General features: G+C 50.9%; 45 protein-coding genes (1 of these 45 cut by a window edge). 20 read left to right on the plus strand and 25 right to left on the minus strand.

Annotated elements, in window-relative coordinates; all coding sequences use genetic code 11:
• The 7 genes from AADEFJLK_RS07085 to AADEFJLK_RS07115 form a co-directional block, all read left to right on the plus strand.
• Nucleotides 1-1,063, plus strand: a 1,063-nt coding sequence (locus tag AADEFJLK_RS07085; RefSeq protein ID WP_211299168.1) for a hypothetical protein, incomplete at its 5' end; no start/stop codon positions are given.
• Nucleotides 1,060-2,016, plus strand: a complete 957-nt coding sequence (locus AADEFJLK_RS07090) for an AAA family ATPase (RefSeq protein ID WP_103973784.1) — start codon at nucleotides 1,060-1,062, stop codon at nucleotides 2,014-2,016. The genes AADEFJLK_RS07085 and AADEFJLK_RS07090, both read left to right, overlap by 4 nt.
• Before the next feature lie 7 nt (nucleotides 2,017-2,023).
• Nucleotides 2,024-4,768: a formylglycine-generating enzyme family protein gene (locus tag AADEFJLK_RS25040; protein WP_211299169.1), complete on the plus strand. Its 2,745-nt coding sequence runs from the start codon at nucleotides 2,024-2,026 to the stop codon at nucleotides 4,766-4,768.
• Complete coding sequence (locus AADEFJLK_RS07100) at nucleotides 4,768-5,619, plus strand: formylglycine-generating enzyme family protein (RefSeq protein ID WP_103973785.1); 852 nt, start codon at nucleotides 4,768-4,770, stop codon at nucleotides 5,617-5,619. Before AADEFJLK_RS25040 ends, AADEFJLK_RS07100 begins: the two co-directional genes overlap by 1 nt.
• Nucleotides 5,620-5,844: 225 nt before the next feature.
• Nucleotides 5,845-5,970 carry an LPS translocon maturation chaperone LptM gene (gene lptM, locus AADEFJLK_RS25500; protein ID WP_103973786.1) on the plus strand — a complete coding sequence of 42 codons (126 nt, stop codon included), beginning with the start codon at nucleotides 5,845-5,847 and terminating at the stop codon, nucleotides 5,968-5,970.
• A 6-nt stretch (nucleotides 5,971-5,976) separates the two neighbouring features.
• Nucleotides 5,977-7,224: a diaminopimelate decarboxylase gene (gene lysA, locus AADEFJLK_RS07110; protein ID WP_103973787.1), complete on the plus strand. Its 1,248-nt coding sequence runs from the start codon at nucleotides 5,977-5,979 to the stop codon at nucleotides 7,222-7,224.
• A gap of 253 nt (nucleotides 7,225-7,477) precedes the next feature.
• The gene (locus AADEFJLK_RS07115) at nucleotides 7,478-8,440 is read left to right on the plus strand and encodes an Rpn family recombination-promoting nuclease/putative transposase (protein ID WP_103973788.1); all 963 of its coding nucleotides are present in this window, start codon (nucleotides 7,478-7,480) and stop codon (nucleotides 8,438-8,440) included.
• Between the two features lie 140 nt (nucleotides 8,441-8,580).
• On the opposite strand, the gene AADEFJLK_RS07120 is transcribed toward AADEFJLK_RS07115, so the two are convergent.
• The 5 genes from AADEFJLK_RS07120 to AADEFJLK_RS07140 all read right to left on the minus strand — a co-directional run bounded on the left by AADEFJLK_RS07120 (nucleotide 8,581) and on the right by AADEFJLK_RS07140 (nucleotide 16,075).
• Complete coding sequence (locus AADEFJLK_RS07120; protein ID WP_103973789.1) at nucleotides 8,581-9,906, minus strand: alginate export family protein; 1,326 nt, start codon at nucleotides 9,904-9,906, stop codon at nucleotides 8,581-8,583.
• 293 nt (nucleotides 9,907-10,199) lie between these two features.
• Nucleotides 10,200-11,915, minus strand: a complete 1,716-nt coding sequence (locus tag AADEFJLK_RS07125; RefSeq protein ID WP_249027995.1) for an ABC transporter ATP-binding protein — start codon at nucleotides 11,913-11,915, stop codon at nucleotides 10,200-10,202.
• Nucleotides 11,916-11,969: 54 nt separating this feature from the next.
• The gene (locus AADEFJLK_RS07130) at nucleotides 11,970-12,986 is read right to left on the minus strand and encodes an ABC transporter permease (RefSeq protein ID WP_088619828.1); all 1,017 of its coding nucleotides are present in this window, start codon (nucleotides 12,984-12,986) and stop codon (nucleotides 11,970-11,972) included.
• A 378-nt stretch (nucleotides 12,987-13,364) separates the two neighbouring features.
• Nucleotides 13,365-14,756, minus strand: coding sequence for a CmpA/NrtA family ABC transporter substrate-binding protein (locus tag AADEFJLK_RS07135; RefSeq protein ID WP_103973790.1), 1,392 nt, complete (start codon nucleotides 14,754-14,756; stop codon nucleotides 13,365-13,367).
• A gap of 425 nt (nucleotides 14,757-15,181) precedes the next feature.
• Nucleotides 15,182-16,075 (minus strand): LysR substrate-binding domain-containing protein, encoded by an 894-nt coding sequence (locus AADEFJLK_RS07140; RefSeq protein ID WP_088619830.1) that lies wholly within the window; start codon nucleotides 16,073-16,075, stop codon nucleotides 15,182-15,184.
• 207 nt (nucleotides 16,076-16,282) lie between these two features.
• Here AADEFJLK_RS07140 and AADEFJLK_RS07145 point away from each other — a divergent pair, with 207 nt between their 5' ends.
• Nucleotides 16,283-17,119: an EAL domain-containing protein gene (locus tag AADEFJLK_RS07145; protein WP_088619831.1), complete on the plus strand. Its 837-nt coding sequence runs from the start codon at nucleotides 16,283-16,285 to the stop codon at nucleotides 17,117-17,119.
• A gap of 212 nt (nucleotides 17,120-17,331) precedes the next feature.
• Here AADEFJLK_RS07145 and AADEFJLK_RS07150 read toward each other — a convergent pair whose 3' ends face one another.
• The 8 genes from AADEFJLK_RS07150 to AADEFJLK_RS07185 all read right to left on the minus strand — a co-directional run bounded on the left by AADEFJLK_RS07150 (nucleotide 17,332) and on the right by AADEFJLK_RS07185 (nucleotide 25,711).
• Nucleotides 17,332-18,375, minus strand: coding sequence for a sulfate/molybdate ABC transporter ATP-binding protein (locus AADEFJLK_RS07150; RefSeq protein ID WP_103973791.1), 1,044 nt, complete (start codon nucleotides 18,373-18,375; stop codon nucleotides 17,332-17,334).
• A gap of 38 nt (nucleotides 18,376-18,413) precedes the next feature.
• Complete coding sequence (gene cysW / locus AADEFJLK_RS07155; RefSeq protein WP_088619832.1) at nucleotides 18,414-19,259, minus strand: sulfate ABC transporter permease subunit CysW; 846 nt, start codon at nucleotides 19,257-19,259, stop codon at nucleotides 18,414-18,416.
• A gap of 12 nt (nucleotides 19,260-19,271) precedes the next feature.
• Nucleotides 19,272-20,099, minus strand: coding sequence for a sulfate ABC transporter permease subunit CysT (gene cysT, locus AADEFJLK_RS07160; RefSeq protein WP_088619833.1), 828 nt, complete (start codon nucleotides 20,097-20,099; stop codon nucleotides 19,272-19,274).
• Nucleotides 20,100-20,259: 160 nt separating this feature from the next.
• Nucleotides 20,260-21,264 (minus strand): sulfate ABC transporter substrate-binding protein, encoded by a 1,005-nt coding sequence (locus AADEFJLK_RS07165; RefSeq protein WP_088619834.1) that lies wholly within the window; start codon nucleotides 21,262-21,264, stop codon nucleotides 20,260-20,262.
• A 29-nt stretch (nucleotides 21,265-21,293) separates the two neighbouring features.
• Nucleotides 21,294-22,868 (minus strand): OprO/OprP family phosphate-selective porin, encoded by a 1,575-nt coding sequence (locus AADEFJLK_RS07170; RefSeq protein ID WP_088619835.1) that lies wholly within the window; start codon nucleotides 22,866-22,868, stop codon nucleotides 21,294-21,296.
• A gap of 60 nt (nucleotides 22,869-22,928) precedes the next feature.
• A complete protein-coding gene (locus AADEFJLK_RS07175) occupies nucleotides 22,929-23,099 on the minus strand; it encodes a YezD family protein (RefSeq protein ID WP_088619836.1) in 171 nt (56 codons plus the stop codon).
• A gap of 397 nt (nucleotides 23,100-23,496) precedes the next feature.
• A complete protein-coding gene (locus AADEFJLK_RS07180) occupies nucleotides 23,497-25,206 on the minus strand; it encodes an LruC domain-containing protein (RefSeq protein WP_170065053.1) in 1,710 nt (569 codons plus the stop codon).
• 127 nt (nucleotides 25,207-25,333) lie between these two features.
• Complete coding sequence (locus tag AADEFJLK_RS07185) at nucleotides 25,334-25,711, minus strand: hypothetical protein (RefSeq protein ID WP_088619838.1); 378 nt, start codon at nucleotides 25,709-25,711, stop codon at nucleotides 25,334-25,336.
• Between the two features lie 327 nt (nucleotides 25,712-26,038).
• Between AADEFJLK_RS07185 and AADEFJLK_RS07190 the strand changes: the two genes are divergently transcribed.
• From AADEFJLK_RS07190 to AADEFJLK_RS07200, 3 genes are all read left to right on the plus strand, one after another.
• Nucleotides 26,039-26,404 (plus strand): Hpt domain-containing protein, encoded by a 366-nt coding sequence (locus AADEFJLK_RS07190; RefSeq protein WP_103973793.1) that lies wholly within the window; start codon nucleotides 26,039-26,041, stop codon nucleotides 26,402-26,404.
• Between the two features lie 34 nt (nucleotides 26,405-26,438).
• Nucleotides 26,439-27,857 carry a sigma-54-dependent transcriptional regulator gene (locus tag AADEFJLK_RS07195; protein ID WP_088619840.1) on the plus strand — a complete coding sequence of 473 codons (1,419 nt, stop codon included), beginning with the start codon at nucleotides 26,439-26,441 and terminating at the stop codon, nucleotides 27,855-27,857.
• An 84-nt stretch (nucleotides 27,858-27,941) separates the two neighbouring features.
• Entirely contained in the window at nucleotides 27,942-28,715 is a 774-nt protein-coding gene (locus tag AADEFJLK_RS07200) for a TatD family hydrolase (RefSeq protein WP_103973794.1), read from the plus strand.
• A gap of 16 nt (nucleotides 28,716-28,731) precedes the next feature.
• Here AADEFJLK_RS07200 and AADEFJLK_RS07205 read toward each other — a convergent pair whose 3' ends face one another.
• From AADEFJLK_RS07205 to AADEFJLK_RS07230, 6 genes are read right to left on the minus strand one after another with little or no spacing between them, the layout of a single operon-like run.
• A complete protein-coding gene (locus AADEFJLK_RS07205) occupies nucleotides 28,732-29,787 on the minus strand; it encodes an NAD(P)/FAD-dependent oxidoreductase (RefSeq protein WP_103973795.1) in 1,056 nt (351 codons plus the stop codon).
• Nucleotides 29,788-29,791: 4 nt separating this feature from the next.
• Nucleotides 29,792-30,355, minus strand: a complete 564-nt coding sequence (locus tag AADEFJLK_RS07210) for a hypothetical protein (RefSeq protein ID WP_103973796.1) — start codon at nucleotides 30,353-30,355, stop codon at nucleotides 29,792-29,794.
• On the minus strand, nucleotides 30,356-31,315 hold the full coding sequence (locus tag AADEFJLK_RS07215) for an AAA family ATPase (protein ID WP_103973797.1): 960 nt from the start codon (nucleotides 31,313-31,315) through the stop codon (nucleotides 30,356-30,358).
• A gap of 35 nt (nucleotides 31,316-31,350) precedes the next feature.
• Nucleotides 31,351-32,496, minus strand: coding sequence for a lipopolysaccharide heptosyltransferase I (waaC, locus tag AADEFJLK_RS07220; RefSeq protein WP_088619845.1), 1,146 nt, complete (start codon nucleotides 32,494-32,496; stop codon nucleotides 31,351-31,353).
• The gene (waaF, locus tag AADEFJLK_RS07225) at nucleotides 32,493-33,509 is read right to left on the minus strand and encodes a lipopolysaccharide heptosyltransferase II (protein WP_282957356.1); all 1,017 of its coding nucleotides are present in this window, start codon (nucleotides 33,507-33,509) and stop codon (nucleotides 32,493-32,495) included. Before waaF ends, waaC begins: the two co-directional genes overlap by 4 nt.
• A complete protein-coding gene (locus AADEFJLK_RS07230; RefSeq protein WP_103973798.1) occupies nucleotides 33,502-34,425 on the minus strand; it encodes a branched-chain amino acid transaminase in 924 nt (307 codons plus the stop codon). The genes waaF and AADEFJLK_RS07230 overlap by 8 nt, the downstream gene beginning before the upstream one ends.
• A 640-nt stretch (nucleotides 34,426-35,065) precedes the next feature.
• On the opposite strand from AADEFJLK_RS07230, the gene AADEFJLK_RS07235 reads away from it, so the two are divergent.
• The 3 genes from AADEFJLK_RS07235 (at nucleotide 35,066) to AADEFJLK_RS07245 (ending at nucleotide 39,161) form a co-directional block, all read left to right on the plus strand.
• Complete coding sequence (locus AADEFJLK_RS07235) at nucleotides 35,066-36,061, plus strand: sterol desaturase family protein (RefSeq protein ID WP_103973799.1); 996 nt, start codon at nucleotides 35,066-35,068, stop codon at nucleotides 36,059-36,061.
• A 208-nt stretch (nucleotides 36,062-36,269) separates the two neighbouring features.
• Nucleotides 36,270-38,720, plus strand: coding sequence for a sensor histidine kinase (locus AADEFJLK_RS07240; RefSeq protein ID WP_103973800.1), 2,451 nt, complete (start codon nucleotides 36,270-36,272; stop codon nucleotides 38,718-38,720).
• A 9-nt stretch (nucleotides 38,721-38,729) separates the two neighbouring features.
• On the plus strand, nucleotides 38,730-39,161 hold the full coding sequence (locus AADEFJLK_RS07245; RefSeq protein ID WP_103973801.1) for a response regulator: 432 nt from the start codon (nucleotides 38,730-38,732) through the stop codon (nucleotides 39,159-39,161).
• Between the two features lie 104 nt (nucleotides 39,162-39,265).
• Here the strand turns inward: AADEFJLK_RS07245 and AADEFJLK_RS07250 are convergent, their stop codons facing one another.
• The 6 genes from AADEFJLK_RS07250 to grxC form a co-directional block, all read right to left on the minus strand.
• Nucleotides 39,266-40,543 carry a hypothetical protein gene (locus AADEFJLK_RS07250; protein WP_103973802.1) on the minus strand — a complete coding sequence of 426 codons (1,278 nt, stop codon included), beginning with the start codon at nucleotides 40,541-40,543 and terminating at the stop codon, nucleotides 39,266-39,268.
• Nucleotides 40,540-41,403: a hypothetical protein gene (locus tag AADEFJLK_RS07255; protein ID WP_146054528.1), complete on the minus strand. Its 864-nt coding sequence runs from the start codon at nucleotides 41,401-41,403 to the stop codon at nucleotides 40,540-40,542. Before AADEFJLK_RS07255 ends, AADEFJLK_RS07250 begins: the two co-directional genes overlap by 4 nt.
• Nucleotides 41,404-41,673: 270 nt before the next feature.
• The gene (locus tag AADEFJLK_RS07260; protein WP_103973804.1) at nucleotides 41,674-44,100 is read right to left on the minus strand and encodes a fatty acid cis/trans isomerase; all 2,427 of its coding nucleotides are present in this window, start codon (nucleotides 44,098-44,100) and stop codon (nucleotides 41,674-41,676) included.
• 62 nt (nucleotides 44,101-44,162) lie between these two features.
• Nucleotides 44,163-44,762, minus strand: coding sequence for an MBL fold metallo-hydrolase (locus tag AADEFJLK_RS07265; RefSeq protein ID WP_088619850.1), 600 nt, complete (start codon nucleotides 44,760-44,762; stop codon nucleotides 44,163-44,165).
• Between the two features lie 45 nt (nucleotides 44,763-44,807).
• A complete protein-coding gene (locus AADEFJLK_RS07270) occupies nucleotides 44,808-45,041 on the minus strand; it encodes a DUF1289 domain-containing protein (RefSeq protein ID WP_088619851.1) in 234 nt (77 codons plus the stop codon).
• Nucleotides 45,042-45,045: 4 nt separating this feature from the next.
• Nucleotides 45,046-45,306, minus strand: a complete 261-nt coding sequence (gene grxC, locus AADEFJLK_RS07275; RefSeq protein WP_088619852.1) for a glutaredoxin 3 — start codon at nucleotides 45,304-45,306, stop codon at nucleotides 45,046-45,048.
• A gap of 166 nt (nucleotides 45,307-45,472) precedes the next feature.
• Here grxC and gcvH point away from each other — a divergent pair, with 166 nt between their 5' ends.
• The 6 genes from gcvH to AADEFJLK_RS07305 all read left to right on the plus strand — a co-directional run.
• Nucleotides 45,473-45,853: a glycine cleavage system protein GcvH gene (gcvH, locus tag AADEFJLK_RS07280; RefSeq protein ID WP_103973805.1), complete on the plus strand. Its 381-nt coding sequence runs from the start codon at nucleotides 45,473-45,475 to the stop codon at nucleotides 45,851-45,853.
• 75 nt (nucleotides 45,854-45,928) lie between these two features.
• Nucleotides 45,929-46,288: a diacylglycerol kinase gene (locus tag AADEFJLK_RS07285; RefSeq protein WP_088619854.1), complete on the plus strand. Its 360-nt coding sequence runs from the start codon at nucleotides 45,929-45,931 to the stop codon at nucleotides 46,286-46,288.
• A gap of 11 nt (nucleotides 46,289-46,299) precedes the next feature.
• Nucleotides 46,300-47,235 (plus strand): carbohydrate kinase family protein, encoded by a 936-nt coding sequence (locus AADEFJLK_RS07290; protein ID WP_088619855.1) that lies wholly within the window; start codon nucleotides 46,300-46,302, stop codon nucleotides 47,233-47,235.
• Between the two features lie 13 nt (nucleotides 47,236-47,248).
• Complete coding sequence (gene mazG, locus AADEFJLK_RS07295; protein ID WP_103973806.1) at nucleotides 47,249-48,040, plus strand: nucleoside triphosphate pyrophosphohydrolase; 792 nt, start codon at nucleotides 47,249-47,251, stop codon at nucleotides 48,038-48,040.
• Between the two features lie 654 nt (nucleotides 48,041-48,694).
• Complete coding sequence (locus tag AADEFJLK_RS07300) at nucleotides 48,695-56,896, plus strand: PKD domain-containing protein (protein ID WP_103973807.1); 8,202 nt, start codon at nucleotides 48,695-48,697, stop codon at nucleotides 56,894-56,896.
• A protein-coding gene (locus tag AADEFJLK_RS07305; protein ID WP_103973808.1) for a hypothetical protein crosses the window boundary here: on the plus strand, nucleotides 56,896-57,671 show its 5' portion. The gene runs 103 nt beyond the window's last position; only the first 776 of its 879 coding nucleotides appear in the window; the start codon lies at nucleotides 56,896-56,898; its stop codon lies beyond the right edge, outside the window. The genes AADEFJLK_RS07300 and AADEFJLK_RS07305 overlap by 1 nt, the downstream gene beginning before the upstream one ends.

Raw genomic sequence — 57,671 nt, forward strand, 5'->3', positions numbered from 1 at the left:
TGAGGTTGAAATGAAACGTGCTTTGGCAAAACATGATCAAGGGTTAGCGATTGTTGTTCCTATTTTGCTGAGAGCTACTGATTTAAAGGGGTCTGCTTTTGCAAAATTACAAGGTTTACCCAAAAATCTTAAGCCCATAAAGCAATGGTCGGATTTAGATGAAGCCTATCTTGATGTGGTAAATGGCTTGCGTAAATTGATTGAAGAAATAAAGTCTATTGAGCCGCCTGTCGTTGAACCTGTATTTTCTGATAAGGATTTTATTGACAAAATTCGCGCAGAATTAAAAAAAATTTTCTCGGTAAAACAACATGCTGTTATTGCGTTGACCGAGATGTTACAAAGCCAATCATCCAAGATTGCACCAGAAGAGATATTGATTCCCGCCGATAATTTCGATCCTGAAAAAGCCATTAGATTTTGGCGTACAGTGGTTAGAAGCTGTTTAGAACAAAATTCAGGATTTACTCAGCAGATAAAAAAAGTTGCACACGATGTTTTAGGTTGGTTGGCATTGTTTGTTGTCAAAGCCGGTGAAGCAGCCAAGCATGTAGGAACATCAATTAATTTTTTCAACGTGGCAGAAATCGTTGTGCCTTTAGACACGCTAGCCGGTACGGGTATATTTGTTGCCCGATTGTTTGAAAAGCAAGTGCGCTTACAATTAAAGGATAATAACGTATATTGTACTGGCTGGATTAATCCTGGAAAATTAGAAAGAGGGTTTTTTCTTGATGATCGTGTAAGGGATATTGAAAGAGAAATTTACCGCCAAGTGATGTTTGAGTTGCCACCTACAACAGGGGATTGGTTAGAAGAACTCAGGTATACGCTTGAACTCCGCTATATAGATGACCAAGATGTTTATTATTTTACAATTCCTCGTATAGATTATTCTGATGATTATGGGATTGTTGAGCAATTGAGAAAAGATTTGCCGCATCTTAAAGCTATTCTTACTGGTAAAGATAAAATAATAGGTGATTCGGTATTGGTAATGGATGAACCCCGTTTAGTCTCAATACTCCGTGAGTTTTTATTAATGTTGGATAAATTTTCATGAATAACCCATATTCTACCAAAGAGTTGTTGCCTCTTCTTAAACAAGGCTCTTGGCCGGACAGCGTCCATCTTTTCGAGCAGCAGCACGGTTATGCCCTGATGGCGGCGGAAGCGGCGGGGCGGCCTTTGTTGTTGCGCGGCGAACCCGGCACGGGTAAAAGCCAATTGGCTCGTGCGGCGGCGGTGGCGCGGCGGCGGCTGTTTTTATCCGTTGTAGTTAACGCCCATACCGAATGCGAAGATTTACAATGGCAATTTGATGCCGTGGCGCGGCTGGGCGAAGCGCAAATTATGGCTTCTGTTCCCGCTGGCGACCGTCTTAACCATTTGCACCACAGCCGTTTTCTCAGTCCTGGGCCGTTGTGGTGGGCGTTAAACTGGGAATCTGCCGAGCGGCAATTTCAGTGCTGTCACCATTCTTGCGACGCTATGCCGGAGCGTCCGGCGGGTTGGCAACCTAGCCACGGCAGTGTGTTGCTGATTGACGAGATAGACAAAGCCGACACCGATTTGCCTAATGGTTTGCTAGAAACTCTAGGCAATGGCGATTTTAAAGTGCCATATCTGGGCGAGTCGGTGCGGCGCGGCGCCTGCGTACCTGCACCGCTGGTGATTATCACCACCAATGAAGAACGCGAATTACCCGCCGCGTTTGTGCGCCGTTGCTTGGTGCTGCCTTTGGGATTACCAGAAAACCCTGATGAATTGCTGGCTTTTTTGGTCAAACGGGGCGAGGCGCATTTTGGCGACAAATGCAGCAGCGAAGTGCGCCACCGCGCCGCCGAATTATTGCTGGCTGACCGCGCGGTAGTGGAACCGGGGCAACCTAAACCTGGGCAAGCCGAATATCTGGATTTGCTCAGGGCGATTACGAACATGGCACAAGTGGAAACAAAACAGCTAGAATTACTGGATACCTTGCGGCAGTTTGTGTACCGTAAAGCGGCGACGTAAACGGCTTATGATCGCCTTAGTTAGCCGTGCCGATTTAGTGGCGTGTCTTAAAGATGCTGATCGCCCGCAGTTAGTGGGGTTGGCGGCGGCTTTAGGCTATGGTTTGTTTGAGCAAGCGCCCGAACCCGTAACCCCACCAACCCTACCCGATGTGTTAGACATAGATGAGGCGGTGACGGTTGAAGAAGCCGTACCAGCCCCCGTCCCGCCACAAAACCCAAAGGACACGGCTAAAACCCAAGGCCAGTTTCTGCGCGTGGTTGCCCAGCAAAGTTTTGCTGATGACGACGAAGCCGAGGCTGACAAAGCCGCCGTACAATACCTTGACCGGCCAGCCCCGCCAGCCCTGCAAGCCCCCGAAGGCTATAAGCCGCCCGAACAGCCGCCGCTGATGGCGTGGAACAGGCTATGGCCGTTTTTAAAAATGGCCTTAGGGGCGGATATTGCCCACCATAAGCCGGATATGCCGCGCGTCATCAACACCTTAGCCAAAGGCAAGCCATTGCGGCGTTTGCCTAAAGTCAAACGCAAAGGCTGGGCTAGCCAAGTGCAGTTAATTATGGATTATGACCCGGCCTTAGTGCCGTTCAGCCAAGATTTTAACGCCTTAAAAGCCCAGCTTAGCCAAGTGCGCGGTGTGGCGGGGTTGCAGGTGTTGGCGTTGCCCACGGGAGACCCTAGCGGGCCTTATTGGCAAGCCACGCCCACAGGCTGGCGGCCTCTCGACTATTACCCATGGCCTGCGCCCGGTACACAAGTGCTGGTGTTAAGCGATTTAGGCTGTAACGGCATGGGCGAACAGCGGCGTGTGCGCTGGCGGCGGTTTGGTGCGCAACTGGCGCGGACGGCTGGCAGGGTCTGGGCGTTAATGCCGTGTCCGCCCCGTTATTGGGATGCGCAATTGTGCGGGCTGTTTTGTTGCGTGTATTGGGATAGGGGCGTACGGCCACCGCAAGGTGTGGCGCGTTATCGGGTTTATCCGGCGGCGGATACGGCAGGCGGGCGTGATGAGGGCGCTGCCGAGTGCTTACTGAGCTTACTGGCTATCGCCGTGCGGGTAGAACCTGCCTTATTGCGGGCGGCGCGGTTGTTGTTTCCTGCCGCCGCGATGGATGTCGGCACTGAATTTGCGGTTTGGAACCATCCGGCAGTACAGGCGGGGCCTTTGGCGTTTTATCTCCAAGCCGGGCAAGTGCGCCGTTACCGTGAGCAGTTCCGTACCGATGCGCGGGTAACGCCAGCCTTGCAACAGCAAATTAGCGGCTTATTAGCCCAACACCATGCGGCGTTGTCGCCTGTCATTACTTATGAAGAGCAATGTATTTATGCCGAGTTAACGGGTGACGCGCTGCCGGAGACTGCCCGGCAATTTGCCCAGTGGTTAGTGGAAACCGTGCAAAAACCCCACGAGGGTGTATTTTTAGCGGCGAAGCAATGGTCGCAACGTATGGGGGGTAGGCAACATCCGTCTTTATGGCAAAACAAGTTATTAGCCGGGGCGTGGGTTGTCGCTAACCCTGATGTGCCGTTGCCGGAGGGTTTGTCCTTAGAAAACCTCGCCGGGGTGATTAAGGGACCCGTGCTGAAAAGCTACATTTATCAGCGTGGGCAGGGGGTGGTATTTGCCGCTTCGGCCAGTGAGGCCTCGGGCAGTTTGGTGGGGGAAATTAGTCATCAGTTGGCGCAGATACAAGTCGAGGGGGTTGCCGAGGCAGGGGCGGCGGTATCGCGCTTGTATGGTATCGGTCAAACGGTGCCATTGCAATACGGTCAAGCGTTGTTAATCCGTAGCGACAGGGAAGAATTACGGTTGGATTGGTGTGCTAAGCCAAGCTGGGCGGAGGCTATGGGGCGTGACGGTTTTGGTTTGTATGCGGATTGGCAGTATAAAGACGTGGTACAGCGGTTCCGTTGGCTGAATCCGGGGCGGTTTTTGATGGGATCGCCGCCGGATGAGGTAGATCGGAGAAATAGCGAAGTGCAGCATCTAGTGACGTTGACTGACGGTTTTTGGTTGGCTGACACAACGGTGACGCAAGCGTTATGGCTGGCGGTGATGGGCAATAATCCCAGCAAATTTAAAGATAATCCCGCTAATCCGGTTGAGACCGTCAGTTGGCAAGATGCTCAAGTTTTTATAGATAAGCTAAAGGGGCTTGAATCCGATTTAGCTGGGCAATTGCCCAGTGAGGCGCAATGGGAGTATGCTTGTCGCGCGGGTACTGCAACTCCGTTTTCGTTTGGGGCTAACATCACGCCGGAGCAGGTCAATTATGACGGTAATTTTCCTTATGCTGGCGGCGAAAAAGGCTTATACAGAGGGCAGACAGTTCAGGTAAAAACACTACCGCCTAATCCGTGGGGCTTGTATGAAATGCACGGCAATGTCTGGGAATGGTGCGCTGATGTTTGGCAGGAGCAATTGCCTGCGGGGGGGGCGGTCAATCCGTTTGGTGCCGAAGGTGAGACGGATGCCTTGCGTGTTGTGCGTGGTGGCTCTTGGGACTACGTCGGCGGGGATGTCCGTTCTGCTATCCGTTCCAGGGACGGGCCAGATAACCGCGACTACAGCATTGGCTTGCGCCTTGCCCTAGGTCATCCTGAGCTCAGGTCAAGTCAGGTAGCGGCTGGCGGGGTATCGGGCAGACGCGTCGCGGAGCAGCGGCAGACCGAGGCCATACCGGACACGGACAATAAGACACCCGATCAAATACAACGTTTGGCCTCTTGGTTTAGGAGGAATGAGAAATAATGAACCTTCATAGCCAACCTTCCCACCCCGTTTTTCCTTACTCTTGGGCTTCCGATTGGGGCGAAGACCGTTATGGTTTATGGCAAGCTTTTATTTATCAGGCTGTCCGCCATATTTTCCGCTGGATAGAGCCGGGTAGCTTTATGATGGGGTCGCCTGAAACTGAGCAAGGCCGCTATAGTGATGAAGATTTGCATCAGGTGACAATTAGCCAAGGCTTTTGGTTGGCGGAAACTACCGTGACCCAAGCCTTGTGGCAAGCGGTGATGGGCGATAATCCTAGCCATTTTAAAGGTGCTGAGTGCCCTGTGGAACAGGTAAGTTGGGCTGATGCCCAGGCTTTTATTGCTAAGCTGAGGCAGTTGTATCCTGATCTGAACGCCCGTTTGCCTTGGGAAGCGGAGTGGGAATATGCTTGCCGGGCAGGTACGCAAACGCCATTTAATTTTGCGGGTGAGTTGACGCTGGCTAAGGTGAATTACCGTGGCACTTGGGAATACAAATCTGATGAATGGGGTAAAGGAGCGAAACAAGCGACGGCGGAGGTAAAAGCTTATCCCTGCAATGCTTGGGGCTTATTTGCAATGCACGGCAATGTTTGGGAGTGGTGTGAGGATGTTTGGCGGGATTCTTTGGGTACTGCCGCTGTGTGCGACCCTTGGCAAGTGCCGACAGGTCTGGAGCCGGATGCCTTGCGTGTTGTGCGTGGTGGCTCTTGGGACTACGACGGCGGGAATGTCCGTTGTGCTATCCGTGAAAGGATCTGGCCAGATGGCCGTTACGACCGCTTGGGCTTGCGCCTTGCCCTAGGTCATGCTGAGCTACAGCAGGGCGGTGGAACCGCAGGCTAGTCGGTCATCGGGTGCGGGCAGGTGCGTCGCGGAGCAGCGACAGACCGTGCCGGATGAGCGACGGGGGGATTTATGGTCGCTATGATTATTAACAGATAAAAGACACTGAAATCCATATAAAGACAAAAACCGTTTCACATCGACTTATCCCCCATAATTTCCCCCCAATAGCCTACAAATTTACGCTACTATAAGCCATTACCCACACTTGCGAACGCCAAGAAAATGTCTAGCCCTAAAATAATCTTATTTTTACTGTTAAACTTATTGCTTACCGCTTGCGGTCAACCTGGGCCGCTTTATCTGCCGGATAAAGCCCCACCTACCCCTACACAACCGGACAAAAAATAACGAACTATGGACTATTTTAATTATCAAAACAATGAGCTGTTTGCCGAAGCGGTGGCAGTGCAGGATATTGTTTATCAATTTGGCAGCCCTTGCTATATCTACTCGCGTGCGACGCTGGAGCGGCATTGGCGGGCATTTGATGGCGCGTTTGGCGCTATACCGCATTTGGTCTGTTATGCGGTTAAGGCTAACTCTAATTTAGGCGTGTTGAATGTGCTGGCGCGGTTGGGGTCGGGGTTTGATATTGTCTCGTTGGGGGAAATGGAACGGGTCTTGGCGGCGGGTGGTGATGCTAAAAAGATTGTTTTTTCGGGGGTCGGTAAGCGTGAGGATGAAATTCTGGCGGCGTTAAAAGCGGGTATCCGTTGCTTTAATATTGAGGTTAGCGGTGAGTTGGATCGGATCAATAATCTGGCCGGACAATTGGGTGTGGTCGCGCCCGTGTCGTTCCGGGTGAATCCCGATGTCGATGCCAAAACCCATCCGTATATCTCGACAGGCCTGAAAGAAAATAAATTCGGTATCGACATTGATACGGCCATCGCCGAGTACCGCCGCGCCGCCGCCCTGCCGTATATTAAGGTAGTGGGTATTGATTGCCATATCGGTTCGCAATTGACCGAAACCCGGCCATTTTTGGACGCGTTGGATAAGTTGCTGGAACTGGTGGCGACGTTGCGGGAAGAGGGTATCCATCTGCACCATTTGGATTTGGGCGGCGGTTTGGGCATTTGTTATAAGGATGAGCAGCCGCCCCAGCCTGCACAATATATCCAAGCGGTGTTGGAACGTTTGGGGCAGCACAGTTATGAGATTCTTTTGGAACCGGGGCGGGCGATTGTCGGTAATGCGGGGATTTTGGTCACGCAAGTGGAGTATCTGAAACCGACCGCTAATAAGAATTTTGCCATTGTCGATGCGGCGATGAATGATTTGTTGCGCCCGTCGCTGTACGGGGCGTGGCAGGAAATTATTCCGGTCAGTCCGCATGATGATGCGCCGTTAGTGCATTGGGATATTGTCGGCCCAGTGTGCGAAACCGGGGATTTTTTGGGTAAAGAGCGTTTGCTGAAACTGGCGGTCGGCGATTTGCTGGCGGTGCGCTCGGCGGGGGCTTATGGTTTTAGTATGAGTTCCAATTACAATTCTAGGCCACGGGTCGCTGAGGTGATGGTGGACGGGACACAATGCCATTTGGTGAGGGCTAGGGAAACCTTGGCGCAATTGTGGGCGGGGGAGAGCTTGTTGCCGTAGTAGGGTCTGGGGTAATCGATAATTTCTGTCTTAGGAACGTGCATAAATTAAGTAGGCGTTCTATATTGCACGGGATCCCAGCTCTAGGCCTTTGGGCGAAGCCGAAGAGCCGCTCCCTTCGGCTTCGCTCAGGGAACGGCTTTCGGCTTCGCTTAGGGAACGCCTCTTCGTCTCTGCAACGGATTTTTTCGTGAGCGTTCTTTAATGGCCGTTGTACGTTATTCACGGTTCGAAATTTTTAATAGGTCAGCGCATGAATTTTCTTGATATTAAAACCGATTTTGCGTTTAAAAAAGTCTTTGGCAGCGAAGGCTCTCAGGATATTTTGCTCAGTTTCCTCAATTCGGTGCTGGATTTTAACGGACGGTTGATTACGGACCTGATATTTGTTGACCCGTATAATATCCCGATGTTGAAGGGTATGAAGGATACCTATGTCGATGTCAAAGCGAAACTGGATGACGGCAGCCAAGTGATTGTCGAAATGCAGGTGCTGCACCATGAAGGTTTTGAAAAGCGTATCCTCTATAACGCCGCGAAAAATTATTCTGCCCAACTGAGTAAGGGTGAGGATTATGGTCTGCTCAATCCGGTCATCGGTTTGACGTTGACCGATTTTATCCTTTTCCCAGATCAGCCGTTGATTAACGGCTTTAAGTTGCTGGAGAAAGAGCGGTTTATCGAATATAACGACGATATTGAGCTGGTCTTTATCGAATTGCCGAAATTTACTAAAACCGAAGCTGAGTTACTTACTATTCAGGATAAGTGGCTGTATTTTATTAAAAATGCGGGCAAGTTAGATGCCGTGCCTAAAAATCTGGCGCGGGAGCAGGAAAAAGCCTTTGCGATTGCTAATGAGGCTAATTTAAGCGCGGAAGAGCTGGATTTACAGCATCGAAAGCGCGATTGGATTATGATTCAAAAAGGGGCATATTCGCTGGCGTTGAAGCAAGGGCTTGAACAAGGCATGGAACTGGGCATCGAAAAAGGCATGGAACTGGGCATTGAAAAAGGCATAGAGCAGGGCATCGAAAAAGGCATGGAACTGGGCATTGAAAAAGGGGTTGGGCAGGGCATAGAACAAAACCGCCGCCTGATTATTGCCAACGCCGATAAAGCGGGCATGGGTGTTGATGCCATTGCCGCCATTGTCCAGTTAGATGCTGCTGAGGTGGCGGTGATTTTGGCAAGCTGTGCCGATAAGGCGCAGTAGCGGGGGGAGCCGAAGGAGGAGGCAGGAAAAATGCGCGGTGCTTCGTTTGGCTGCTTTCCCATTCCCGCCCCTGAAGTTAGGGGTGGGAATGGGGGCAGAAAACGGATGCCTAGCTGTGTTGGCTTGTCGGCACAGGCGATTTAAAAGCTAATGTTGCCTTGCAGCCAGATTTTTTGGGTGTCGGTGCTTTTAAATGTCGGGTCGAGGTTGTCGCCGGCGTGGTAGTAAGCGTATTTTGCCAGCAAGCTATAATGCTTGCCGAACTTTTGCACGGCTTGGAAATTCCACTCGTCGCCGTAATTATAGCGGCCACCGTCATCGGTATAGGCATGGTAAATGCCGCTGAGCACTAAGTCGCCGCGTTGGAACGGCACCATTACCGTACCGAAGACATCGCGGATACCGTTGCTAGGCGTGGTCAGGAACAAATCCGCCCAGCCTTGGAAAGCGTGGTTAGTGCCTAAGGGGGTGTCAAAGGTTTTGTTCAGGCCAGAACCGCCCAGTTGCTCCATAGCCCCTTGGAACATAATGTTATAGGCGCTTAAGCCGCCCATGACGTTGTAACGGTCAGCTTCGTACCCGGTCGGACCATTGCCGTAGTTGCTTTGATGACTCCATTCCGCGGTGTAAGCCAAGCCAAAATGGTCGCTGATTTTGTACGAGTCCAGCGGTTTGACGCAGCAAGTGGCGCGTAAGCCGTAAGTTTGGCTGGATTTTTCGTAGTTAGCCTTTTCGGTGTAGTCTAACAAGTAGCCATAGCCAATCAGGTTGCCGTAATCGCCCATTTTGTAGTTCAGGTTTAGGATCGGGGCTTGGACGTTATCGGTGGTGCCGGTAAAGGTTTGTACGTTGGCGATATAGCCCGCGTTCACGACTAAACCGAATAGGGTTTGGTTGTTATGGGTCAGCAGTACCGAATCGTAAGTTTGTTCCATTTGCCGCCAGCCGACGTTACCGATAAAGCGGTCATCGTCCAATTTGATGCGCTGTCTGCCGAGTTTAATGAGGTTGTCGGGGATGCCGGAGTAGGCCAGCCAGAATTGGTTCAACTCGCTGCGGTCAGGGTCGGCGACTCTTGAATATAACGGGTTGCCGTTGGGCAAGGTGTTGTTATATTCGTCTTCCATCGCTAAATTGCCTTCATATTCGGCATAAGCTTGGAAGCCTACAAAGGTCGGGGTGAGGTAGCCTAGGCGCAGGCGGGCGGTATTGGCGTTGGCGGTTAACGGTTGCTTGGCGGCGGGCAGCACGGTGCCAGTCGGGGCAAAGCGGTTGTCTTCGTTAACGTTTTCATAACGGTAGTTCAAGTCGAACTTAATCGCGCCATTATGGCCGTAGTGGTAAAAGTTAAGCGCGTCCTCGATTTGTTGGGTCAATCCCGCCGAAGCAGGTAGGCTGACGACAGATAGTGACAAGAGTAGGGCCGAGATGGAACCCGACAGTTTCTTTTGTTGTTGCTTAGGCATAAAGCCTCCCTTTGTTGGCAATGAAAAAAGATGTTGGTGGGATAATGGGTAATTAAGTAACTGCTCATAAATCGTTTAGGAGCGTGCATAAAATTAAGTAGGCGTTCCATTGCACCTCTGCGTGTTAAACCCCACCCCAGCCCTCCCCTTGGCAGGGGAGGGAGCGAACGGCTTCCCTGTCGTACAGGCGAAAGTCAGGGGAAAAAGCCCCTTCCCCTGCCAAGGGGAAGCCCTTCGGCTTCGCTTAGGAGGGAGGGGGTGTCGTCCTTTCGATTTTATTTCGTGTACGTTCCTTAATGGGTGTGGTCGCACTCGGTTAAAAAGGTCAGAATGCTTTCGCGGTAGTGGTAATAGTCGTTATGGGTCAATAAGGCTTTACGGGTACGCGGGCGGGGCAAATCAATCTCTTGGATTTTGCCGATTTTGGCATGGGGGCCGTTGGTCATCATGACCACGCGGTCGGCCAGCAGAATCGCCTCGTCGACATCATGGGTCACGACAATGGCGGTCACATGGGTGCGCTCCCAAACTTCCATCAGCACTTCTTGCAATTCCCAGCGGGTTAAGGAGTCGAGCATCCCGAACGGCTCGTCTAAGAGTAAGAGCTTGGGTGACAGGGCGAAAGCGCGGGCAATGCCGACCCGTTGGCGCATACCGTTGGACATGTCGCCGGCTTTTTTGCGCAGGGCATCGCCTAGGCCGACGCGGGTCAGATAATACTCAACAATGTCTTCCCGTTCCGATTTGCTGGCATGGGGATAGACTTTATCGACCCCAAGCATGACGTTTTCAAACGCGGTCAACCACGGGAACAGGCTAGGGGCTTGGAAGACCACGCCTTTATCGGGGCCGGCACTGTCCACTTCGCGGTTGTCGAGGATAATGCCGCCCTCGGAAATTGAAGTCAAACCTGCCGCCATCGATAATACGGTGGATTTGCCGCAGCCGGAGTGGCCGATAATGGAGATGAACTCGCCTTTTTTCATTTTCAGGTCAAAACCATCAACCACTTTTACCGTACCGTTACCGTTGGCTTTAGGGTAGATTTTCGACAATTGCGAAAACTCCAAGTAGCGGGGCCTGCCCAGATTATCCTGTTCTGGCTTTAAGGTCGGTGCGCCAGATTTCCAATCGTTGCTGGTATTCGGGCGGACATTGGGCAGGACGATCTTGTCGCCTGGGGTGTCTTGGGTTTTTGCCATGCCGATAGCCATCAAGTATTGGGTGATTTCCGCCCGCAAACGTTTGAATTCTTCGTTATGGTTTAAGTCCGTGCGGTCACGCGGGCGCTCAATCGTCACCGGAAAATCGGGGCCGAAAGTGGCATCAGGGCCTGGATTGAGCGGAATGACGCGGTCTGCCATATAAATGGCCTCATCGACATCATTGGTGATGAGGATGACGGTTTTCTTTTCTTGCTCCCAGATGGACAGGATCTCATCTTGCAAGTTACCGCGTGTCAAAGCGTCTAAGGCGCTGAGCGGTTCGTCCAATAATAAAATGTCCGGGTTTGCCGCCAAAGCCCGCGCCACGTTGACACGTTGGCGCATCCCGCCGGACAGTTCGGCGGGTTTTTTATCCATCGCCGCGCCTAGATTCACCATGCGCACATATTTTTCGGTATGGGCTTTGCGTTGCTCAGCCGTCCAGTCCTTAAAAATTTCATCGACCGCTAAGGCGACGTTTTCAAACACAGTCAGCCACGGCATCAGTGAATAGTTTTGGAACACCACGCCGCGGTCAGGGCCTGGGCCAGTAATGGGTTTGCCTTGTTTTAACACCTGACCGCTATCGGCTTGAATTAAACCCGCCAAGGTAGAGATTAACGTAGTTTTTCCGCTACCCGAAAAGCCGACAATAGCAATAAACTCGCCGTCTTTAATTGACAGGTTGATATTCTTTAAGATCGAGTTTTTGTCTTTGCCGTCACCGTACGATTTACAGACATTAATCAATTCGACCAGCGGCAATTCCGGGTCATTGGAAGGCGTGTTAGGGATTGATGACATAGCAGTGTTAACAAGTTTAAGTTTTGCGGCTGCGCTCATGGCGGGCTCCGGGGGTTACAGTGATCGGCCAAAAGAGAAGACTTTTTGGAAAGACTGCATGATACGGTCGAGAATGAAGCCGATAATGCCAATGGTGAATACGGCGACCATAATGCGGCCTAGCGAGTTGGAGCTGCCGTTTTGGAATTCGTCCCAGACGAACTTGCCCAAACCGGGGTTTTGCGCCAACATTTCGGCGGCGATCAACACCATCCAGCCCACGCCCAGCGACAGTCTCATGCCGGTAAAAATATACGGCAATGCCGAAGGCAAGATGATTTTTTGGATTTGGGTCACATAGTTCAAGCGCAACACTTTGCCGACGTTGACTAAATCCTTGTCAATGGAGGATACGCCCACCGCCGTGTTAATCAGGGTCGGCCATAGCGAACACAGGGTGACAGTAATGGCGGAGGTCAGGAAGGATTTTTCAAACCACGAGTCATCGGTACTCACATACACAGAACTGACGATGAGCGTGACTATCGGTAGCCAGGCCAGCGGGGATACAGGCTTAAAAATTTGTATGATCGGGTTAAGGGCGGTATTGATGATGCTGCTCATACCGCAGAGGATGCCTAAGGGAATGGCGACCAGCGTCGCAATGATAAAGCCCGCAAATACAGTGCGCAGGCTAGTCAAAATTTGGTCAAGATAAGTCGGTTTGCCGGTATAAGGGCGTTTTTTCACTTCGGCGTTAGGGTTTTCCGCGAGCATTTTATCGTCACGCGCTTGTTGGCGTTGGTAAAATTCGACTTCTTTTTGGCGTTCGGCGTAATGCGCCTCCAGTAAGCCGCCCGCTTCCTCCCAAACGGCTGAAGGGCCTGGAATCGCGCCTAAGCTGGTGTGGACTTTAGAGGCGGAGAAGCTCCACATCCCTAAAAACAGCATGAAGGCAATAATGGGGATACCCATAATCAGCCATAATTCGCGCAGTTGTTGGCTGGGGTTTTCGCCCGTCGCCAGTTTTACCAGCGGGACAAACCATGTCAGCCCGGCGATATTGAGAAATTTGATTAATTGATGGCTCATAATGACCCCTAGCAGGCGTGCGCCGCTGATAAAAATAGAATGTGTCGTAAAAAAAGTGCATCCTTGCACTAAACCTAACCGCCTTGTCTAACCAGGAACACTCACTTACGAGTTGGATGATGCTGTAACATATACTTCAAACGGCCAGGTTTTCGGTTTTTTTGGTAGGGTACGCTGTACCTTCAGGGGCATAAATGCGTACCTTTAAAAAATCCTCATAAAAATCAGTGTAAAAAGTACGCATTTATGCCCCTGAGGGTACAGCGTACCCTACGGTGAATTGTAAAAGCCGAAAACTTGGCCGTTCACAGTATAGTTGCTTTTTAGGGGTGGGGATTCCTAACGTGCGGGCAAGATGCCCGCGCTCCCTGCTAGGGGTTAGTCAACCACTTTACCGCCGACCACTTTTTGTTTGCCTTTCAGGCCAATCGGGAATTGTTCCAAATAGGCGTTAGGCTTGTTGGCATCAAAGGCCATTTTGTCGATAAAGAAGTTTTGCGAAGGTTTGATGCTGGTGTCGGCAGGAAAATCGGCCGCCTGGGCTTTGCCTTCGGCAACCAGTTCTTTGGCGGCAGCTAAGTAAATGTCCGGGCGATAGACTTTTTTCGCGGTTTCCATGTACCAGTTATCAGGCTTAAATTCGCTGATCATGCCCCAACGGCGTAACTGGGTGAGGTACCATACCGCGCTGCTGTAAGACGGGTAGCTGGCACCGTTACGGAAGAAGGTGTTAAAGTCGGGTAAGGGGCGTTTGTCGCCTTTTTCATATTCAAAGGTGCCGGTCATACTGTTGGCTAAGACTTCGTAGTCCGCGCCCACATACTGTTTTTGCGCCAACATCTCAATGGCTTCTTTGCGGTTTTTGTTGTTGTCGGCATCCAACCAGATAGCGGCGCGGATTAAGGCTTTAACCACGGCCAAATGGGTGTTGGGGTTTTTGTCCGCCCACGCTTTGGTCACGCCAAAAACTTTTTCCGGGGTGTCTTTCCAGAGTTCGTCATCGGTGACGACGGGAACACCTATGCCTTTAAACACGGCTTGTTGGTTCCAGGGTTCGCCGACGCAATAGCCGTTAATAGTGCCGGATTCCAAGGTAGCAGGCATTTGTGGCGGTGGGGTGACGGAGAGCAGGGCATCGGCATCCAATTGCCCGGAGGTGTCTTGGGGTGGGGCATAAAAGCCCGGTTTAATGCCGCCTGCCGCCAACCAATAGCGTAGTTTTAGGTTATGGCTACCAATTGGGAAGGTCATCGCCATATTGAATGGCTTGCCCGCACTTTTGAATTTGTCGACTACAGGCTTTAGGGCATCGGCTTTAATGGGATGTACGGGTTTGCCGCCTTCCATCGGTACGTTCGGTTTCATTTGTTGCCAAACGTCATTGGATACGGTGATGGCGCTGCCGTTAAAACCCATGCTGAACGCGGTGACGATGTCGGCTTGCGCACCAAAGCCGACGCTCATGCCCAAGGGGGCGGGGGCTAGCATGTGCGAGCCGTCCAATTCGCCGCTGACCACGCGGTCCATGACCACTTTCCAGTTGGCTTGCGCTTCTAATTGGACAAACAGGCCTTCGTCTTCAAAGAAGCCTTTTTCAAAAGCGACCGCGAGCGGGGCCATGTCGGTCAGTTTAATGAAACCGAATTTAAGGTTTTCTTTTTCAATGTTGGCTACGGCAATGGCATCAGAAGCAAAAGCCAAAGTCGTCAAGGCGGTAACGGCAGAAAGTGCAGTTACCCATTTTTTGAGGGTCAGTCCGGTTTTTTTCATGGTGGCTTTTCCTGTATGGAATTTCGGGCAAAAAAAAAGGCGCCTCCAAATCGTAGGTCTAAATGAGACCATTCGATTTTTCGACGCCTTTGTCAAATACTCAACAGTGAGCTAAGGTTTTGGTTCCGTCTTTAGAACCATTGCAAATAATAAAGCAGGACTTGTGCCAAATTTTTTTATTTGGAAGGTGCGGTAAGTTTTTTAATATAAAACAATGCCTTGTTTTTCTATGTCAACAGCTTGGCAGGAGGGTAATGGACTAAAAAGCGACAATAAGTGCTGTTTTTGCTTCAATTTCGTGCGGTTATGTAGGGTTTCTGCACCAATCCCGAACGGTTGCGGGGCTGTTGGCTAAAGCTCGATGATGGAGTGAAAGGTCTGACCCGTGCAGATGGCCCAATTATTTTCTGCCTGTTCTATAAACGTTAATAGTCCTTACCCGCCAACAGCAGTTCTTCAATAAAATGCTGGCTGTAGAGCGGCAGATAATTTTGTTTTAAATAAGCGATTTTGGTGCTGGACAGGGGGATCAGGTGTGACAGGTCACGGGCGCACAGGTCTTGGTCGATGTCGGCATCGTAAGCCATGCCGGCGATAAGGCCTACGCCCATACCTAAGCGGACGTAGGTTTTTATCACATCGGTATCGGCTGCGGCTAAGATAATGTCCAGCTCATAACCCGATTGCTTAAAGGCGGACTCAATATTGGAACGCCCGGTAAAGCCGAAGCTGTAGGTGAGTATCGGTTGCGCCGCCAAGCGTGCGTAAGTCAGTTCGCCTTCGCAGAGCGGGTGGCCTTTGGGCATGACCACGCTATGGTGCCATTCGTAGCAAGGTAACGTGACTAAGGCAATATCAGTAGCGACCCTTTCGGTGCAGATGGCAATGTCAGCCTTATGCACATGCAGTTGGTGGATCAGTTGTTCGGGCGAGGCTTGCACCATGTAAATCCGTACGCCTGGATATTTTTTTCGGAACCGTTGGATGGGTTTGGGCAAAAAATATTTGGCTTGGGTGTGGGTGGTGGCGACATGGATAGTGCCTTGGTTGCTGTCGAGAAAATCGGCGGCAATCGTTTGGATGTTAAGCTTGGCCTGGCAGATGGTGGTGACTTCCGACATCACCCGTTTGCCTAAGGGGGTTAAGGCCATTAATTTTTTGCCGCTACGCTCAAATAGCGGCGAGCCTAATTCTTCCTCAAAGAGCTGTAATTGCCGGCTGACGGCCGATTGGACGACATGCATTTTGTCGGCGGCTTTAGACAAGTTCAGTTGGGTTTCCTGCAAAATGCGCAGCAGTTCGATTTGGCTTAAGTTCATGGTTTTTCAAAGGTCGTCTGAGTGTGGCGGTTAACGCAGGTTTATTATATCTGTTTATTCGATATAAAAATCTAAACATATCGTTTTGTTAAAAATAAAGATGACTTTATTATGTTGACCAACAGCAAAAAGACGGCACTATGGTACGCTTATAAACGTCTTGCCAGTCCGGCTTAGACAACACAACATTATAATTAGGAGAAAAAAATGCCTTTACAACAGCTTGTTAATCATTTCAATGAGCGTTTCGCTAACGAACACCATTCCGACCTGCACCCTTTTATTTTGGAAAACAACCGCGTTAGCGGTCTGTTTGGGCCTATCCGTATCAGCAGCACCTTTACGCCTGTCCGTTCCGGCGACAACCACGAAGTGCTGACCGGACATATCGCCCAATTATCGGTGGCACCTTATGATGGTTTCCAACATGCGTCGCACGACGGCAAAAAAAATGCGGCGGATTTTCAATCCATCATCAACCTTGACCGTTTGTCCAGAACTGTCCACATGCTGAATTATCTGCCGTTTTCCCATTTGGGTGGGGTTTTGTTCTTAGATGTGGATCCCCGCCACGTTTTGGGGGTCAGCAGTAACCATGGCGCGTATTTTGAAGAAGTGATCGCCAAATGCGGCTTGGCAACAAAAAATGTCGTGATTTCCATCGCGGTTAATAATTTTTATGCCTTGCACCATGATGAACTGTTGGAAGGCCTGCAAAATTATCGCCAGCGCGGTTATAAAATCGCTTTGAATATCGGCCATTTATATGCCGCTAATGGTTTGGTGGATCTGATTTCTAAGCTTTCTCCCGATTATCTGCGGGTCAACGCGCCAGGTTCAGGCCAGGGCGATTTGGATGTACAAATTACTTGGCCTTCGGCGTTAAGCTCGTTAAAAGAACTCATTGACTTGCTGGGAGGACAAACGGTTCTGCAACAAGTGGATGAAAAAGAGCAGGCGTTCATCGTATCCTCAGTTGGTTTTAATTTAGTGCAAGGCCGTTATTATGATCTGTTGGCGGTCGATCACTTAAGATGCTTGTAAAGTCTCCATGTGGGCAATATGATTGCCCCCGCCCTCTAAACCCTCTTCTTCGTGAAGGGGGTTCTTTTTTTCTCCGCTATTTTACTCACCGCCATGCTCTGTAAGGCGGTTCACCGTCTCTGATCACCGTCATATCCTAAAAGTAACACTCTCCCTAAGCTATCGGCAAAGACTGAAAGCCTTTGCCGATAGAAATCATCTTCTGTCGGCGTTTAATGGAACCAATGCGCATTACGGATGCGTAAATTAACTTTATCGCCGCGTTGCAAATCTAAGCGTCTGAACTGTTCGTTAGGCATTTCTGCATAGACGGTCGCTTGTTCGCCTTGGGCGGCATTCTTGACCAATTCAACACGGATCAGCGCCCCTAAATGTTGCCAGTCTTTTAAGACCGCATGGGCGGCTGCGCTATCGTCAGCTTTTTGCACTTCAATATCATGGGGGCGGACATGGGCGGTTTTGCCGGATTTATCGGCAATCGGCAAGCCTGAGCTGTGCAACCAGATGGCATCGTGGTCATCCGGCGCAAAGATGTTGGTCTGGCCGATAAAACGCGAGACAAAGGCATTGGCGGGATGGTCATAAATGTCGCTGGGCGCACCTTGCTGTTCAATCCGGCCTTGGTTAAGCACCACCACTTGGCTGGCGACTTCCATTGCCTCTTCTTGGTCATGGGTAACAAAAATACTGGTGACGTTTAGCTCATGGTGCAGGTTTCTTAGCCATTGCCGTAAGTCTTTACGGACACTGGCATCTAAAGCCCCAAACGGCTCATCCAACAACAACACTTCCGGCTCTACCGCTAAGGCTCGCGCTAAGGCGATACGTTGGCGTTGGCCACCGGACAATTGGTCGGGGAAGCGGTCATGCAGCCAGTCCAGTTGCACCAAATTCAATAAGGCATGGACTTTTTTGGCGATGTCGGCTTCACTGGGGCGGTGTTGTTTCGGTTTGACCCGCAAGCCAAAGGCGATATTGTCAAACACGGTCATGTGCCGGAACAGGGCGTAATGTTGGAACACAAAACCGATGCCGCGATGGCTGACGTGCTGCTCGGTCTTGTCTTCACCATTAAGTACCACCCGCCCGGAATCGGCTTGTTCCAAACCGGCGATGATGCGTAATAGGGTGGTTTTGCCGCAACCGGAAGGCCCGAGCAGGGCGACCAATTCGCCTTCGGGGATTTCAAGGTCAATATTGTTCAGGGCGGCGAATTGCCCGAAGTTTTTGGTGATATTAGACAGTATGATGCTCATAATAAGTTGCCCGCAAATAAGGTGTAAAAGACGGCGGCTTATTTGCCTTGCCGCCATTCCAAAATGGATTTCAGAACCAAGGTGACAATCGCCAACCCTGCCAGTATTGAAGCGCTGGCGAAAGCGCCGACAAAATCGTATTCGTTATAGCTGACTTCGACATGTAAGGGCAGGGTATTGGTCAGGCCACGGATATGGCCAGACACCACTGAAACCGCGCCAAACTCGCCCATTGCCCGCGCATTACATAGCAATACGCCGTACAGCAACGCCCATTTGATGTTCGGTAAGGTAATTTGGAAGAACATTTGCCAGCCGCTCGCGCCTAAAGACAGCGCGGCTTCCTCTTCTTCGCTGCCCATTTCCTGCATCAGCGGGATCAGTTCGCGGGCGACAAACGGGAAGGTGATGAACAAGGTCGCTAAAACAATCCCCGGCACGGCGAAAATAATCTTGATGTCATGATCGGAGAACCAATGGCCGAACCAGCCTTGGGCGCCGAACATCAACACGAAAATCAGGCCGGAAATGACTGGCGACACCGAAAACGGCAAGTCAATCAAGGTGGTCAACAGGCTTTTACCTTTAAATTCAAAGCGCGTGATCGCCCAAGCCGCACAAACCCCTAATACCGTATTTAGCGGCACGGTGATAAAAGCAGTCAGTAAGGTCAGGCGCAGTGCCGCCAACGCGTCGGGTTGTGCCAAAGCGCTGATGTAGGCTGTCCAGCCTTTGGCGAAAGCTTCACTGATGACTATCCAGAGCGGCAGGCATAAAAATAGCAGGATAAAGCCGAGGGCGGTGGCGATTAGCCCCCATTTGAGCCAAGCCGGATCATGTAAAGCCCGTTTGGTCATAGTTTGGGTGTGGGTAACGGCATTCATTAGCGCATCTCCTTATAATTGCCCGGAACGTTTGCGTACCCAGAGCTGCAATAAATTAATCACCAGTAACATGATGAAAGAAATCACCAGCATGGTGAGGGCAATCGCGGTCGCACCGGGAATATCGTATTGCTCCAGCTTAGTGACTATCATCAGCGGGACAATTTCGGAGACGTAAGGCAGGTTCCCGGCGATAAAAATGACCGAACCGTATTCGCCGATACCCCGTGCAAACGCCAGCGCGAAGCCGGTCAGCAGGGCGGGGAAAATGTTCGGGAAAATGATTTTTACAAACACTTGCAGGCGGGTTGCCCCCAAGCTGGCGGCGGCTTCTTCCATAGACGAATCAAATTCCTGCAAGACCGGCTCAACGGTACGCACGACAAACGGTAAGCTGATGAAGATTAATGCGACGACGATACCTAAGGGCTTGTAGGCGACTTGTATGCCGAAGCTGTGCATCAGCCATTGGCCGATCAGGCCGTTAGGTTGGTAAATGGTTGCCAAGACGATACCCGCCACGGCGGTGGGCAAGGCAAATGGCAAATCGATCAACGCGTCAAAAAAACGCTTGCCGGGAAAGGAGTAACGTACAAACGACCAAGCAATGATAAAGCCAAACAGGCTGGCAATGCTGGCGGCCGCAAAGGCGGTGCTGAAACTGACTCGGAAAGAGGCCAGCACACGGTCATGGGTAATGATTTTATAAAAATCCGCCGCACTGAGTTCAAAGCTTTTGAAAATCAGGGTACTGAGCGGAATCAGCACGATCAGGCATAAATACACTATCGTAAAACCCAGCGTTGGGCGAAAGCCCGGCATAATGTTACTTTGTCTCATGGTTAACCTTCGTTTTTGTGGTCAGGTTATGGGGTTCTGATGCCGGAAACGGCTGACCTGCAAACCGTTGTTCTGGTTTAAACGGTCTTAGCCACGCAGGGCTTGCGCCCTGCGCCGCTAAGATTTTAATGTTGCCGGATAGCAGACAAAATCGGCGGGTTTAAGGCGCGTAAATCTGGTCAAAAATGCCGTTATCGTCAAAATGCTCTTGTTGCACGGCTTCCCAGCTACCGAAACGGTCTTTGATGGTGAACAGCTCCAGTTTTGGGAATACGGCCAGATCGGCGGGGTCGGCGTATTTAGGCTCAATCGGACGATAATAATGTTTCGCCGCCAACTTTTGTCCGGCTGGCGTGTACAGGTAGTTTAAGTACGCTTCGGCCAAATCTTTCGTGCCGTGCTTGTTGACGACGGTATCGACGACCGCTACAGGCGTTTCGGCAAGGATACTGGCAGGCGGCGCGACGATTTCAACTTGGTCGCCGCCCATTTCTTTAATCGCTAACAGGGCTTCGTTTTCCCAGGCCAACAGCACGTCACCGATGCCGCGTTGCAAGAAGGTTGTGGTCGCACCGCGTGCGCCGGAATCCAGTACGGGGACGTTTTTATAGAGTTTTTTGATAAACTCTTTTGCCGCTTCTTTACCGCCATATTGCTTTTCCGCGAACGCCCAAGCCGCCAGATAGTTGTAACGGGCACCGCCTGAGGTTTTCGGGTTAGGTGTCACTACGGACACGCCTTCTTTAACCAGGTCATCCCAGTTTTTGATGCCTTTGGGGTTGCCTTTACGCACTAAGAAGACAATAGTCGAGGTATACGGGATGCTGTTGTTCGGCAGGCGGCTTTGCCAGTCTTTCGGCAATAGCTTGGCTTTGTCGGCAATTTTGTCGATGTCGTAAGTGATCGCCAGCGTCAAAACATCGGCATCCAAGCCGTCAATTACCGCGCGGGCCTGTTTGCCGGCACCGCCATGGGATTGTTGGATGGCGACGGTTTCGCCGGATTTTTCTTTCCAATATTTAATAAATTCTTTGTTAAAGTCTTGGTAGAGCTCACGGGTGGGGTCATAAGAGACGTTTAATAGGGTGCGGTCGGCAAATGCTACCGTGCCTAGGCTTAAGCTAACGGCAAGTACCGCCAGTTTTAGGGTGGCTGTAAGGTTCATGTCATGTCCTGGGTAAGGCTTTAAAGGGATTAAAATACGAACTGTAGACGGGTCGCAAAGGCTTTTTCTTCAGGACGGTTACCGCCTGAAGCGGCCCCACCCGTAAAGCGGGTATCTTCATAATCCGCCATCAAGCGGGTGTTATTGTTCAGATACCAGTTGAAGCCGACCGCCCAAGCGGTCGCTTGGCTGACCGAATTGCTGGCGCTTAACAGTTGAAAAGTGTTTTTGTCGACTGATAATTCGCTCCAACGGGCGGCGAACTGCAACGCGCCCCATTGGCCTTTTGAGGGGTTAAATGCTGCGCGTGGCTTGACGCTTTGGAAAGTATTGTTCTCGCCAGTCAGGACATAAGAGGCTTGGATTTGCCAAGCGGAATTGTCTTGTTTGATGTGGGTGCGGCCTGCATCGCCCGTTAACTGTTGCGAAGACAGGACATATTCGCCCATCAGGCCGTAAGGCCCCTTATACCAGTAGGCTTGCGGATAAATACGGTAATGTTCGCCATCGGCAGCAATACCGCTGACTCCGGTTTTCAGTTTGGTATAATCGACAATGGTGTTTTGGCCAATGGCGCTTTTTAAGTTAAGGGCGCCGCTGGCGAATGATAGGCTGTCGTTTTGGGGCTGGACATAACTGGCCGCGACACCCGCGCCGAAGCCCTCCAGCGCATTGATGCCGGAATTTTGGAACGGATGCAGCCACAAACGCCCTGCCACCTCTTTATTGTCGGCGACAGCTTTGTAGGAGTCTTCTGCCCCGTTATCGCCGCCGCCGTTAAAGACACCGACTTCATAAGTGGCAAAGTTTTTGAAATCAATAGGGCCTGCGTATTCGGTCTTTTGGCCGGGCGCACCAAAACTGCCGTGCAATTTAATGCCGTTGTCACGGTTGCTGGCAAGGTAAGTCGGGTAAGCGCGTTCGACAAAGGTGCCATCAGTGTCGCCTTGCAGACGCTCTAAGCTCAGTGGGGTTTTTTGTCTGCCCACCGTCAAAGCCGCGCTATTCCAGTAATGCAAATCAATATAGGCATCCGCCAATAGGGTTTTGCCATTGCCAAAATCGGGCATGAGTTTAAAATCGTTGTATTTCCAAAACCGTCCTTCTAGCCATAAACGCGCTTGTCTAAGATCAAAACGGTTATTTAGTGCCGAACCTGAAGGATCGTCTATAAAAAAGCGTTCGTCGCCTTGTATTGAGCCGCGCAGACGCACGGAATGGTCGCCATCCGCCGAGGTAAAGCTGATGCCTTTGTTGCTCACGTCCAGCTTAGGTGCGGTTTTCGACGCTTCCAAGGCGATTTCTTTGTTCACTTCGTTTTGGCGTTCAAGGATTTTGACTTTTTGGTCTAAGGCTTGGACGACAGGGTCGGGTTTGCTGGGGGCATTAAGGTTAGGGGTAACGTTTAAGCGCTCTTCTAACAGCCGCAGACGTTTTTCCAGCAGGTCGATTTTTTGATCTTTCGCATCGGCGAAAGCCGTGTCCAGGCTGGCGGCGGCCAATAGGCCATGAATAGCCGCCGTGAGCAGCAAACGGTTTGGGTTTTTCATAAGTTCACCTTGTGGGTAATTTCCGGTTATCCGGTCTGTTTTATTGACTTTCATGATGACAATCCTCGGTTATCCGCTAGATTTAAGCCAATGGCTTGAGGTGAGGATGGGGTTTTATAATGCGTCTGGGCGTAGTTTCTCTTTGCGTTCAATTTGGACAATTTTGCTGTCGTGGATAACGATTTCCACTGAGCCAAACCGTATGCTTTCCAGCATCTGCATGATCTGCCGGGCAATTTCAGCATTCCGCTGTTTTTGGTGGTGGTTGCTCTCAGTAGTTGCCATATTGCTAATCTTAATGTGGTTCGATCAGTGTAAATATCGGGCTAAAACGTCTGTTTAGTGATTTCGGAAACAGGATAAGCAAATTTTTGCCGATAAGAAAATGACCAAATTCGATGAATTTATCTGCTTTTTAGATACACTGGGCGGGGCGGCGGGCGGAGCTTGAAAGAAGGGTGGGAATAGGCAAGACAAGAAATGAAAAACAGCCGTTGTAAGGTCGGATAGAGCGAATGGGGAGAGGGCTTGCTATATCCTAATCACACGCCTGAAAAGACGGTGTGGTTAAGACGCTTTATGCTCTGAATTTTCAGGCAGGGCGGCGAAGTCAAACGCGCTAATCAGCAGGGGATGCCAAAAAGCGCGCAAGCTTTTCTAGGGAGGGACTGTTGAATCAGCGTTATTTGCTGATATACAGATAATTCTTATTGGTGGGATGTAAATACCAATCGGTATTCTGTACCCCGCTGCTTTCCGCCCAAGAGCCAAAGAAGCCGTAAGCGGTGGTCACATCTTGGGTTTCTAGCGGATACTGCCAAGTGTCAGGAATATCCAAAGCCCAAGGCAAATTATTGGCTGTCCGATAATAATGGCCTTTGCTAGGATCGGACGCATCATCCCCCGTGCCAAACAGGCTACGGTCAGCTAATGCGGTCGGTTGCATATCAACCAAATGGGTTTCTTTGCCGCGGTTAATCGCCGAGAAAATGAACGGGTTATAAGGCGGTGCAGTCAGGTTAGCCTTAGGTTTAGTGAAGGTGATATGCGCGGTGTAGCGCGGGCCTTGCACCGTTGGGCATTGGCTCCAGGTGTTAAAGTAACTGCATGGAAACGTCTGGCTGGGCAACGTTACCGGTTTCAGGTCTGGGGAAATGATCAACACCGCTTCGGGTTGGTTAGCCTCAGGCACTAAGGCGACCGGAGTCCCGTTATTGGTCATTAGTGTTGCAGCGGGGCTACCGTCGGCATTTTTTAGCACAATATCACTACTGGCCACACCCGGAAAATGCAGGCCGAAACCACGGTCATATACACCGCCCCGTGCCATCACTTGATAAATGGAATCCACATCAGTGACTTGTCCCGCCGCATTCAGGGTTTCGATAATACGGTAATTCATCACCACATCATTCATATCGTAATCGCCTCTCAGTGGCCATTGGTCTTCAAAAGCCAATTTGCCATAGCCAGTCGAACTGGGATAAAAGCGTTGAGCAGAACGGGTCGGATCGTTGGGGAATGCGTCCAGATAATCCGGGACGGTGTCCTTGTCGGTATCAATCAAGTTCAAATCGGCCTTAGGGGTCAGGCTATTGAGCTGGCTGGTATCAACCGCACTGAACGGTGTCACATGGATAGCAATGACCACATCGTTAAAATCATTGTCGCTGCCTTGGCCGGGGGTGCGGTTCATGTCCTCAAAACCCAAGACCAACAGCCCGTCGGAAGGGTTGGATAACAGCACGGTATGTGCTTTATAATTGTTAGTACCGACATTCACTTCTGGATTCAGCTTTTGGAGGGTGCGGAAAATGGCGTTGGCGGATTGGTTAGGATTGTCCGCACCTAAGCTTGGAACCCAGCCATTGCCTAATAAGGTGAAGCCCAGCGCGTCGCCGGCATGGAAAGTGCCTAAGTCCAGGGCATTGCCGTATTTTAAAAAAGCGGTGGACGGGTTATAAATGGCTGATGTGCTGCTGGGGAACAAAATCTTGTCTTGCACTTGAGTGGTTTTGGTCGGCATATTTTCGGCGCTGAATTTGAAAAACCCCAAGCCGTTATGGTAGCCCGCACCGCTATAGACAAACGCGACCTTAACTTCTGCATCACGGACTAAGAAAATGTTCGCCCCTTGGTCATCGGTGAGCAATTTCTCGGAATTTTTGTTGATATTCTGCCCTTCCGGCAATTTACGGAGTACGCGTGACAGCAAATCCGACGGTAAGCTCTTACTCATATCAAATATGGCGTTTGGCACGCCTGTGGTCTTGTTGTACGGGCCAAAATATTGCCAATCGGTTTTCGCATTAGCGTGGCTACTGATGCCAAACGGCCCGGCCAACAGTAGGGTGGCGAGTTTTAGCCATGATGTTGTTGATGTCTGTGCCATAAAAATTTCTCTCTGTGCAAATCTGGTTGATAGTGTCATTTGCGGTTTGAATCCGCCCAATTTCTAAGTCTTAAAGTTTTATGCTTCCGGCACTGTGTTTGGCCGTTTTGGCATTGTGTCCGCTGTATTAAAAGTTATCAATGACGGTATTGACTTTGTTTTTAGTAATAGATACTTTGACTTCTTTAAACGAATCTAACCAACGTGATCTGACGACGATTGTTTTTAACGAAGCGGGAATCCGCAATTTGCCGTTGTAATGGCCTGAACTGTCCACCATGCGTGAATCCAGCAAACGTAAGCCGCCTGCGCCTTGGCTATAAAAGCTTAAACCACTTTCTTCATTAGCCCCAGTATTAATCTGAATATCGACGGCCACGGTTTTTTGGGTTTTATAGGCAAACGAGTCGCCGACATTGAGGCTGTTCATATCGGCAAATACAGCGCCTGATGCCAAGGATGATAAGAGGATCAATCCGTTCAGCAAGTTAGTATAGGTAGTCATGAAATAAATCCTGTATTAAAAAATAATTTTTAGGTTATTTGGTCTATAGCAAACAGTGTGCCATAATAATATATTATTAATATCAATAACTTATATTAATGTGTATGGGTAAGCTACCCAATAGTTTCGCAAAATGCAAATGGCTGAAATGCAAAATGCGAAAAGCGATAAGGTTGTTGCAATTTGAAAATGCTAAAAAACTAGAGAGCCAGTAAAGTACCTTGCATTTAATGGACGTTATCGGCAGTAAGGGATACCAAATTTGCGGCTTTAATGACAAGGCTATACACTGAATGATGTTGTCATTCCTAACCGATCATTAACACGATGTCTACAGTTCCCTTAACCCATGAGGTGAATGTTATGCCTATTATCGACTTTGCCGTATTGGCGCATTTGCAGGCAGAGTTGCCTGAAGATTTGTACCAAGAACTGCTGGCGCTCTTTCTGGAACAAGGCGGACAGCGGGTCATGGCGATTGAACAGGCCATTGCGGAACAGGATTTTGCGGTGTTGGCGCATGAGATCCATGCTTGCGTCAGCGAGGCGGCGACTTTTGGCGCGATGCAGTTGGCGGCTTTAGCCAGCCATAGTAATGGCCTTTGCCGTCAAGGAGAAAAGGCACAGGCCTTTGCGGCGGCGGCCACAATCAAGCCAGCTTGGCTGTTAGTTTATGCCGAACTGAACAAGTAGTCGTGGTAACTTAACCTAATCCTATACTGACATTATGCCGACAACGTCCTTGCCTACTGTCTTACTGATTGAAGATAGCCCAACCTTGAGCTTGTTATATAAGGGGTATCTGCGCCATGAAGATATTCAGCTCTGCCATAGCAGCACAGGGGCGGAGGGCTTAGCGTTCATCGACGGGCAATGTCCTGACGTGGTGGTGCTGGATTTGAATTTGCCGGACATGGAAGGTATGGATATCCTCAAGGTCATCCAAAAGCAAAACCTGCCCTGCGCCGCCATTGTCATAACGGCTTATGGCAGTATTGATGTTGCCGTTGATGCCATGCGTTACGGTGCGTTTGATTTCATCGAAAAGCCTTTTTCCGGCAAAAGGTTATTGGTCACTTTACGCAATGCCTTAAACAGCCGCTCTTTGCAGCGGCAAATCGAGCAACTTAGCCAAGATTTCCGCCCTAATTATCATGGTTTTATTGGATCATCCTTGGCGATGCAGAGGGTTTACCGCATTATTGACAGTGCCGCGCCCAGTAAGGCGACCGTGTTTATCACCGGAGAAAGCGGGACAGGCAAAGAAGTCTGTGCGGAAGCGATCCACCAACAAAGCCCGCGCAGCAAGCAGCCGTTTATTGCCTTGAACTGTGCCGCCATACCGCGCGATTTGATGGAAAGCGAAATTTTTGGCCATGTCAAAGGCGCGTTCACTGGCGCGTCAGGCGAGCGCAAAGGCGCGGCAGAGCAGGCGGATGGCGGCACGTTTTTTTTGGATGAAATTTGCGAAATGGACATTGACCTACAAGCTAAATTGCTACGATTCATCCAGACCGGAAAAATACAAAAAGTCGGTGGGACAGGTACAAAAACCGTCGATTTGCGCTTTATCTGCGCCACTAACCGTAATCCGTTGGATGAGGTGGCTGCTGGGCGCTTTCGGGAAGATTTGTTTTACCGCTTGCACGTCATCCCCCTGCATTTGCCGCCCTTGCGGGAACGCTCGGAAGATGTGCTGCTGATTGCCCGCCAGTTTTTGCAGACTTACAGCACCGAAGAGCATAAGGAATTTGTCGGTTTGTCGCCAGAATGCGAAGCCATTTTTACCGCCTACCCTTGGCTGGGCAATATCCGTGAATTGCAAAATGTCATGCGCAATATTGTTGTCTTAAACCAGGGCCAATGGGTGGAAGCCGAGATGTTGCCGGAGCCGTTAAGATCGGTACGTCCACAACCACAGCAGCTATTGAAACCGCACAAAACCGCCCAACCGGACACACCACCCCCACCGCAGGAGATTTTGCCTTTATGGCAGGTGGAAAAAACCGCGATAGAAAATGCGCTGCGTTATTGCCAGGACAATATACCTAACGCCGCCGCGTTGCTGGAGGTCAGCCCGTCAACGATTTACCGAAAGATTCAGGGTTGGCAGAAAAACGGGCAGGACACTAAGACAAAGCCATAAGAGAAAGTCAGTTAAAGGCGTTGGCGATATGCGTAAAACTTGCTACAGTGCTGGTATCTATTTTTTACAGACGTAGGCTAGCCCATGTTGATTGACTCCCATTGCCATCTTGACCGTATCGACCTTAAACCCTACCAAAATGATTTTGGTTGCTTTATGCAAAAAGTAACCGATAGCCAAATCGAATATCTGCTGTGCATCGCCATCGACTTGGAAGCTTATCCCGCCATGTTGGCCAGGGTTGCCGATTACCCGCAAATCTCGGTCAGTGTCGGGGTGCATCCTAACGAGCATGAAGGCCACGACCCTAGTGCCGAAGAATTGATTGAACTGGGGCAAAACCCCAAAGTGATCGCCATAGGTGAAACGGGCTTGGATTATTTCCGTTCGGAAGGCGATTTAAGCTGGCAGCACCAACGTTTCCGCACCCACATTGCCGCAGCAAAAGCGTTGAAAAAACCGTTGATTATCCATACCCGCGAAGCGAAGGATGATACGTTGAAGATTTTGGCGGAGGAGGGCGCGGCAGATGTCGGCGGTATTATCCACTGCTTCACCGAAGATTGGGAATTCGCCCAACGGGCGATGGACTTGAACTTTTATATCTCTTTTTCTGGCATCGTCACCTTTAACAACGCCACGGCCATTAAAGATGTCGCCCAACGCATCCCCGCCGACCGTTTCCTGATAGAAACCGATTCGCCTTATCTCGCCCCCGTACCGTTTCGCGGCAAAACCAACTACCCGCTCTACGTCCGCCACGTCGCCGAACACATCGCCCAATTGCGCGGCACAACGTTTGAAGAGGTGGCGCAGTTGTCTAGGGATAATTTTTATCGGTTGTTTGGGATGGCTTGAGTAGCGGTGGGTATATTTAGGCAGGGTAATGCGCGGCATAGTGGCGGCTGATGGCACCCGGTGCGGGGGTGTTGTTCAGCAGGCTGTCGGCAAAGCGTTGGCTGTACCAAGGTATCTGTAAGCTGCCTTTGGCTCCGAAGCCGTTAAAAATCGCCAGTTGCGGGTGTTGGGGGTGGTAGCCGAGGAAAGGCTGCTTATCTAAGGTGCAAGGGCGGATGTTGGCGTGGTGGGCGGTCAGTTCGGCTTGCACCAAGTCGGCGGACAGAGCGGCAAGTCCGGCCAGCAGTTGCTGTCGCCCTTGTGCGGTCGGTTCGGTATCGGTGGCGTTATGGGTAAAGGTTGCGCCGATACGGCTGTGCTGGCTGTTTAAGGGCAATAGCCAATGGCCGTAATTGAGCAAGGCATCGGGTAGGGGCTGGTGGTGCGCTAAGGTCAGGATTTCGCCTTTGGCGGGTTGGAAGGGTAGCCAGCTAAACCAAGGGTTGTGCTGGGCGTGGTAGCCTTCGCAAAAAATCAGCCGCTTCGGCTTAATGTCTTGCCAGCGTAAGGGGTTTAAGCGAAGGTCATCTGGGTGGAAAGCCGCTTGCCGATAGCTGTTTTGGGCAAGCAAAAATCCGCGTAGGCAGGCTAACAGCGGGCGGGTGAGCAGGTAGCCGGTTTGTTGCTGTACTACTGCGCCGTCTGGGTTGCTTAGGCCGTAGGCTGAGGTGTTGGGCGGGTAAAGGGTGGCTAGGTAGGCTTGGTAAGCATCATCGCGCAGGCGTTTTTCGGCTTGCTGGTATTGGGCTGGGCTATGCAAAAGCCGCAGCATGGGTTTTTCGATATAAAACGGTTGCCCGAAGACGCTGGCAAGCTGTTGGTAGCAGTGTTTGGCAACGGGTAGTAGGGTGTCCGCTTCGGTGGATTTGACCAAACGCAGTCCAGTGACGGGGTTGATCAGCCCGGCGGCGATTTGCGAGGCGTTTTCTTGGCCGTTATCGACGACCAGCACCGAGCTACCGCGTTGGATGAGTTCCCAAGCCAATAGGCTACCCGCTAGGCCTTGGCCGATGATGAGGAAATCGACGGGCATGGCTTTAAGTAAACAGGTAGGTCAGGGCGGATTTTAAGCCGTCAAAATGCGGGTGTCCGAAATTGTAGGGGGCGTTAGGGTAGGCGGTTTTATAAATTTGGTGCAGAATGGCTTTGTGGTTTTCTTTGGATTGAAAGTTGGAGCAGTTTAGAAAGTGTTGGATGCACTGCCGTTCTGTAGGGGATATGCTGGATAAAATCAACGATTCCAAATAGCCTGTACCCGTTTCTGGGTCGCACATAATATAGGTTTGGCTGATGTCCTGAAAGCCCAAGTCGGCTATCATCGCGGTAAGTGCGGCTTGAGCGTTGGCTCGGCCACCGTATTTGCTGTCGTTTGTCGGGTCATCCGCATCGACAATAAACAATATTTTTTCAATTTGGTCGGTCTGTGCAGCTTGTTTTAAGAAAGAATAGCTGTCGGTTTTGAAAAAATTGCTTTTCGAACCCATGCCCCGAAACTCAATTAATGCTGTTGCTAGCCCTAAGTGTTCCAGCAATAAGCGAATGAGTTCATTATCGGCGGTTTTTTTAGCGCTGCCTTCGTGGACGATAAAAATCGACTGCATTTATCGCACCTCATACCCTTGTGTCATGCTGTCTAGGAGCATGTCATAATCTAAGGAAATGGTTTTGACTTCTGCTTGTTTGTTTTTTACCAGAATCGTGTAGCTAATGTCTGAGTCAGCTTGTTTTTGTGCCGCCCGCACCAACGCTTCCAGCATTTCTTTGGAATGGGTGGTGGCAAACACTTGGCACTGGTTTTGTTTGGACAGGCTTAGGATGATGTCCCATAAGCGGTCTAATTGGCTGTAGTGAATGCCGTTATCGATTTCGTCTATGAACAAATAGCCGTTTTCGCATTGATATAATGCGCAGATAATGGAAATGTAATGCCTTAAACCATCACCAAATTCGCTGATGTCGCGGTATATGCCGTTTGTTTTACATTGGGGTTTGTCGCCGATGACTTTGAAATTTTCGATGCTGTCGTCAAAAGCCCGAATATAAGTATTCAACTCGCTTTCTTTGTCTTGTTTTTGGATGGCTTGAAAAGCACTAATGAGATCCTGATTTGACCAGCCATAATTATCGATAAACTCAATATTGTTGATACGCTTAGCGGTTATGTTTAAGTCTTTGCCGTTAATGGATGTCAATTCACCTTGAAGGGTAAAATGATATTCTTTTATGCCATTTTCTTCTAGGATAGAAAATGCGGTGTCGCTGACAGTAGACTTAGCAGCATAGATCCGTGTCGTGTCTATTAACTGTTGAGAATTGACATTATTAGCTTTGTCGGCAAGGAGATTTAAGTTTTCGCGGGCAAACTTAATAGAATGGATTGCAGTTATTATCCCATCAATGCTCTCCGAATAGACATTGATAAAACAAGCCTCCAGCAACGCGGTTTTGCCGATATTATTCTTGCCGCCAATCAAATTGACGCGCTTAAACCCCGATACCTGAAAATCGCTGAAACATTTAAATTGCTTAATGGCAATATCGGTTAAAAAATGTCCGTCCATTTAACGCTCTCCAGTACCGGGGCTTTTCCCTGTTATCAATCAATATCAATCGAGAAAAAATCGTCAGAATCAATGTTTTCTAATGAGTTGGCGATGTCGTCCAAGTCTTTGTCATTAATGTCGCGTATCGGCAGGGCTTGTTTGCCGATGATGGCGGCACGGCTTTGGGTGGAGGCGGGCGGCAGGTGTGCCAATAAGTCTTGGGCGATGGTGATAATTTCTTGCGGGTTGATGTCCCGGATGGAAAAATCCTGCTTATCGAGCTTATGCGGGTTAACCGCTGAGGACGATTTAACGACCTTATTAATGTCAGTCTGATAGACACGGCTGATGGGGGTGGGGCCAAAGATGGTGATGGAGGGGCGGTTCAGCCCCCAAGCCATGTGGGTGGGGCCACTGTCATTGCCGATGACCAAATCCGCATGGGCAATCAGGGCTTTTAGGCTGTTTAAATCCAGTTTGGGCATAATCTGCACGTTATCGGATTGGTCGCACATCCATTCGGCATTTTTACGCTCTTGATCAGTCCCCCAGACAATCAGGCAGTTTTGTTTCAAGGCATCGGCAATCTTAACGTATTTTTCAATTGGGTAGTTACGGCTTTCCCAGGTCGAACCGATGACTAAGACGATATTTTTTAAATTTTTGTGCAGGTAGAGTTCTAGGCGTTCGTCTTGGTCTTTAAAGAACAAAAAGGGTTTTTTCGCTAAAATTTGTTCGCGGCTAATCTCTATGCCTAGGGGTTGGGTCAGGACAGTGGCGTTGCGGTCGATGGTGTTGGCATCGTAGGGGATGGCCACTTTGACGTTATATAACCAAGAGGCGAATTTTTCGCGGGCGGAATCGGCATCAAAGCCGGACACGCGGCTACCCAGCAAACGCGCGGTGATGGAGGATTTGAGCAGGCCTTGGGCATCAATGACCAGATCATAATGTTTGGCGGCGTAGCGGCGCAGGCGTTTGATTTCGCGTAACAGCGAAGTTTTGTCGTTTTTTAGGGCTTTAAGGTTGACGGTCAGGACATTATCCAGATCGGGCTGGTATTGCAGCACTTCGGCAAAGCGATGTTCGACAATCCAGTCGATTTGCGCATCCGGCTGATGCGCTTTTATAAATTGCAAGGCGACCATTGCATGAACGATATCACCGAGCGCGGACAATTTGACAATGGCAATTTTCATGGTGGCAGTAACTCCTGCACTTGTTCGGGCCTGATACCTTGCAAACAAGCGGTATGGCCGAGCGGACAGACACGTTTGAAGCAAGGCGCACAAGCCAAATTGAGGGAAATAATCTGGGCTTTCGCAGTCAGTGGCGGTGTAAAGCCTGGATCGGATGAGCCGTAAATGGCAATAACGGGTTTATCCAGCGCGGCGGCAACGTGCATTAGGCCGGAATCGTTGCTGACTACGGCATCGGTCAGGGATAATAAATCGACAGCTTCGGCCAGCGAGGTTTTGCCCGTAAAATCAAGGCAAGCGTTTAGGGTTGCCCGGTTAATGTCGGCAGCGACAGTTTGGTCTTTGGCCGAGCCAAACAGCCAAACTTGCCAGCCTTGCTTAAGCTGATGACGGGCCAATTCGGCGTAATGTTCCGTGGGCCAGCGTTTGGCTTCGCCGTATTCGGCACCCGGACACAAGGCGAGAATCTTCTGGGCGGCTAAGCCCTCGGCGTTGAGTTTGAATTGCACTTGTACCGCGTGTTGTTGTGCCGGACTGATGGCCAAGCGGGGCAACGGGTAGGGCGTTGGCAAGTGAGCACCCTTAGGATGGCCTAGCGCGGCAAAGCGTTGCACGGTCATGGGCAGTTGTTGTTTGTTGAGCTGCCGGGCATCATTGAGCAAGCCCCAACGGCATTCACCGACATAACCGGTGCGTTGTGGGATGTCGGCAAAAAACGGCGTTAACGCGGATTTCCACGAATTGGGTAAGACGACCGCTTGCTGATAAGCATCTGCCCGCAACTGCTTGCCCAGCGTGACGCGTTCCCATAAGCCCAGTTGCCCATGCCCTAAGGGCATGGCAATGGCGCGGTTGACTTGCGGCATCCGCTCCAGCAAGCCGAATGTCCATGCTGGTGCCAGCACGTCAATCAGACAGTCGGGCGCGTTAGCTTGTAACGTTAAGAACAAGCTTTGCGCCATCACCATGTCGCCGACCCAAGACGGGCCGACGACGAGTATTTTCCTAGGCAACGTAAGTCAACCAGTCGGCATGGCTATCGCCACGGCCATGGACGGCATCGAAATACAGGGCTTGCAACTGTTCGGTGACAGGCCCCCGGCTACCGCTGCCAATAGTGCGGTTGTCCAGTTCCCGAATTGGCGTGACTTCGGCGGCGGAGCCGGTGAAAAAGGCTTCGTCGGCGACATAAATCTCATCACGCGTAATGCGTTTTTCCATCACTTCATAACCTTGCTCGCGGGCGATGGTCATGACGGTATCGCGGGTAATGCCTTCTAACGCCGAGGTGGTTTCTGGCGTATAAATTTTGCCGTCCCGGACGATGAACAGGTTTTCCGCACTGCCTTCGGCGGCAAAGCCTTCATGATCCAGCATCAGGGCTTCATCGTAACCGTTCGACAGGGCTTCTTGCAAGGCCAAAATGGAGTTGATGTAGTTACCGTTGGCTTTGGCTTTGCACATGGTGCTGTTGTGGTGGTTGCGGGTATAAGACGAGGTGCGGATGCGGATGCCTTTTTCGATGCTTTCCGCGCCCAAATACGCGCCCCAAGGCCAAGCCGCGACCATAACGTGTACTTTCAGGTTATCGGCACGCAAGCCCATGCCTTCTGAGCCATAAAAGCACATGGTACGGATGTAGGCGCTGTCCAGTTGGTTTTTGACCAGCGCGTCGCGTTGCGCTTGGTTTATTTCGTCTTTCGTGAACGGCATTTTCATGTTCATGATATGCGCGGAACGGAACAGGCGGTCAGTGTGCTCCTGCATTCTGAACACCGCTGTGCCTTGGGTGGCGTGATAGGCGCGGATACCTTCAAACACGCCCAAGCCGTAGTGCAGGGTATGTGTCAACACATGGACTTTCGCTTCACGCCACTCAACCCATTGTCCATCCAGCCAAATAACGCCGTCTCTATCGTCCATCGTCATCGTTTTTTCTCCACCTAGCAGTAGTCTGAGTTATAAATGGTCTAGTTTACTATAAACTCCATGACAGCAATACCGCGTTTATTGCTTAAAATGCGTTATTGTGGGCAATGGCTAATGATAAACGGAGAATAGCCTTTTTAGCTATAGGGGAATTGGAGTTTTGGGCGATAGGTGGGGCGGTATTCTGCCGTAGCACCTAGGCGCTTGAAGCTGTCCCACTGCCCGTTCCCTGTTGCTAGGCAGGCATTGCCGTGCCATTTCGATAACAATATGTATTCAATTGGTTGACAATTACGGTATTGTTACGGTTTTTTTGTGCTATTTGGCGCATAATTGCACCTGTATGATACATTCCCTCGTACGAATTCATGAAATGTCCGGCAAAAAAACCGTTATGGTCAGGATTATTTGCGGGCGGCTTCGCATTTTTTCCTAAAAATACGCCTAAATCGGTTGAAAAATAGATATTGGCTCATATATTGCTGGATATTAACTAAAGTCTGTTACGCATCCTGCGTATTTTTGCTTGCTGGTTCGGCCTGAACCGTAGGGCGTTGTCCCTGTCATACCATTGTCACCTAGCCCTTTTATGCTGATGTTCGGGTCTTGAATGCTTGCATCCGTTTTAATGGAGGTTCCCATGTTAGAATTAATGACGTTCTTAGACACTTTTAATTGGCCTACTACGCTGTCAGGCGAGGGTGTGGCGGTTATCCTGCTGGCTTTTTTCGGCGTGTGTTACGGTCTGGAACAACTTTTTCCGCACCGTAAGCCGATTAAGCGGCGCGGCTCTTATGGCACTAACCTTGGCTTGTTTGCCGTTAACAATACAGTGCTGTCGTTATTGTCGGTGTCGTCGCTGTTTCTGCTCGCCCAGCATTATGCCGAGCAAGGTTTGCTGCGCTATATCAATCATCCTGCTGCGCAAATGATCGTCGCCTTTTTGGTGCTGGATTTACTGTTATACCTGTGGCATCGGGCTTGCCATAGTTTTGATGGCTTGTGGTTGTTCCACCGCGTCCATCATAACGACCCGTATCTGAACACCTCAACGGCGTTGCGGATACACATTTTGGAACTGCTCATCACTAACTTGCTAAAAGCGGGGTATGTTGTGCTGCTAGGTGTCGACCAACTGATGATGATGGTTAACGAGATGCTGATTACTTTGTTGACCTTGTTCCACCATACCAATATTGCCTTTAAAAGTGAGCAATGGCTGGGCAAGTTGTTGATTATGCCGTATCTGCACCGTGCCCACCACTCTACCGAGCGTTACGAGCATGACAGCAATTACGGGGCAGCCTTATCAGTCTGGGACCGTCTGTTCGGTACGCTTAACGAGCGCGAGCCTGAGGCTATCGGCCTTAACGGCCATCAACCACAGGAGCTTATCAGTTTGTTTAAACTCGGCTTTAATATCGCAACCCCGGCTTCTGTGCCACAAAGCTTACCTGTCGAATTGGAAATGATGATTGCCGAAGCGGCTTATTACCGCGCCGAAAAGCGCGATTTTTCGCCGGGGTATGAGTTGTTGGATTGGCTGGAGGCTAAAAATGATATTGTTAAGCTGGTGTATGGTCAGCAAGCCAACGCCAAAAAGCAGGGTAAGTATGGATTGCTGATGTTGGGGTAGATGGCTCAACTCCGGTTGATCAAGTTTTTAATCCCCAATAACCGTCAGTTAAAGTTGGTGGTTGTTGGGGGGTGAAGGCAATCTGTTTATGCTCTGTGGGTTTAGGCTGTGGACTAACGTATGTTCCTGTAATTAAGGTCTTGAATCTCCCCATAGAATTGTTTTATGCTATCCTCTGTATAGGTATTAATTCTGAGGATGTTTGTTTATGGCTAATTTAAACACAGAGTCTTTAAGTGATCTAGTAACTACTGCCCTTGCCCAAAATGAGCTATCCGGCCTCTCTGCAATTATTGAGGTCATCGCCCGTTCCGTTAACGCGCCCATTGCCATTCTGTGGCAAGTCGCCCCCGCCCCTATAGAAGACACCTTATTTATTGTTGCCGAATGGTTTGAAAAGCGTCAAAAAGTTCCTACCCATTTTCATACCTTACACCGACAAAGCGCAACCATAACCTACAAAGCGCTAACAACAGGCCAATGCCAGGCCAATAATGAAATTTATGCTCAAGATGGGACGTTTTTAGCCGAATTCGGTATCCAAAGCCTATTATCAATACCGTTGATGATGGAGAAAAATAAAGATGGTAAAAATAATCATGCCTTAACGCTCTATTGGACAAGAGAAGGTCAGCTTTCCCGTTCTGAAAACGATGCAGAAAGTCAAAAAGCGCAATTCCTCGCCAGTTTTCTTTTGGATTTCTATCGGACACTAACCGACAAAGTCAGTTATGCCTTATTAGAGCAGTGCAATAAAACCTTGGAACAATTATCATCAACTTCTGTTGATTGTAAGCAGGTATTTAAAGAAATTTGCGGATTGATCTCAAACAAACTGCAAGCCCATGATGTCACCATTTATCTTTGCGAAACAACATCGAAAGGGAACGGCGATTATTGTTTACAAGCCAGCACTTTGAATGAACCCGTAGCGGTAAAGCCTAAACGGGTTTTGGGCAATAAAACTAATTTAATTGACTGGGTGGTTACGGAAGGAAGGTGTGTCAGGATATTTGATTTGCAATTATATGAAAAATATAAAATGGCATACGCGCAAAAATATTCCGGTCTGGCCTTGGGAGAAGATACGCTCAACTGGTGGAAGAATACCAGTCGCCGCTTACTGGACATACCTATTGATAAAGAACTGCCGCCGATCAGCGTTCTTGCCGTTCCGATAATGAGCGGCGACCGCTTGCTTGGGGTAATCCGCTGTGGATTGACTAAGAGATCACCTTACTATTTTTCTGACCAAGAAAAACAATTGCTTGTTTTGGTGGCCAACCAGATTTCCCAAGCATGGAGCCATCGCCTAAATCTAAGAAACATTGAAGAGGAGAATCGGACGCTAACTAGTTTTGTAAGTAATTTGGCATCTTTAAATACATATGTTCATAATATAATTAAAAATCATGAAAAATTAGATCAAAATGTATTTATTGAAACCCTGCGCAACGATACGTTTACCTCGGCATTGGTTCGTTTGCAGCAATCCATTAATAATGTCAATATCGCGGCAATCCGGTTAGTGGCGGAAGATGAAAATGGCCAATACTTATACTTTGCCCATATTTTCGGCGATGTTACCGCGCCGATAGGGAAAAGGTTTTATCTCCACGAAACCAAGGCAGACAATCAACCCGCTAAGGCAGGGGTGCTTGTGGTTAAAACCGGAGAGCCTTATATTATGAAAGACAAATCCGATAGCTATTATCCGCTACAAAGTTTTGATGCCGAAAGCATGGTAATTGCCCCTATAAAAATTGGTTCTGAGGTGATCGGTGTTATTGATGTCCGTAGTGATATTCCGAACGGTTTATCGTCTTCCGTGGTTTCCATCATGGAAGCCATCGGCTTACAATTGGGTTTGTATAACGATCTGTTTGACAAAGTGGTTAAGCTAAAACAATCCGTACATGATCTTAAAACGGAACAAAAAAACCAAACTCAGACGTATGAAGATTTTGCCCATCAGTTAAAAACGCCAATGCAACAGTTAAATTCTAGGGTCCGTAGCTTGATAAATACTTATGAAGATGATAGTTTGCCACGCGAGCTTGCCTATTTACGCGGTTCGGCGGCAAAAGCACAGCGGGTTTCGCTAGGTATCCGTCTGTTCGCCGATTTAACCAAAGGTAAGCCATTGAGGCCAGATCTGATAGTATTAACGGCAGACTGGTTGAGGAAAGTCTTGATTGAGTGTGCGGTAGACCAAGAAAATGCGGTTGACCCCAGTGATAATCTTAGGTTTGGCGTCAATAAAGACGGCTTGCCTTCGTTAAATAGAGCGACTGTACAAGCGGATGGGAATTTACTCATTCAAGCCCTTAATAATTTATTGGATAATGCCGCTAAATACAGTTATCCCAATAACACAGTCGAAATTAGTTGCGGACTAAGTTCTCGCCGGAAAAATTTCTATATTTCTGTGGTCAATACAGGTTTGCCCATTGATAACGAGGATAGGGAGCAGTGTAAAAAGCGATATTGGCGTGGTCATCAACATCAACTGGTCGTCGGCGAAGGTTCCGGTATTGGTTTATGGATTGTCGATAATATTATGCGGGCGCATAATGGTGAGTTACTGATTAATCCAAATCCGTTGCCCAAAAACTGCACCGAGGTTCGGCTACAATTTCCTGCAACATTACGTTACTAAAAGGTTTTTATGTTAAAAATATGGGTGGTCGAAGATAATTTTCAGCAACGTGCCGAAATACGCGAAGCAATCCGGTCCCGTTGTAAAGCTGACATTTTGGAAATAGCGACGGAATACGATTTTAGGGTGCAATTGGAGCAATTGGAGTCGTCTTATCCTGATATTATCATTATTGATGTGATGCTGCCATGGGTTAAGCCCGCCCCTAACATGCCGGAACCCCCAGAAGACGTAAAAACAAACAGCTTTTATCGGGCAGGCATCCGTTGCCTAAGGCTGGCAAGAGCAAAAGACGAGACTAAGGCTGCGAAAATTATTATTTTGACAAATTTAGAACAAGATGATCTGAAAGAGGATTTAGATGCTATTGATAGACAAGAGATTTATTTTGTAGCAAAAGGTGGCTACAGTGAATTGCTAGACTTAATGGCTAAACCTTAACTGTATTGCAGGTTGTCATTTTTTTCACTGTCCGCTATAAAAAACTCAATCTAATTCTTCATATTTTATGAGGGTGTAAATGATTTTTTTTGAAATTCTGAGTTTTATGCCTGAAGGCTTAGTTTATTTATTTCTCGATTCAAAATATTATCTATATCACTAGGCTTTCCTTCAAGCACTTTTCTATAAAATATTTCATACAAATTAGAAAGCTTGCTACGTTGCCTACGGTGCGTATCAATGATTTCGCCATAGATATGCAACGCAGTAGCTTTTACCTCGCTTTCAGTTCTGTTGGGCATATTCAAAAACCCCCGCTCAACTTTTTGTATTTCAGGTAGTTTTTCCTCATAAATGCTTCGTGACATCTTTATTGTTACCATGCTTCCTTTTAACGAAATATTTCGGCTATTTGGTATGCAGACAATCGCAAGTTTATTAGACATCATTAGCTGGAATGTTTCGCCATGCCTTATAACCTTATGGAGCTTAGGTAAGTAAGTATTTAACAAGCTTGTCCATTCAGCATAATAGGCAATATCAAATAAATCATCATCCCATGTGAGCCTATTATTATCTAACTGTCTAATGGTTAAGAGAAATGGCTTTAATAACGCTTCCCTCTTTAAACCTTGAAATAATGCCACGGCCGATTTCAACGCTTGCGCCGCTATATTGAACACCCAATCTTCATCCCGGATCATCTCTAGTGGCTCATCTTCCAGAATAGGCAGTAATGTGTCAATTTGCCAATCTGCGTTATACAGACCCCTTTTCAGCCAATCGAGAAACAGCCGCTGGCCATCCCAAGATAAACGCCCGACACTGGCCGATAATTTTTCTTCAAGTTCCGGGTTCAATATGACTTTCGGCTGGCTATTAAGATATTCCTGCTCTGCTTTAATGAGTTGCGCTTTGAGAGGGTCAGCCTGCGCCTTAAATGTTGCCGGAATGTCGCTTTTCAGGAGTGCGGTTACTATATTTTTAGCATAAATCAAACGTTTTTGGGGTATGGATACCGATTTTATTTCGTCAATAATTTCTTGTAGGGTTTCGTCATCAAAATCGCTAAAGTCGTTTTCATATTGGCTATTTTCATCAGTGTGATGTTCGTCAAGCGGTTTGAACTGAGCATGAAATTCTTGATGCGCTTGGCGTAAGAAAGAGAATAATGCTTCCCAATTATCAAATTGGGCGGTGGAAGGGGAAAAGCTTTGTTTAAACACCGCATTTTCAATAATAGCATCGTCATTTTGCGGCAGGTATTGGACGTTAACCTCTCTGCCAAGGCGGTACGGGGGGGTCAATATGCCTAATTTACCATCAATGCGGAGTATGGCTGTCGCATCGGGCGGGGCATAAGCTTCTAGTTGTATCTTCATAATTTTTTCTTTGGCTCTAGTTTGAAGTACCCAGCTTGGTCAATTTTTTGTGGTTTATTACAATTTTCCAGTATGGTTTTATAATAAGCGAGGGTATCGATTTCTTCAAGCGTTAAAGGTCTTTTGCTTTTCTCTTTTGTTAAGCTTTTTATTTTGCTATATTCCTTATGGCTTATTCGGATTTCTTTTAAATCTTCTCGGCTAAAACCTTCCAAAAAAATAATCTCAAAATATCGGCCTTGGGCATCGTCAAGAAGAATACGCGCCCACTCTTCCTTGTCACGTTGGCTCAGTTCGTCAATCCGTTGCAAGGTAGCGAAACAATGCCGATAGCTATAGGGCGCAACATCTGCTTGTAGCTTACTGTCATCCAAGCGATTAGTATCTGCATGCGATATATCTACATCAGGGAAATAATGCTTTAAGCTATTGCCCGCTAAACAAAACGCTGTTAGCTTTTCGGAAAAGTCGGCATCTAATAAAACACAGCATGGCCCTTGATAATAGGTTTGCAAGCCGCAACAACCGCCATTTAAGGCACCGTATTTAAATTGCCTGCTATTCGCCACTGCGGCATCAAACGCCAGGCGTCTGCCTAAAAATTTTTTATTAGGTATATCAATTTCTGTGCCATTAGCATCGGCTACTTCATAGCAGTTTTTATAGCGTTGGCCTTTAGCTAGCAAATGCGCCACAAAATAACCCATATTAACCGAGATATGCGCATTATCGGCTACCCATTGCTTAAATGCTTTGGCTTGAACGGTTTTATAATCATCTAATCCAGACAAGGTTTGGGTACATTGCTCTTCTAATGGGATAATGTTTTCTTTGGCACAAGTCAATAAATCAATCATCATTATGAGTAAATGAGAGGTAATCATTTGATGTATTATTCTAAATCTTTTGTTAGGATTTGCCAATAATAACGGCTGAAACAAATGCAATACCAATAATAGATATAATAAATTGCTTGATATATATAACTTCAATAGGTGGCATAGCAACGCGTACGATCAGACTGAGTCCTTTTTTCTTACCCGGTTTTTATATGGGTCTGGGCGGATTCTGTGAGCATAGCGTCCGAAGTTGACCACAAACTCATACGGAGTAAGGGTATCTATGCTTCCCTACCGCCACCCGTAGCGGCTTAAGTCAAATACCCCTCTGTTTTCTGGCCGTCCGTCGCGGTGTTTTTGGTTAAAGCTGTCATAGCTTGCCCAAAATTGCGGATCGTTACGCGCCACGCCATACTTATTATAAAACTGCGCCATCGCCGTATCGGTTTGGGCTTGCTTTAACTGGTTGGCAAAGTCGGGCAATTGTTCGCTGGCGACTTTAAAAAATTGGTTGGGGTAGCTGCCGACCAAGCCAGGCAATACCGTCAGGGTGTCTTTGTCCGCTTGCCAACCTTGGCCGTCATCAAACATTACGCCGACATGGCTTAAATAGCGGTTGCGGATTAAGGTGTATACCGGGTCTTGGTCGGGGGTGGCGGTGGTGATACGCAAAAACGACACTTCGGGTAAGGCTGTGATTTCCGAGCCCTTTAGCGCGTTTAATTGGGCGATAAAGCCGTCGAATTGCGGGTCGGGCAAGGGGGTGGGCACTGGTACGGCCACGATCGGTTCGGGGACGCTGGCTTGGGTGCAGGGTTCTTGTGGGCACGGTGCGGGCAGGGCAGGCGGATTAGCGGCCGCTATGGGCAGGGGCGCGACGATTTTGGGCAGCTTGCCGAGCAGTTCGTGCGGATAATCTTGGCTTTGGTAACTGACGGCAGATTCGCTTTGGTTGGCAAAGTCCGGTGTGCTAAAAACGCCTAGCCATCGGTTGCCCAAATCTGGATACCAACTGGCATGAACGGCAGGGCGGACGGCTTTGGGCAGAAAGTGCAGGAAATTGTTTTCCGCTTCGCTACGCAACAGGCTTAGGGTTAGGCGGGTGTTGAGGTGGTGGGCGCTGTCGCCGTAGAGATTAAAGTCCGCCACCAGCAAATAGTACAGACGCTCGAACAGCGGGTAGTCGATGACCCAAGCGGTGTCCGGGGTCTTGCCCTGTAGGCCTTTGACGACGGACGCGTTGTCGTTATGGCGGAACAGGGTCAGCAAAGCGTTATCGTTACTGCCGCCGCCATCCCACAGTTGTTTGAGGTCAATGGCTTGGTTATTGAGCAGGACGGTTTCGGTAAAAGTCGCTTTATTGGCGAGATACTGTTGCTGTAAGGATTTTAGTTCAAACCATTCGGCAAAGCCGCCGCTCTCACCGCTTGCGGTCGGCAGGCGTAAGAAAGGCGCGTTGGCGCTTAAAAATTGGTTGGTTTGGGCATTCAGCTCGGTGCGCGGTTGCCAAAACGCTATCCAGACCTGATCGCGGAAGCCGTTTGCGCCCTCTTGGCTGTTAAGCGCGGGGCTTTTGAGCATGGTTGAGAGAAAATAGTGGGCATCGTCGAGCAAAAATTGGTAACGGGCGGCAACGGGCAAATCCTTAAAACTGCTGAACGGCTGGGCATAAGGGGTGGTAGCGTAGTCGGGCGGTTGCGCCACGGTGGTTGCCGGGCTTAAAAACAGGGCTTTGAGCCGCGCCATTTTGCCGTCGCTGAGTTCGTAAACGGCATGGGTTTTGTCGGCCAGCGTTTCGGTGACGGGGCGCAGGCGATAGTAAAACTGGCCAATCGCCGGGGCGGTGAAGGGATGCAGGTTATCCAGCTCTTCAATGGCCTGTCCGGGCGGCGTTTTGGCACGGACGAGCCGGTAAAATTCGTTGGCGGCTTGGTCTTTAATATGCAAATGCCCTGTGAACAGATGCTCGTAAAGATACCGTGCGGTCAGTTGCATGGCGGGGGTAGTGTCGTTTAAAAATTGCTCCCATTTGCCGATTTCTGCCAAGGCAGGCTCAGATAATACTGGGGGCAGGCTATTTTTCGCGCCGTCTTGTAGCCAATTTAATAAAGTTTCCTGCTCACTAGGGTTTAGATTAGGCAGGGTGTAAGGCATTCCTGCAAAGGGTTGGGTGTGCTGGAAATCGGCAAACTCCGCAAGAGTGGGGCAGTCGTCGCTGTGGTCAGGGTCGAGTGCGTTGCCGTTGTCCGGCAAGGGCGGATTGCGCTTTAAGACCAGTAATTTCGCCATCAGCGAATTGTTGAGGTTAAGTTCAGGGAAGTTGGCTTTTTCGTTTAATACTGCAAAAAAGCCCTGTTTACGCCAATCCTCGGTGCTTTTGCCGTCAATGAACAAGCGGCTGGGGGGGATGGCGTGCAGGCGGGTTTCATAAAGCGGTTGTTTGCTGGCACCGCGTTGCAGGCCTTCATAAGAAGTAAGTTGTAGTTGGCAGGGCGCGTCAAAGCCAGCATGGCAGGAAGCGCAGCGCGATTCCAGCAAGGGCTGTACCGAGGCATAATTGAGCCTGCCTGGCTTGTGCTTGGAATTAATCGGAATGAAAGTGGCTTTGCCTGCATCCTTGTCTGTCATAAGGCTACTGAGGCTAATGCCTTTGTAATAGGCAATGCCGGTAGCCGCTAAGGCCAGCAGTAACAGAGAACTAAACTGTAGTTTACGCATATTTCGGTTAAGGTGTCGTGCAGAACATCAGCCGTCCGCCGTGGCAGATGGCTAGATGAAGGTTAAAGTGAACGGGCAAGATGATGCAGCACTTCGCTGCCATGGCTAAATACTGGCCAGCCATCCCCGGTCAGCACAGCTTGTAGGCCGGGTAGGCTGGCGAGGCGTTTGACCGATTGGATGGCCAGTTTGCGGTCAGCCAGCTTGCCATCCGGTAATAGGCACAATTCGCCACCGACATGACAACGGATCAGGTCGCCCGTAATCAGCGTGGTGTGTTCTACTAATAAGGCCAATTCGCCAGGGGTCTTGGAGCCGTTGAGCGTGTAGGCGTTAAGGCCAGGGACGATTTCATCGCCATCATATAACCAGCGGTTACAGATAATAGGGAAGGTGTCCTGCTCCGCCGCAGGCCCTAGCAGCACCGCCCCGGTTTGGCTGGCGAGTTGCTCGCTGGCGCGGCAATGGTCGCTGTTAGTGATGACGATAAAGCCCACCCCGCCCAATTTTTGCAGATGCTGGTGGTCGTGGCCAGATAAGGGCAGGGGGTCAATGACGACATTGCCGCCCTCGCGTACCCACACATAGCTATGGAAGTCTATATCGCGCTCTTCGTTAAAGACAGACCAAGCGAATAAATCTTTTCGGTGTAATGCTTTCATCGGCGACCTTGTTGATTATGATTATAATGGGCTTGCCTACCCCGGTTATGCGTGGCCTTCATACGCTTGTCGGCGTTGCTTGGCATTGGTTAAAATCGCTTGGCGGGTGTGGTTGTCTATCTGGGTCCATTGGGTGATTTCTTGTAGTGACCGGAAACAGCCCAAGCAGATGTCATTATCGTCCAAGCAACAGATACGGATGCACGGGGACGCTATAGGCGCGTTGATATGCTGATAATCGCTGGCTGGCCGTGGGTCGCCCTGGTGGGTATTGCGCATAACGCTAACCTCCGTCTACGAGTAAAGGATCCAGTTTTTTCTGCTGCTCTAGGGCGTACAGGTCATCAAAACCGCCGACATGCAGCTCGCCGATATAAATTTGCGGCACTGTCCGCCGCCGCGTTTTTGTCATCATGGCTTCGCGTAGCCCAGGTTCAGCATCGACATTAATTTCAGTATAGGCCGCGCCCTTTTTGTCGAGCAGACGTTTTGCCATAATACAGTAAGGGCAAATGCGGGTGGTGTAGATGAGTATCTCAGGCATAGGCGGATAATGTTTGTTAAACTATACGGGCATTCTATCGGTAAAGGTATTGTTATTCAATGTCGATAGGTGGCGGCGCGGGCGCTCGGCCTGCCGCCATCGGGTCAGAATGGAACGCAATTACTAACGCTTAGGCACGTCAACACCCGCGAGATGAGAAATTAACATGAACGATTTACCCGAAAATTTAAAATATGCCCGCACCCACGAATGGGCGTTATGGCAAGAAGACGGCGTTGTCCGTGTCGGCATTACCGATTTTGCCCAACAACAATTGGGCGATTTGGTGTTTATCGGCCTGCCTGATGTGGGGCGTAACGTGGCGGCAGGCGAGCAATGCGCGGTGGTGGAGTCGGTCAAAACCGCTTCCGACTTGCACAGTCCGGTCACTGGTGAAATTGTCGAAATCAACACCAGCTTGCAGGACGAACCTGAGCAAATTAACGACAGTCCGTATCAGGCTTGGATATTTGCGGTGCGGGCGGCGGATGCCGCTGAGTTGGACGCGCTGTTAGATGCGGCGGCTTATGAAAACACCTTGGATTAATGCCCTAAAAGTGGCGGCAAGATAGCGTAGTATGCCGCTTTTCCACCTTATATATAGCAAACACCCTAATAAAACATGGCTAACCAAAATGCAAAAGGCCTAAAGCGCCTCGTTAATGCGTGCTTTTTTTCCGCCGCCGGATTTAAGGCGACTTGGCAACACGAAGAGGCGTTCCGGCAAGAAGTGATCTTATTTGTGGTAAGCACCCCGGTCGCCATCTGGCTGGGTGAAACCGTGATTGAAAAGCTGCTGTTGATTGGCAGCATGGTTTTAGTGATGCTGGTCGAGCTGCTCAATACCGCCGTTGAATCGGTGGTAGATCGGGTCGGCTTTGAGCATCATGAGCTGTCAGGACGCGCCAAAGACATTGGTTCGGCGGCGGTGATGATGTCGTTGGCCTGGGCGGCGGTCACTTGGGCTTTAATTTTACTGTAAAGGACAAAACAATGAGTGCGTTAATCTGCGGTTCTATGGCTTACGACACCATCATGGTGTTTCATGACAAATTTAAAAACCACATCCTGCCGGAAAAAGTCCATATCCTTAATGTGTCTTTCTTAGTGCCTGTATTGCGCCGCGAGTACGGCGGCTGTGCCGGCAACATTGCCTATAACTTAAACTTGTTGGGCGAGGAAGCTTTGATTATGGCGGTGGTCGGGCATGATTTTGAGCCCTACAGCTACTGGTTGAGCCAGCATGGCCTATCGAGCGACTATATTAAAATCCTCGACAGCCAGTATACCGGACAGGCCTATATCACCACCGATGAAGAAGGCAATCAAATCACCGCTTTCCATCCGGGGGCGATGGGGGCCTCACATCTGAATGTTGTACCCGCCGACCGCGATGACATTACCATCGGCATCGTTTCGCCCGACGGTAAAGACGGGATGCAGCAACATGCCGCCCAATTCGTCGAGCAGGAAATCCCGTTTATTTTCGACCCCGGCCAAGGTATGCCGATGTTTGATGGCGCGGAACTGCTCACCTTCATTGACCAAGCTACTTGGGTGACGCTGAACGATTATGAGTCTGAGCTGATGCAAGAGCGCACTGGCTTGTCGTTAGAAGCCATTGCCGACCGTGTGGAAGCCTTGGTCGTCACCTTAGGGTCGCACGGCTCGAAAGTCTATACCGGAGGCAGTTGCATCACCATCCCGCCCGCCCAACCGCACGCGCTTAATGATCCGACCGGTTGCGGCGACGCTTACCGCGCCGGGTTGCTGTATGGCCTGATGAACGATCTCGATTGGCCGACCACCGGACGTATCGCTTCCTTAATGGGCGCGATTAAAATCGAGCATCACGGCACCCAAAACCACCGCTTCGACATGGCAAGCTTTAAGCAACGCTACCATGAAAATTTTGGCATTTCCTTCTAAAACGGGCTAGACCATGCTGAACAACACCCAACAATTGCTGGACTTAATGGTACAGTTGCGTGACCCAAAGCAAGGTTGCCCCTGGGATCTCAAACAGGACTTCACTACCTTAATCCCTTACGTCATTGAAGAAGCTTATGAGGTGGTGGATGCCATCGAGCGTAATGATTATGACGACTTGCGCGGCGAGCTGGGTGATTTGCTGCTGCAAGTGGTGTTCCAGGCGCAAATCGCCAAAGAACGCGGCTTGTTTGATTTTGAAGACGTTGCCGGCAGTATCAGCAATAAACTGATACGCCGCCATCCCCATGTTTTCGCCGATGCGGTATTTGCCGACGACGAGCAACGCCACCAAGCTTGGGAACATGCCAAGGCTTTAGAGCGGCAAGAAAAACAACCGGATACCAGCAGCGCCTTATCCGGCATTGCCGCCAGTTTGCCCGCCTTAATGGCGGCGGAGAAAATCCAAGACCGTGCCGCCCGGCAAGGCTTTGACTGGCCTGAGGCGGAACCCGTTTTCGCCAAGGTGGAAGAGGAGTTGGACGAAGTGCGGGGGGCTTGGGAATCCGGCGATTTGGCGCATATTCAGGAAGAGATTGGCGACTTATTGTTCGTCGCCGTCAATCTGGCGCGGCATTTAAAAGTCAACCCCGAAGTCGCCCTTAAACAAAGTATCCAGAAATTCACCAAACGTTTCCAGTACATCGAGCAACAAGTCGCCGTCTCAGGGCGCGGCATGGCTGACTGCGAACTGGCCGAACTGGATGCCTTGTGGGATGAGGCTAAGGTCGTTTTGGCCAAGTAGGATGGGGGAGTAAGAGCTTTCGGCTTTTGCCGAAAGCCTTAAGGCATGGGTGTGGCCAGTAAAATAGCTAAAGCCCGCCCCCGCCAACCCGCTTTAAAACAGAGTGCAAAAGTCTTTAGCCTTTGCCAGTGACTTTAGGGCGCAGCGCAAACCTATAAATACTATACTCCCAACCGCTTTACTTAAAGCCCTGCATAGCCATTAGACATACCCCGCGTAACCTACAGTTATCATTTTTCATTATCTCCCCCTGTGTCATCCAAAAAGTAATAGGCGCTGTCCGCATCTTACTATCCCTTATTGAAACCTGCGAAAACTGCGGTTGGTGAACTAAGCCGATAAAATGGCCATTTTTATCCGAAACCCTGTCAGCATAGGCTGTTGTTCGCCAAAAAATACTACTTTATTTTATTATAAATGTGAAGTCCGTCACAAAAACAACAAATAAATCATAGTGTGCTTTTATTTTGTAATAAACTCATGGCTCTATTTGGTATTGTCTTAGGTGGACTGAATAGCCTGCTATTCAGCCATTAGGTAATTGTTATGGCCGATGTCCGTTAAAAACAGGCCGTAGGCAACGCCGCCATTACCAAAAATAGCGGTTTAGCCCAATTAAGCCCCATTACTCAAACCCTTACTGTCAGGTGCAACATGCTTACAGCGCATTTCCCGAAACGAAGCCGTCCCTTAGCCAATAAAAGCTACTGGGCCGCCAGCCTGTTTGTCCTGTTGTGCCTGCTGGGGAGTCTTATCCCCGCCCCGTATTCCCCGGCCTTGGCCAGTAGCACCAATAACAACGCGGTGGTGGCGCTGCAAATCGGCAATTACGTCCTCATTTCCAAGCGTAAAGCGTCAAATACCCTATACGATTACACCTACCAAGCCAGCATCACCAATTTGGGTACGGCCACGGCGCGTAACGCCAAAGCCAAGGCGGACAGCCTTAATCCTGCCATCAAACTGCAAAACCCCGACCTGCAATTCGGCGATGTGCCGCCCGGCAAGACCGTGGCCAGCCGCGACACCTTCACCCTGCGCAAAGCCGACAGCACCGTCTTTAAGCCCACCGATTTGAAGTGGCAATTCAACCAGCCGCTGTCCCCGGTCGCCAATGCCGGCCCCGACCAGACCGTCGCCTTGGGCAGCACCGTTTACCTGGACGGCAGCGGCTCTTTTAATCCCGAAGAGGACGAAGACGACCCCGTCGTTTACCAATGGAGCTTCCTCAGCAAACCCGCCGGCAGCACCGCCACCTTATCCAAGCCGACAGCAGTCAACCCCAAGTTTATCGCCGATAAAAAAGGCAGCTATACCCTGCAATTGGTCATCGGCCAAGGCCATTGCCTCAGCGCCGCCGACACCGTCGTCATCAGCACCAGCAACAGCGCCCCCGTCGCCAATGCCGGCCCCGACCAATCCGTGCACAGCGGCGACACCGTCGTTTTAGACGGCAGCCGTTCCGGCGATGCCGACCACGACCCGTTAACCTATAGTTGGACACTGACCAACAAGCCCGCTACCAGCCAAGCCGTCTTAACTAACCCGACCACCGTCAACCCCCGTTTCATCGCCGACCAGCCCGGCACTTATTCCGCACAACTGATCGTTAACGACGGCCATGCCGACAGTGCCGCCGCCATCGTGCTGGTCACCACCGTCAATACCCGCCCTGTCGCCCGGACAGGCGGCGACCAAAGCGCGAAAGTCAACACCCTTGTCTTGCTGGACGGCAGCGCCTCCAGCGATGCCGACGGCGATGCCTTAAGCTATAGCTGGACGCTGCTCAGCAAACCGGGCGGCAGCACTGCCATTCTCAACAACCCGCTGAGCGTCAAAGCCAGCCTGACCCTTGATAAGGCGGGCGTTTACGTCGCGCAACTGATCGTCAAAGACGCGCTGTCCGACAGCGACCCCGTCACCGTCACTGTTACCACCGAAAACAGCCGCCCCACCGCCAACCCCGGTTTAGACCAAAGCGTCGCCCTCAACACCGTTGTCCAATTGAGCGGCGCGGCTTCCGGCGACCCCGACAGTGACCCGTTAAGCTACCAATGGGCCATGGTGAGCAAGCCCGCCGCCAGCCAAGCGGTGCTGTCCGACCCCGTGCTGGTCAGCCCGACCTTTACCGCCGACAAGCCCGGTAATTACGTCCTTAGCCTGAGCGTCAACGACGGCAAACTCACCAGCGACCCGGCCAACGTCACCATCAGCACCCTGAACAGCCGCCCCGTCGCCAATGCGGGCAGCGACCAGACCGCCGCCCAAAGCCTGATTTTCTTAGACGGCACCGCTTCCAGTGATGCCGATAACGATCCCCTGACTTACCAGTGGTCGTTATTAAGTAAACCCGCCGCCAGCCAAGCGGCCTTGAACGGCATCACCCTCAGCAAACCCCAATTCACCGCCGATTATCCGGGCTATTATGTCGGCCAATTGACCGTCAACGACGGGCATTTAGACAGCGACCCCGATACCGTCACCGTCGAAGTGCCGTCTATCCTGTTCAACCACGCGCCCGGCATCACCTCGCTGGCCCCAATCACCGCCACAACCGGCACCGCTTATACCTACACAGTAGCGGCCAGCGACCCCGATGCCGGCGACACCCTGACCTTCAGCCTGGGCAGTGCGCCCGCCGGGATGCAGATCCAAGCCGACACCGGACTGATCCAATGGCAACCGGATGCTAGCCAAATCGGCAGCTTTGCCGTGGCCGTGACCGTCAGTGACCGCTTCGGCGCTACAGTGACCCAGAATTTCTCGGTCACTGTGACCGCCGCCGTCACTACCACCCGCGTCCCCACGGTCATTGGACAAGCCAAAGCCGCCGCTGTCGCCGCACTCAGTGCCGCCCACCTCAACCTGGGCAACGTCAGCTACGTCTACAGCGACACCGCCGCCTCAGGCACCGTCATCCAAGCCACCCCCGCCAGCGGCACTTTGGATATTGGCGCACCCGTCGATCTGGTGATTTCTTTAGGGACTAACAGCGGCTTGCCGCCCGATCCCAGCGCCGTCGCACCGCCCCTAAACCCGACCGCGCCCGTCACCCCGCTGAACCAAGCCGCCAACTTCCTGTATACCGGCGAGCATCCGGTGCAAACCGGGCTGCTGGCCAGCACCATCGACGCCAAACGCATCGCCGTTATTCGTGGCAAAATCCGGACCCGTGCCGACCAAGCCTTGGCGGGTGTCACCGTTTCGGTCAAAAACCACCCCGAATTCGGCCAAACCCTTTCGCGTGCCGACGGCCAGTTTGACCTGGCGGTCAACGGCGGCGGCTACCTGGTGCTGGATTACCAAAACCCCGGTTTCTTGCCAGCCCAACGCCAAGTCAAAACCCCGTGGCAGGATTATGTCTGGGTCGAGGACGTGGTATTGCTGCCCTTGGACAGCCAAGTCTCCGCCATCGACTTGAGCGCGTCCAACCTGCAAGTGGCACAAGGTAGCCCCAGCACCGACGCCGACGGCATCCGCCAAGCCACCGTGCTGTTCCCGGCCGGCACCCAAGCCACCATGACCCTGCCGGATGGCAGCAGCCAAGCCCTGACCGCTCTGCATGTCCGCGCCACCGAGTACACCGTCGGCGCCAACGGCCCCCAAGCCATGCCCGGCCCCTTACCGCCCACCTCCGGTTACACCTACGCCGTAGAACTGAGCGTGGATGAAGCCGTGGCGGCGGGTGCCACCCAAGTCAACTTCAGCCAGACCGTCCCGTTTTATGTCGACAACTTCCTCAACTTCCCCACCGGTTCGGTAGTGCCGGTCGGCTGGTATGACCGGGCGAAAAGCGCGTGGATCCCGTCCGATAATGGCCGGGTCATCAAAGTACTGGGCGTTAGGGATGGCGCCGCCGACCTGGACACCGACGGCGACGGCGTGGCTGACAACGCCGACCAATTGGCGGCTTTAGGCGTGACGGCGGACGAACAGGCGCAGCTTGCCGTGCTGTATGCGCCGGGCAAGACCTTATGGCGTTCGCCGTTAAGGCATTTTTCGCCGTGGGATTTGAACTGGCCTTGGGGGCCACCGCCTAATAGTGTGCCTCCTGCGTCTCAGCCGCCATCTAAAAATCCGACACCAGATAAGGATAGTGACATTTGCCCAGGATGTGCCATCAATGCTCAAGCCGGAACGGTAGGCGAAGAGCTGCCCGTCTTAGGCACCCCGTACTCCCTGCATTACCAAAGCAGACGGGCTAACGGTTACCGCCCTGAACAGGCCATCCCCGTCACAATTTCCGGCAGCACGCTACCCGATAGCCTAAAGGGTATCGATGTGTCGGTGTCGGTTGCGGGGCAATCTTTCAGCCGGTCTTTTCCGGCAGAACCCAACCAATCTTATACCTTTGACTGGAACGGCCTCGACGGCTATGGCCGTCCGGTGACCGGGGCGACCGTGGCGACGGTTACGCTCAGCTACAACTACAATCTCGTTTACTATGCGGTACGGCAAGATGTAGCGCAAAGCTTTGCCCAAGTCAGCAGCGAACCCGGCGCGGCCTTTATTGCTGGTCGCTATGCCGCCACTTTTGCCATGACACGGACTTGGCAACAAACGCTTACCAAGAATCAGAAGGAGCAACCATTAGGCAACTGGAGTTTAAATATTAACCATAGTTACGATGCTCTTAACCAGATGATTGAATTGGGGACTGGGGAGCACCGTAAGGCCGGTGATTTAGGCAGGGCCATCACCACAGTGGCGGGTAACGGTGGGATGGGGTTCAGTGCGGGTAGTCAAAACGCCAAAACAACGCCGCTAAATTATCCCCGTGACGTTGCGGCCGCACCTGATGGCGGCTTTTATCTGGCCGATACTTCCAATAACCGTATTCGGCGCGTCAAGCCTGATGGCAGCATCGTTACGGTAGCCGGTACCGGCTACCCCGGTTACGGAGACAGCCGCTATGCCGAGGGTGCGCTTGCTACGCAAGCGCCGCTTAACTATCCCACAGGCATTGCCCTTGGCCCGGATGGCAGCCTCTATATTGCCGATTATGTCAACCAGCGTATCCGTCAAGTCAGGCCGGACGGCACCATCATTACCGTAGCGGGTAACGGAACGGTCGGCAGCGGCGGCGACGGTTATTTTGCCAAGCAAGCGCAATTTAATTATCCGAGTGATATCGCCGTGGGCGCTGATGGGAGCCTGTATATTGCCGACACCCTAAACAACCGTATCCGTAGGGTTGGCCCTGATGGCATCATCACGACCGTGGCGGGTACTGGAATTTATGGTTACAGCGGCGATGGCGGTCCGGCAACCCAAGCCGCTATTTATAGCGGTTGTCTTGATGTCGGCTCTGACGGCAGTATTTACCTGGCTGGGGGGAGCCGCATCCGGCGCATCGATCCTTCCGGTGTTATCACGACCATAGTGGGTACCGGAAGTAGTGGTTACAGCGGCGACGGCGGGCCAGCCAATCTGGCGAGAATTGACGGCGGCGGTTGCCCCGATGTTCAAGCTGACGGTAGCCTTTATCTTGGCGGTTACGAGAACTACCGTGTCCGGCGGGTCGATCCGAACGGTATCATCACTACCGTAGCGGGAACTGGGAGCCGCGGTGATAGCGGTGATGACGGTCTTGCCACGCAGGCACAGATTGATGAGGCGGGCATTGATGTCGGGCCAGACGGTAATCTTTACTTAGCCGACTGGAGAAACCAACGGATTCGCCGGGTGGCTTCCATTTTGCCGGGATATAGCGTCAACGATGTGCTGGTCCCTTCCGACACCGGTGATGAAATCTATCGGTTTGACGCATCGGGAAAGCATCTGGGCACCTTGGATGCGCTAACCGGCAGCGAACGTTACCGTTTTGCTTATAATGCTGCCGGACAACTGACCCAAATCACCGATGCTGACGGCGACATGACCCGCATTGAACGGGATGGTATGGGCAAGCCTTTGGCGATTGTCGCACCGGACGGCCAGCGGACGGTATTGGCAGTAGACAGTAACGGCTATCTTGCCTCGGTCAGTAATCCGGCAGGTGAACCCCACCGCATAGCCTACACCGCTGACGGGTTGATGAGCCAGTTTACCGATCCTAACGGCAACAGCACCAACTTTGGCTATGATAGCCTTGGCTATTTGCTGAAAGACACCAACGCAGGTTTGGGGGGCTGGACGGTTACCCGCACCGAAACGGTTAGCGGGCATAGCAATACCATGACCACCGCCGAAGGCCATGCGACAAGCTTCTCTGTAGACACCCTGCCTTGGGGAGACCGCCGCCAAGTCAACACCTATCCTGACGGCACTACCCAAACTAAGCTGTTCAAAACCACCGGTGAAGAAACCACCGCCAGCCCCGACGGCTCTTTCAGTTCCCTCCTGCAAAAACCGGATCCGCGCTTTGGGATGCAAGCCCCTGTTTCGGGTACGTCCAGTGTCCGCTTGCCAAGCGGTTTGACTTTAGCCGCCTCCACGACCCGTACGGCACGTCTGGCCGACCCTAACGATCCGCTCAGCTTGATAAGCTTTACTGAAAGTGCCGAAGTCAATGGCTTCTCCCATACGCGTAACTTTAACAAAGCCAGCCTGACCTACACTGACACCACCCCCACCGGACGGACAACCACCACCCAAGTCAACGCCAACAACCGCCCGCTGCAAACCAGCGTCCCGTCCCTTTATCCGGTCACCTACAGCTACGACAGCCGGGGCCGTCCCACCAGCATCCAACAAGGCCCCGCCGCTGCCCCGCGCGTCAGCCAAATCAGCTACAATGCCCAAGGCTACGTCGACACCCTGACCGATGCCCTCAACCGGAACACCACCTTCCACTACGACCTGGCCGGACGGGTCACCCGCAAAACCCTGCCCGACGGGCGCGAACTGGCCTACAGCTACGACGCCAACGGCAACCTGACCTCGCTCACCCCGCCCGGGCGGCCGCCGCATGTGTTCGATTACACCCCCGTCGATTTGGCCGACCGCTACACCCCGCCCGCCGTCGGCCAAGGCAACCCGCAGACGCTGTACGAATACAACAAAGACAAACAGCCGACCCGCATCACCCGCCCCGACGGGCAACGCTTGGACTTCGGCTATGCTGCCGCCAGCGGCCAGCTCCTCAGCCTGACCACCCCAGACGGCGCGTACAGCTACCGCTACTCGCCCACCAGCGGGCAGATGACAGGCCTCACCGCCCCCGACGGCAACCAGCTCGGCTACACTTATGACGGCTTCTTGCCCAAAACCACCACCTGGACAGGCGCGGTCAGCGGCAGCGTCAGCCGGGGCTACGACAGCGACTTCCGCACCACCAGCCTGGCCATCAGTAATTTCAGCATCTCCAGCTTCAGTTACGACCGGGACGGCTTGCTGGTTATTGCCGATGGCCTCACCCTCAGCCGTGACCCCAACAACGGGTTGCTCACCGATACCGCCCTAGACCAAGTTACCGACAGCTACACCTATAGCGGCTACGGCGAAACCCAAAGCTACCAAGCCGCCGCCAACAACAGCCGCGTCGCCCAGTGGACATACCAACGCGACAGCCTGGGGCGCATCACCCAACGCCAAGAAACCCTGCAAGGCGTGACCACCACCTACGGTTATAGCTACGACCCCGCAGGCCATCTGCTCGAAGTCACCGCCGACGGCAACAGCCTGGCCACCTACAGCTACGACGACAACGGCAACCGCACCAACACCAGCCCGGGCGCAGGCGCGGCGGTCATCGCCCACTACGACGACCAAGACCGCCTGCTCGACTATAGCGGCAGCACCTATAGCTACACCGCCAACGGCGAACTGCAAAGCAAGACCAAAAACGGGCAAACCACCCAATACACCTACGATGTTTTGGGCAACCTCAAACACGCCACCCTGCCCGACACCACCGCCATTGGTTACCTTACCGACGGGCAAAACCGCCGCATCGGCAAAACCGTCAACGGCGTGCTGGTGCAGGGCTTCCTCTACCAAAACCAACTCAACCCCATCGCCGAACTGGACGGCAACAACCGGATCATCAGCCGCTTCGTCTACGCCAGCAAAGCCAACGTGCCGGATTACTTCGTCAAAACCGACCCCAACACCCAAAACCAGACCACCTACCGCATCATCAGCGACCACCTCGGCAGCCCCCGTTTGGTCATCAACACCGCCGACGGCAGCGTCGCCCAACGCATCGACTACGATGTCTGGGGCAGCATCACCCAAGACACCAACCCCGGCTTCCAGCCCTTCGGCTACGCAGGCGGCCTGTACGACCAACACACCAAACTTGTCCGCTTCGGCGCAAGGGATTATGATGCCGAAACCGGACGGTGGACGGCGAAAGACCCAATTGGGTTTGGGGGTGGGGACAGCAACCTTTATGGGTATGTGGTCGGTGATCCGGTTAATTGGAGTGATCCTAATGGGCTTTTGCCACAAGAATTAGTGGATTTTTCTGCTGGAATGGGTGACACTTTATCGTTAGGTCTAACTGACTTGATTCGCGATCAAATGGGAACAAATGGTGTTGTAAATAAGTGTTCTGGTGCATATGATGCTGGAGAATTGGCGGGTGCAGGCACTTCTTTGGCAACAGGAGTTGCGGGCGGTATCCGCGCGGCAGGAATGAAAGGCCCCGGTTTGGAATTTTCACATTGGATACCAAACCGCATGGGAGGCCCTCGCTCAATCTGGAACGGTAACTATGTGTCTACAGCAGAACATGCGTTGTCAGATCCATACCGTTATCGGTTTATGCCGAGAGTATGGAAGGCAGCTAATCCGCTTCCGAATCAAATGGTTCAGCAGTGGAACAGAATACCTAATGTTTACAAGGGAGGGGCAGCGGGTGCTGCTTGGGGAGCCGCAGGGATGGCGAATTCAGGTTGCGAGTGTCAATAATGAATACCTTATTGGATTTCTTTTTTGCGTGTCGAACAGTCTTTTATAAGTTTGAGAGAAACATTATCGAAGAGGTAAAGGCACATCTTGAATCCGAAGCAGGTATCCGTTTGCAAAAACAAGTTGATGGAATAAATAAAATACAGCGGCTTGCTGGTGGTAAAGAAGTAAATCTCTATCATATACAGCGTGGTAAGCCCACCTTTGATAACAGCCTTCGCTTCCCTAGTGCTTGTGATGAGGCTCTTTTGGCCAATATGAATTTAATCCATCCAGAAAAGCATAATACTAAGCTTAAGGTGGAAGTTTGGTTGGTAAAGGGGCAGCTATTTTCTTTATTATTTAACAAGCCACCCAAACAGTTTTTTATTGGACTGGATTTGAAATTGCTAGAACCAGAAATGGCTGATGTGAAAATCTGGTTTGATCCGATGCTCCCTCAGATTCCCAGTATCAGTCGGCTAGCAAATGACGCGATGTCCACAGAATGGCTGCAAGAGTGGGTCAAAATAAGTCGGGTAACTGAACTTTGTAAAGCATTGTCGTCTACTGAGCGTGAATCCGTACTTCGTAAAATCAATGCCCAACTGCCCTTTGATTATTTGACGCTTATGGCACAAACCGAAGGTATGAAACTATCGACTTGTACCATTTATGGAGTCTCGAAGATTCGGAAAGTTGTATGTCCTGACGAAAACTACTATCTATTGGCAGAAATCGAAGGGTTGGGTGCATTGGTTGTAAAAGAGGGTAGCGAAGATGCAAAATTGTATTT

The organism is Methylovulum psychrotolerans (genome assembly GCF_002923755.1).
In the GTDB taxonomy this organism is placed as follows: Bacteria; Pseudomonadota; Gammaproteobacteria; order Methylococcales; family Methylomonadaceae; genus Methylovulum; species Methylovulum psychrotolerans.

Bases quoted from the DNA above. Each gene is read 5' to 3' on its own strand.
- AADEFJLK_RS07090 (WP_103973784.1), top strand. From the start codon at position 1,060: ATGAATAACCCATATTCTACCAAAGAGTTGTTGCCTCTTCTTAAACAA.
- AADEFJLK_RS25040 (WP_211299169.1), top strand. From the start codon at position 2,024: ATGATCGCCTTAGTTAGCCGTGCCGATTTAGTGGCGTGTCTTAAAGAT.
- AADEFJLK_RS07100 (WP_103973785.1), top strand. From the start codon at position 4,768: ATGAACCTTCATAGCCAACCTTCCCACCCCGTTTTTCCTTACTCTTGG.
- lptM (WP_103973786.1), top strand. From the start codon at position 5,845: ATGTCTAGCCCTAAAATAATCTTATTTTTACTGTTAAACTTATTGCTT.
- lysA (WP_103973787.1), top strand. From the start codon at position 5,977: ATGGACTATTTTAATTATCAAAACAATGAGCTGTTTGCCGAAGCGGTG.
- AADEFJLK_RS07115 (WP_103973788.1), top strand. From the start codon at position 7,478: ATGAATTTTCTTGATATTAAAACCGATTTTGCGTTTAAAAAAGTCTTT.
- AADEFJLK_RS07120 (WP_103973789.1), bottom strand. From the start codon at position 9,906: ATGCCTAAGCAACAACAAAAGAAACTGTCGGGTTCCATCTCGGCCCTA.
- AADEFJLK_RS07125 (WP_249027995.1), bottom strand. From the start codon at position 11,915: ATGTCATCAATCCCTAACACGCCTTCCAATGACCCGGAATTGCCGCTG.
- AADEFJLK_RS07130 (WP_088619828.1), bottom strand. From the start codon at position 12,986: ATGAGCCATCAATTAATCAAATTTCTCAATATCGCCGGGCTGACATGG.
- AADEFJLK_RS07135 (WP_103973790.1), bottom strand. From the start codon at position 14,756: ATGAAAAAAACCGGACTGACCCTCAAAAAATGGGTAACTGCACTTTCT.
- AADEFJLK_RS07140 (WP_088619830.1), bottom strand. From the start codon at position 16,075: ATGAACTTAAGCCAAATCGAACTGCTGCGCATTTTGCAGGAAACCCAA.
- AADEFJLK_RS07145 (WP_088619831.1), top strand. From the start codon at position 16,283: ATGCCTTTACAACAGCTTGTTAATCATTTCAATGAGCGTTTCGCTAAC.
- AADEFJLK_RS07150 (WP_103973791.1), bottom strand. From the start codon at position 18,375: ATGAGCATCATACTGTCTAATATCACCAAAAACTTCGGGCAATTCGCC.
- cysW (WP_088619832.1), bottom strand. From the start codon at position 19,259: ATGAATGCCGTTACCCACACCCAAACTATGACCAAACGGGCTTTACAT.
- cysT (WP_088619833.1), bottom strand. From the start codon at position 20,099: ATGAGACAAAGTAACATTATGCCGGGCTTTCGCCCAACGCTGGGTTTT.
- AADEFJLK_RS07165 (WP_088619834.1), bottom strand. From the start codon at position 21,264: ATGAACCTTACAGCCACCCTAAAACTGGCGGTACTTGCCGTTAGCTTA.
- AADEFJLK_RS07170 (WP_088619835.1), bottom strand. From the start codon at position 22,868: ATGAAAGTCAATAAAACAGACCGGATAACCGGAAATTACCCACAAGGT.
- AADEFJLK_RS07175 (WP_088619836.1), bottom strand. From the start codon at position 23,099: ATGGCAACTACTGAGAGCAACCACCACCAAAAACAGCGGAATGCTGAA.
- AADEFJLK_RS07180 (WP_170065053.1), bottom strand. From the start codon at position 25,206: ATGGCACAGACATCAACAACATCATGGCTAAAACTCGCCACCCTACTG.
- AADEFJLK_RS07185 (WP_088619838.1), bottom strand. From the start codon at position 25,711: ATGACTACCTATACTAACTTGCTGAACGGATTGATCCTCTTATCATCC.
- AADEFJLK_RS07190 (WP_103973793.1), top strand. From the start codon at position 26,039: ATGTCTACAGTTCCCTTAACCCATGAGGTGAATGTTATGCCTATTATC.
- AADEFJLK_RS07195 (WP_088619840.1), top strand. From the start codon at position 26,439: ATGCCGACAACGTCCTTGCCTACTGTCTTACTGATTGAAGATAGCCCA.
- AADEFJLK_RS07200 (WP_103973794.1), top strand. From the start codon at position 27,942: ATGTTGATTGACTCCCATTGCCATCTTGACCGTATCGACCTTAAACCC.
- AADEFJLK_RS07205 (WP_103973795.1), bottom strand. From the start codon at position 29,787: ATGCCCGTCGATTTCCTCATCATCGGCCAAGGCCTAGCGGGTAGCCTA.
- AADEFJLK_RS07210 (WP_103973796.1), bottom strand. From the start codon at position 30,355: ATGCAGTCGATTTTTATCGTCCACGAAGGCAGCGCTAAAAAAACCGCC.
- AADEFJLK_RS07215 (WP_103973797.1), bottom strand. From the start codon at position 31,315: ATGGACGGACATTTTTTAACCGATATTGCCATTAAGCAATTTAAATGT.
- waaC (WP_088619845.1), bottom strand. From the start codon at position 32,496: ATGAAAATTGCCATTGTCAAATTGTCCGCGCTCGGTGATATCGTTCAT.
- AADEFJLK_RS07230 (WP_103973798.1), bottom strand. From the start codon at position 34,425: ATGACGATGGACGATAGAGACGGCGTTATTTGGCTGGATGGACAATGG.
- AADEFJLK_RS07235 (WP_103973799.1), top strand. From the start codon at position 35,066: ATGTTAGAATTAATGACGTTCTTAGACACTTTTAATTGGCCTACTACG.
- AADEFJLK_RS07240 (WP_103973800.1), top strand. From the start codon at position 36,270: ATGGCTAATTTAAACACAGAGTCTTTAAGTGATCTAGTAACTACTGCC.
- AADEFJLK_RS07245 (WP_103973801.1), top strand. From the start codon at position 38,730: ATGTTAAAAATATGGGTGGTCGAAGATAATTTTCAGCAACGTGCCGAA.
- AADEFJLK_RS07250 (WP_103973802.1), bottom strand. From the start codon at position 40,543: ATGAAGATACAACTAGAAGCTTATGCCCCGCCCGATGCGACAGCCATA.
- AADEFJLK_RS07255 (WP_146054528.1), bottom strand. From the start codon at position 41,403: ATGATGATTGATTTATTGACTTGTGCCAAAGAAAACATTATCCCATTA.
- AADEFJLK_RS07260 (WP_103973804.1), bottom strand. From the start codon at position 44,100: ATGCGTAAACTACAGTTTAGTTCTCTGTTACTGCTGGCCTTAGCGGCT.
- AADEFJLK_RS07265 (WP_088619850.1), bottom strand. From the start codon at position 44,762: ATGAAAGCATTACACCGAAAAGATTTATTCGCTTGGTCTGTCTTTAAC.
- AADEFJLK_RS07270 (WP_088619851.1), bottom strand. From the start codon at position 45,041: ATGCGCAATACCCACCAGGGCGACCCACGGCCAGCCAGCGATTATCAG.
- grxC (WP_088619852.1), bottom strand. From the start codon at position 45,306: ATGCCTGAGATACTCATCTACACCACCCGCATTTGCCCTTACTGTATT.
- gcvH (WP_103973805.1), top strand. From the start codon at position 45,473: ATGAACGATTTACCCGAAAATTTAAAATATGCCCGCACCCACGAATGG.
- AADEFJLK_RS07285 (WP_088619854.1), top strand. From the start codon at position 45,929: ATGGCTAACCAAAATGCAAAAGGCCTAAAGCGCCTCGTTAATGCGTGC.
- AADEFJLK_RS07290 (WP_088619855.1), top strand. From the start codon at position 46,300: ATGAGTGCGTTAATCTGCGGTTCTATGGCTTACGACACCATCATGGTG.
- mazG (WP_103973806.1), top strand. From the start codon at position 47,249: ATGCTGAACAACACCCAACAATTGCTGGACTTAATGGTACAGTTGCGT.
- AADEFJLK_RS07300 (WP_103973807.1), top strand. From the start codon at position 48,695: ATGCTTACAGCGCATTTCCCGAAACGAAGCCGTCCCTTAGCCAATAAA.